Consider the following 57,671-nt stretch of genomic DNA (forward strand, 5'->3'; position numbering starts at 1 on the left):
CCGAGGGGATTTTCACCACGCCGCACAGTCCGTTTCTGCAATTCAAAATCGGACGGTTGTGGACAGCCACCCGCAAACGCGCCATCCGCAAGGAGGAGGTGCAACGGCTGATGCAGGCGGAGATACTCGCCGACGGTTCGGCCTATCTGGATTTCGCACGGGACATTTTCCTGTTTTCATACCTCTCGGCAGGCATCAATTTCAAAGACATCGCCACCCTGCGTTACTGCGACATGGACGAGGAAAGAATCTACTATGCCCGCCACAAAACCAGCAAGGAGATGACCTGCCACCTCTCGGAGCAGTCGAAAGCGATTATCGGCAAATACGCCATACGCCAAATCCGACCATGCGGACGAAGATTATATTTTCCCGATACTCGACCGCCGCATACACAAGACCGAGCAACAGATTTACGACCGAGTGCGCAAGGTGCTGAAACACGTGAACAAGGCCCTGCACGAGTGGAGCCGATTATTGGGGCTGAAAATCGAACTGACTACCTATGTCGCTCGGCACACGTTCGCAACGGTCTTGAAGCGTTCGGGAGTGAATATTGCCATCATTTCCGAATCGCTCGGTCATTCCGATTTATCGTGAAGGAACTGTAAACTTTGGCGAAAATGAAAAAGATAAAATATTAAGAGCTGTGTGTCAACATTGCACACACCTCTTTTGGTCTTAAAAAACAGTGTCTATTTCTCCCTGCGCAAAAAGCGGTCGGTCAGGAACCGGCGCACAGGCTCGTCGTAGAGTTTCAGACAGAGATAAGCCAATATCACAGAACCCGCGACGAGCGCCAGGGCGCCGGGCAGGGACTCCGTGAAGGTGAGGTTTTCGTTCTTGACCCAGGCATAATAGAGGTAGATGAAAGGGTAGTGCACCATGTACAGCGGGTAGGAAATATCCCCCAGAAATTTGCAGACCCGGGTCGTCACCCGGTCCGTCGTCTTTCCCGAAGCCCCGAGACAGACGAGCAGCGGAAAGAGGACTACGGCGCACAGGGTGTCGTACAGCCCGTTCATCCACAAATGTTCGCTTCCCCCGATGCGCGGCACGGAAAGTAGCGTCACGATCGCCAGGGCGCAGATCCAGAACGCGCCCCGAATCCGCACGGGCTTGAACACACGCGAAAGCAGCAGTCCGGCCGAGAAGGCGAACAGCAGGCGCAGAGAGCCGCCGAGCATGTTGTCCCCGTCCATGGCGAACCCGACGCAGATGTCGCCGAGGGGTCCCCAGACGGCGAACGCCGCCAACCCGCAGCCGGCGAGCAGCACCAGCACGGAAAGCGCCCGGGTCGGAAGCTTACGGATGAAGAGAGCGTAGAGGACATTGCCGATATACTCGAAAAACAGCGACCAGCTCGGGCCGTTGAGCGGATACATTTCACCCAGCCCTCTGATTTCGGAACCGGGCGTCGCCGGAATCAGCAGCGCGTTCAGCAGCGTGGCCGTCAGCAGCATGGATAGGGACACCGCCGAGACATCCCAGACGGAACAGCCCTGAAAATAGAACATGACGGCCCCGATCACGGCCCCCATGACGACCATCGGATGCAGACGGATCAACCGCCGCTTGAGAAAATCCTTTACCGACATCTTTTTCTTCCAGCGGTCGTCGTAGGCGTAACCGATGACGAAACCCGAAAGTATGAAGAAAAAATCGACGGCCAGATAGCCGTGGTTGATCCGCTGGTCGAGATGGCTGGTCGCATAGGCTTCGAACAGATGGAACCAGACGACCATGATCGCCGCTACGCCGCGCAATCCGTCGAGTATGTCGTAGTGCGGTTTGGTGTCTGCAAATGCAGCTGATGAGATTTTTGACATCGGCTTTCGTATGTTTGGGAGAAGTAAAGATCGTAAAGAGCCGGACGGATGTCAAACCGGATACACCCGGTTCGGCGGAGCCTTCCGACTGAAAATTGTCGTTCCGGCCCCAAAGATACTAAAATATAGCCGCTTTCAAAACGGAAACGGGGAGCCATTTTGTCCAGGCTCCCCGTTTTCGGATTTTCCGCGGCTTGCGGGCGTCAGGGATTCACCTGCACCACCTGCTTCCAGTCCAGCTTTCCGGGTCTCCTCCAGCGAAATTCCCTTCACGGTGGCCGGGACCCCGATGCCCGCCAGGCCGCAAAGCGTGGGGTAGAGGTCGTACAGGTAACAGTAGGCGTCGCGCACGGTGTTCTGCGGGATTCCGGCCCGAAATCGGGGGGGGGGCGGCGACTATTCAAAAAACAACAAAATCCGGTCATACCGCAGCGGCGCAAGCCGAAAATGTCTTACCTTTGCCCGAAAGAACGGAACGAGCGAACGACATGGCGAAAATTCTGATCATCGACGATGAAGAGCAGCTGCGGCGGCTGATGGCGCGGATCATCGGGCTGGAAGGTTACGAGGTGGCCGAGGCTCCGGACTGCGCTTCGGGGATGAAAACGCTCCGCCGGTACGACCCCGACGTGGTGCTGTGCGACGTCAAGCTGCCCGACGGCAACGGCGTCGAGATGGTCGGCCGCATCAAGGAGGCCGCGCCGGCCACCGAAGTGATCCTGCTGACGGCCTACGGCAATATCCCCGACGGCGTGCAGGCCATCAAGAACGGCGCCTTCGACTACATCACCAAAGGCGACGACAACAACAAGATCCTGCCCCTGCTGAGCCGGGCCGCCGAAAAGGCCGAAATGCAGCGGCGGCTGACCCGCATCGAGAACAAGCTCTCCGAAGAGCACTCCTTCGACCGGATCGTCGGTGACTCGGAGGTCCTGCGCCGGGCCGTGGACCTGGCCCGCAAGGTCGCCGTCACCGACACTTCGGTGCTGCTCACCGGCGAGACGGGAACCGGCAAGGAGGTCTTCGCGCAAGCCATCCACCACGCCAGCCGCCGGGCGAAGGGGGCTTTCGTGGCGATCAACTGCTCGGCTTTCTCGCGCGAACTGCTCGAAAGCGAACTGTTCGGCCACCGGGCCGGCAGTTTCACGGGCGCCGCCAAGGACAAGAAGGGCCTTTTCGAGGAGGCCGACAAAGGCACGCTATTCCTCGACGAGATCGGGGAGATGCCCGTCGAATTGCAGGCCAAACTGCTCCGCGTGCTCGAAAGCGGCGAATTCATCAAGATCGGCGAAACACGCCCCACACGGGTTGACGTGCGCCTGATCGCCGCCACGAACCGCGACCTCGAAAAGGAGATCGCCGCCGGGAATTTCCGCGAGGACCTCTATTTCCGCCTCTCGGTGTTCCGCATCCACCTTCCCTCGCTGCGCGAGCGGCCCGGCGACATCGCCGGATATATCCGCGTCTTCGCGGCGCAGTTCGCCGACAAAATGGGACGTCGCATCGACTCGATCGACGCCGACTACATCGCCGCTCTCGAACGCCACACGTGGCACGGCAACGTCCGCGAACTGCGCAACGCCGTGGAGCGCAGCATGATCATGGCCGACGGCAACCGGCTCACGGCCGACTGCCTCGCGCCCGAATTCCACGCGGCGGCCGGCTCCGCCGACCCCGATTCGCTGGCGCTCGACGACCTCGAACGCCGCCACATTCTCCGGGTGCTGGAACACACCCGGGGCAACAAGGCCGAAGCCGCCCGCCTGCTGGGCATCGGCATCGCCACGCTATACCGCAAACTCGACGGCTACGGGGTGAAATAAGCCCCTCACCGTCTCATTCCGAGAGGGCCGCCCTATCAAAATGATAAGGCGGCCCTCTTTTTCGGCGCCCATACCTATCCGGCAAACAACTGCCTGTCAACGCATTGAATCCGGAGCATAAATTCCGGCATCCCCTTCGTATGCTTACGGGCAACAAACCCCGACGGCAAAATGGCAATCGTTATCCTCCTACTGATTTTCTGCGGCGCAATGCTGCTGCTGGACCTGATGCTGTGCGGGTTCGTGAAAAAAATGTCTAATTCAAAAAAACGAAGAGATGAATGAAATCATGCTGTTCCTGCTGCTCTGCGCCCTAGGTGCGCTGTGCTACGGATTCTATTTCAAATGTGTGGATTGGTTCGAAAAGATCTGACGCCCTATGTTTACAAGTCTCCTTATCTTGAGCATCCTCGGATTCGTCTATCTGATGTACGTGCTCGTCAAACCCGAAAAATTCTGAACCGATGAATACCGAAATTTCAGGCGTAATCCTGCAATGGACCCTTCTGGTGACGCTCTGCTACCCGCTGGGGCGTTACATTGCCAAAGTCTACCGCGGCGAACGCACGTGGCTCGACTTCATGGCTCCCGTCGAACGGGCCATCTACCGCTTCTGCGGCATCGACCCGGCCGTGGAGATGAACTGGAAACAGTTCCTCAAAGCGCTCCTGACGGTCAACCTCTTCTGGTTCTTCTGGGGCATGCTGCTGCTGGTCTTCCAGGGCTGGCTGCCGCTCAACCCCGACGGCAACCCGGGACAGTCGCCCGACCTGGCGTTCAACACCTGCATCTCGTTCATGGTCAACTGCAACCTCCAGCATTACAGCGGCGAGACGGGCCTGTCCTACTTCACGCAGCTGTTCGTCATCATGCTCTTCCAGTTCGTCACCGCCGCCTGCGGCATGGCCGCCATGGCCGGAATGATGAAGGCGCTGGCGGGCAAAACGAAGAAGACCATCGGCAACTTCTGGGTCTTCCTCACCCGGAGCGTGACGCGCATCCTGCTGCCGCTGTCGCTCGCCGTCGGCATCCTGCTCGTCATCAACGGCACGCCGATGTCCTTCGACGGCAAGCAAACGCTCACGACGCTCGAAGGCACCGAGCAGGTCATCTCGCAGGGTCCCACCGCAGCCATCGTGCCCATCAAACAGCTGGGAACCAACGGCGGCGGCTACTTCGGAACCAACTCGGCGCACCCGCTCGAAAACCCCAACGCCTTCACCAACATCCTCGAATGCTGGTCGATCCTGATCCTGCCCATGGCGATGGTCTTCGCCTTCGGGTTCTACACGCGCCGACGCAGTCTCGCGACATGGATTTTCGGCGTGATGCTCCTGGCCTATACCGCAGGCGTCGTCCTCTCCGTCTGGCAGGAGACGGGCGGCAGCCGGCAGATCGACGGCATGGGCATCTCGCAGGAGCTCGGTTCGATGGAGGGCAAGGAGATCCGCATCGGCTCGGCCGCATCGGCCATGTGGGGCATGACGACCACCGTCACGTCGAACGGTTCGGTCAACTCGATGCACGATTCGCAGACCCCGTTGAGCGGCATGCTCCAGATGCTCAACATGCAGATCAACTGCTGGTTCGGCGGCGTGGGAGTAGGGTGGATGAACTATTTCGCATTCCTCATCATCGCCGTCTTCATCAGCGGACTGATGGTGGGCCGCACGCCGGAGTTCCTCGGCCGGAAAGTCGAGGCGCGCGAGATGAAGATCGCCACGCTGGTCGTGCTGCTGCATCCCTTCCTGATCCTCGTCGGCACGGGCATCTCGGCCGCCGTGGCCGCCGCGAACCCCGAAATAGGGTGGCTGAACAACCCCTCGTTCCACGGATTGAGCGAAATGCTCTACGAATACACCTCCTCGGCGGCCAACAACGGCTCGGGATTCGAGGGACTGGCCGACAACACGCCGTTCTGGAACATCTCGACGGGCATCGCCCTGATCATGGGCCGCTACTTCCCGATCGTGGGACAGGTCGCCATAGCCGGACTGCTGGCGTCGAAGAAGTGCATTCCCGAGAGCGCCGGCACGCTCCGCACCGACACGGGAACCTTCTCGCTGATGACCTTCGCCGTCATCATCATCGTTGCGGCCCTCTCGTTCTTCCCCGCGCTGGCGCTGGGTCCCATCGCCGATTACCTGACCTTCTAATCCTGTTACCGCTATGAAACGAAACAAAAATAACTCGCTTTTCGATCCTGTCCTGCTGCGCCGGAGCCTTCGCGCTTCGTTCACGAAACTCGACCCGCGGCAGATGATCAAGAACCCGATCATGTTCACCGTCGAGGCCGTCACCTTCGCCATGCTGCTGCTGATCGTCCGGATCGCCGTGACGGGCGACACGTCGCAGGGTTCGCTGCTCTACAACCTCGTGATTTTCGCCGTACTTCTCTTAACGGTGCTCTTCGCCAACTTCGCCGAGGCCATCGCCGAAGCCCGCGGCAGGGCGCAGGCCGACTCGCTGCGCAAAACCCGCGAGGAGACCCCCGCCAAACGCATCGAACCCGACGGACAGTCGCACATCGTCAGCAGTTCCGAACTGAAGCAGGGCGACCTGTTCGAGTGCGTCGCGGGCGACACCGTCGCCGCCGACGGCGAGATCGTCGAGGGCCTGGCGTCGATCGACGAAAGCGCCATCACGGGCGAATCGGCCCCGGTGATCCGCGAGGCGGGCGGCGACAAAAGCTCCGTCACGGGCGGCACGAAGGTCCTCTCCGACCGCATTCTCGTGAAAGTCACCGCACGGCCCGGCGAGAGTTTCCTCGACCGGATGATCGCCCTGGTCGAAGGCTCCTCGCGCCAGAAGACGCCCAACGAAATCGCGCTGACGATCCTGCTGGCCGGGTTCACGCTCGTTTTCGTCATCGTCTGCGCCACGCTCAAGCCCTTCGCCGACTATGTGGGGGCCAATATCACCGTCGCGGCGTTCATCTCGCTGTTCGTCTGCCTGATCCCGACCACCATCGGCGGCCTGCTGTCGGCCATCGGCATCGCCGGCATGGACCGCGCACTGCGGGCCAACGTCATCACCAAGTCGGGCAAGGCCATCGAGACCGCCGGCGACATCGACACGCTGCTCCTGGACAAGACCGGCACCATCACCATCGGCAACCGCAAGGCCACGCGCTTCCATCCCGCCGACGGCATCGCCCCCAAGGCTTTCGTGCGCATGTGCGTACTCTCGTCCGTCGCCGACCCGACCCCCGAAGGCAAATCCATCGTCGAGCTGGGCACCGCCGAAGGGGTCCGCACCGACCCGGTGACGATGGTCGGCGTGCGGATGGTGAAATTCACTGCCGAAACCAAGTGTTCGGGCGTCGACATGCCCGACGAACGCCGCATCCGCAAGGGAGCCGCCGAAGCAATCTTCCGCATCGCCGCCGAGCACGAAAACCCCTGCCCGGCCGGAATCGCAGCCACCGTGCGCACCATCTCCGAAAACGGCGGCACACCGCTCGTAGTCTGCGAAAACGAACGGATCACGGGCGTCATCGAGTTGCAGGACATCATCAAGACGGGCATCCGCGAACGCTTCGAGCGGCTGCGCCGGATGGGCGTGAAGACCGTGATGGTCACGGGCGACAATCCGCTGACGGCCAAATACATCGCCGAGAAGGCAGGCGTCGACGACTTCATCGCCGAAGCACGTCCCGAGGACAAGCTCGAATACATCCGCCGCGAACAGCAGTCGGGCAAGCTGGTGGCCATGATGGGCGACGGCACGAACGACGCCCCGGCGCTGGCGCAGGCCGACGTGGGCGTGGCCATGAACAGCGGCACGCAGGCCGCCAAGGAGGCGGGCAACATGGTCGACCTGGACAACGACCCCACGAAGCTGATCGAGATCGTCGAGATCGGCAAACAGCTGCTGATGACGCGCGGCACGCTCACGACCTTCTCCATCGCCAACGACGTCGCGAAGTACTTCGCCATCGTCCCGGCGCTGTTCATCGCCTCGATTCCGTCGCTCGGCGCGCTGAACGTCATGCACCTCCACTCGCCCGAAAGCGCCATTCTCTCGGCGGTGATCTTCAACGCCCTGATCATTCCGCTGCTCATCCCGCTGGCCCTGCGCGGCGTGACCTACAAACCGATCGGGGCCTCGGCCCTGCTGCGCCGCAACCTCTTCATCTACGGACTCGGCGGCTTGATCGCCCCGTTCATAGGCATCAAACTGATAGACATGTTAATAAGCGTATTATTTTAAAGCATTGCTTCAACTATGAAAAACCTTTGGATTTCACTCAAAATAACGCTGGCGATGTGCATCGTGCTCGGCGTGGGATATGTCCTCGTGCTGCGCGGCGTGTCGGCCGTCGCAGGTCCCAACGGCGGAGAGGCCGACGTGGTGACGCTCGACGGACAGGTCGTCGGCGCGGCGAACGTGGGGCAGCGGTTCACCGATGTCCGCTATTTCTGGAGCCGTCCCTCGGCCGTGGACTACAACGGCGGCGGTTCGGGCGGCAGCAACAAGGCCACGACCAACCCCGAGCACCTCGCCGGGGTGGAACAGCGCGTGCAGGACTTTCTCGCGGCGCATCCCTACCTCTCGCGTGCGGAGGTTCCCGCCGAGATGGTCACGGCCAGCGGCTCGGGCCTCGACCCCGACATCTCGCCCCGCGGGGCGCAGGCGCAGGTGCGCCGCGTAGCCGAGGCCCGCGGGCTGGACATCGCTACGGTACGGCATCTGGTCGACTCGCTGACCCAAAAACCGTGGCTGGGGCTTTTCGGCACGGAGAAGGTCAATGTGCTGCGCCTGAACGTCGCTTTGGAAGAACTGAACGAAAACTAATCGCAAACCATGAAAATAGATAAAAAGATGAAACGCTGGGTATTCATTCTGATCGCCGCTTTGGCAATCTTTCTGACCGCCGACCTCTGCGCCCGGGAGCGCGGGGTGAAATTCTCGGGCGGAACCGACCTGGTGAGCACCTACGTATGGCGCGGCGTCCGCGAAAGCGGCCCGGCTTTCCAGCCGTCGCTGACGATGAGCGCCGGAAACTTCTCGGCGACGGCCTGGGGTTCGGTCGATTTCGACAGCGCCTACAAGGAGATGGACCTCACACTGGCCTACGCGCTCGGACCCGTGACCCTTTCGGTGGCCGACCTCTACTGGACCGGACACGCCGACGACCGCTATTTCGTCTTCGACAGCCGTTCGCCCCACCGCATCGAGGTGGGCGCCAGCTGGGTCGTTTCGGAAAAGGTCCCCGTCACGCTGTCGTGGTACACGGTTCTCTTCGGCGCGACCGACGTGAACCACAAGGGCGAACGCGCCTATGCCTCGTATTTCGAGGCGGCCTGCCCGTTCACGGTGAAGACCGTCGACATGAAGGCCGGCGTGGGCATGGTTCCCTGGAACGCCGCCGCGACCTACCTCACCGGAGACCGCGGGTTCTGCGTGCAGAACGTCTTCCTCAATGCCGGAAAATCATGGGACATCAAAGGGACGGATTCGATGTCGGTCGGCGTTTTCACCAACCTGATCTGGAATCCGGCCCTGGACGACGTTAACTTTGTGGGAGGCATCTCCTTCCGGATGTAACCGATGGAGAGGCAGGACAGCGTTCAGCGGTTTCTGGAACTGATCCGGCGTTCGCACCGCGGCAAGTTCAAGGTCTACATCGGCATGAGCGCCGGCGTAGGCAAGACCTGCCGCATGCTGCAAGAGGCCCGCCAGCTGCTCGACGCGGGCGTCGACGTCCGCATCGGCTACATCGAAACGCACGGCCGCGCCGGAACGGAAGCCCTTGTCGAAGGGCTTCCGCTCGTGCCGCGCCGCAGACTCTTCTACAAGGGCAAGGAACTGGAGGAGATGGACACGCAGGCCATCGTCAACCTCCGCCCCGAGATCGTCGTCGTGGACGAACTGGCCCACACCAACATCGAGGGGAGCGAAAACCCCAAGCGGTGGCAGGACGTGATGCAGATTCTCGACGCAGGGATCAGCGTCATTTCGGCCGTCAACATCCAGCATATCGAGGGGCTGAACGAGGTCGTCGAGGAGATCACGGGCATCGAGATCCGCGAGCGGGTCCCGGACAGCGTGCTGGCGATGGCCGACGAGGTGGTGAACATCGACCTCACGGCCGACGAGCTGATCGAACGGCTGAAAGCCGGAAAGATCTACCGCCCCGACAAGATCGCCGCGGCGCTCGGCAACTTCTTCACGCAGGACAACCTGCTGCAACTGCGCGAACTGGCGCTGAAAGAGGTGGCGCTGCGCGTGGAAAAGAAGGTGGACAGCGAGGTGACCGGTTCCGAAACCTTCCGGCGCGACAAACTGCTGGCCGTGATCGACTCCTCCGAAAAACGCGCCCGCCGGGTCATCCGCAAGACGGCACGCATGGCCACGCACCTGAACGCCGCCTTCACGGTGCTCTACGTGCAGGGCGACCGCGAAGCCGACGACCGCATTCCGCTGGCCCGGCAGCGTCACCTGATCAACAACCTGAACCTCGCCACGGAACTCGGCGGCGAGGTCCGCCGCATACGCTCGAACTCCCCGGTGGAGAGCATCGCCGGAGTGTGCCGGGAGCAAAAAATAAACATCGTCTGCATCGGGCGTCCCGAATTTTCACTATTTTCGCTGTTGAAAAGCGCAATCCGCCTGCGGCGTCTGACCGTCCGGCTGTCGCGCATGAACATCGACCTTTTCATTTTTTCATAAGCCATGAGAATACAAAGGAGAATCACCCTGGGCATCGGCATTCTTTTCACCATGATCCTGCTGCTGGGCATCCAGTCGGTCGGCTACGTCCGCCAGCTGTCGCGGGCGACGGGAACCATCCTCGCCGACAACTACAACTCGCTGCAATACGCCGGGGAGATGCTGCGGTCGCTCAACGACATCGGGCAGGATTCCATATCGCGGCACGCCCTGCGCGAAAACCTCGCCCTGCAACAGCAGAACATCACCGAGATCAGCGAGAAGGAGACCACCGCGGCGCTCGAACGCCACGTCGCTTCGCTGAGCGACCCGGTCACCGAAGCCGAAATCCGGACCGTGCGCGAAGACCTGTTCCGGATCATGGAGCTGAACATGGCGGCCATCCGCGCCAAGAGCGCCGGGGTGGAGCAGCGCGCCGACTACGCCATGTGGTGGCTGATCGCCGTCGCCGCGCTCTGCGCCCTGATCGCCGGGGGCATCCTCGTCTGGTTCCCGCAGTCGGTGCTGCGTCCGATCGACGCGCTGAAAAAGGGGATCACCCAGATCGCCAACCACAACTACCGGGAACGGCTCGATTTCCCGGGCAACCGCGAGTTCGAATCCGTCGCCGAGTCGTTCAACGACATGGCCGCCAAACTCGACGAATACCGCCGCAGTTCGCTCGACGACCTGATGACCGCCAAAAAGCGCATCGAGGCGATCGTCGACACGCTGCACGAGCCGATCGTGGGGCTGGGTCCCGACCGCAGAATCCTCTTTATGAACCGCGAGGCGTTCTCGGTGCTGAACCTCCGGGAGGACGCCGTCGGACGCGACGCCGCCGAAGTGGCGCTGTCGAACGACCTGCTGCGGCGGCTCGTCCGGGGAGTGAACGACACGGAGAAGGACGCCGACAAGGAGCCGCTGAAAATCTACGCCGACAACAAGGAGAGTTATTTCCAGGTGGAGAACACGCCGCTCTACATCACTCCCGTCGGCGGGCGCGAACAGCAGTTCGTCGGCAACCTGATCGTCCTGAACAACGTCACCCGCTTCAAGGAGCTGGACTCCGCCAAGACCAACTTCATCTCGACCGTCTCGCACGAAATGAAAACCCCGATTTCGTCGATCCTGATGAGTTTGCAGCTGCTCGGCGACGACCGGCTGGGAACGCTGAACGGCGAGCAGAAACAGCTCGTCACGAGCATCAAGGAGAGCAGCGACCGCCTGCTTTCGATCACGGGCGAACTGCTGAACATGACCCAGATCGAGACCGGCAAACTTAAACTGATACCTAAAGTAACCAAGCCTATCGAACTGATAGACTATGCTGTAAAGGCTACGCAGGTTCTGGCCGAGAGGTTCTGCTGTTTCGTCGAGGTGGACTATCCCGAAAAGATCTCGAAACTCTTCGTCGACAACGAGAAGATCGCCTGGGTCATCACCAACCTGCTGTCGAACGCCATCCACCATTCGCCCGAACGGTCGCGCATCATCGTCGGCGCCGTACAGCGCGAAAAGGCGGTCGAGATCTACGTCCAGGACTTCGGGCGCGGCATCGACCCGCGTTACCACAAGAGCATCTTCGAGCGCTATTTCCGCGTCCCGGGAACCAAGGTGCAGGGCAGCGGGCTGGGGCTGGCCATCTCGAAGGAGTTCGTCGAAGCGCACGGCGGCACGATCTCGGTCGAGAGCGAAATCGGCCGCGGCAGCCGCTTCTCGATTCTGCTCCCGGCCTGAAAAACTACCCGCCGCCCGCTTCGGAGACTGTTCGGAGCGCCGCGAACAGACGAAATTCCTTACTCCGTCTGCGCCATCAGCCGGGGTCCTGCCTTGACGGCGGCGGGAAAGCGGCAGGGCACGGCGCTGTCCGCCTCGGAGGTAAGGATCACGACCGGCATACCGACGTAGACATACTTTTTCACCAATTCGAGCAAATCGCTATTGTTCAACCGGACGCACCCTTCGGTTGCACGCGTGCCGATCGAGGCGGGATCGTGGGTTCCATGGATACCGATGCCGCGGTGACCGGGCGTCTTCAGACGAATGAAATGCGAACCGTAGGCCCCTCTGATCTCCCCCTTACCGTCGCCAAAATCGTGCGTCCATGCGCTTGCGTCCTGAATCTGCTGGACGGAGAAAAGCCCTTCGGGCGTCTTCATATCACCCGGCTTCTCCTTGTTGCCCAGCGCCCGCCCGCAGGCAATGGGATAGACGGCCCGCAGGCAACTGTTGAAATCGTAAACCGCAAGAGTCATCGACTCCTTGCAGACAGCAATAAATGCCGCACCCGAAAGCGGCGTCTGCTGTGCACGTACGTCGACGGCGCAGAACAGCGCACATGCAAAAAAGGTACATAAGATTGTTTTCATAAGTGCAAAGATACGATTTCCCGGAGAAAATCCGCGGCATCGGCCCGGAAAGTCACAGGCTGTCTTCCGAAAAGACACCAATAGCCTCCGTATGAACAAAAACAGGAATTCCGGCATCATATTCGCCTAACTTTTACGTTTAAATAGCATATCGGCGAAAAAATCGTATTTTTGCGCCGATATACCGGATACCAGGCAAACAATTCCGGATTTGGAAACAACATGAAACTATCACGCGAGAAAATCGTGCAGCAGGCGGCCCGCGCCGGCCGCCGTACGCTGCAACTCGGCGAAGAGGCAGGCGGCAGAATCCGCCGTCTGTCGAAACGCTCCTGGCTGATCCTTGCCGGAATAGCCGTATTGATTGTCGGAGGGCTTTGGTGGTGGCTGCGCCCCGAACCCGTAAAACCCATATTGCCCGTGGTCCAGGTCGAGCCTGCCGAAACCGACGACATCGAACTCTACGGCGAATACGTGGGACGCATCCGCGCCCAGCAGTTCGTCGAAATCCGCGCCCGGGTGGAGGGCTTCCTCGAAAAAATGCTTTTCGAGGAGGGAACCTACGTCAAGAAGGGGCAGCCGCTGTTCATCATCGACCCCAAGCTCTACGAAGCCCGGGTAAACAAGGCGAAGGCACAGCTGAACAAAGACAAGGCTCTGGAACTCAAGGCCGACCGCGACCTGAAACGCATCCGCCCGCTCTACGAGCAGAACGCCGCGAGCCAGCTGGACCTCGACAACGCCATCGCCTCCTACGAAAGCGCCACGGCCTCCGTGGCGATGAGCGAGGCCGACCTCACGCAGGCCGAAACCGCCTTGAGCTACACGACCGTCAGTTCGCCGCTGTCGGGCTATATTTCCGAGCGCAGCGTCGACATCGGCACGCTCGTAGGTCCCAACGGCAAATCGCTGCTGGCGACGGTGGTCAAGAGCGACACCGTGCGCGTGGACTTCAGCATGACGGGACTCGACTACCTCAAAAGCAAGGCCCGCAACGTCAACCTGGGCCAGAAGGACTCCACCCGCAAGTGGGACCCCTACATCACCATCACGCTGGCCGACAACACCCAGTATCCGCTGCGCGGACTGGTCGACTTCGCCGATCCGCAGGTCGACCCCGAAACGGGAACCTTCTCCGTGCGCGCCGAAATGGCCAACCCCGACCGCATCCTGCTGCCGGGACAGTTCACGAAGGTGCGCCTGCTGCTCGACGTGCGCGAAGACGCCACGGTCGTGCCGACCAAGTCGGTCGTCATCGAGAAGGGCGGCGCCTACATCTTCGTCATACGGCCCGACAGCATCGCCGAACGCCGTCTGATCGAACTCGGCCCCGAGGTCAACAACCGGGTGATCGTCGAACGCGGCGTCGTTCCCGGCGAGAAGATCGTCGTGGAGGGTTTCCACAAACTGACGCACGGCGACAAGGTCGACCCCGTGCCGGTCCCCGAAAAAAGCAGTGCAACCGAGACGGAGGCGTCTGAAAAATAGCGAGCCATGAAATCGGATTTCTTTATCGACCGGCCCGTGTTTTCAACCGTCCTGTCGGTGGTCATCGTGATCGTCGGCCTGTTAGGACTGGTGATGCTCCCCGTGGACCAGTATCCGCGCATCGTGCCCCCGGTGGTCAAGATCTCGGCCTCCTATCCGGGAGCCAGCGCCCAGACCGTGACGCAGGCCGTGGCGACGCCCATCGAACAGGAGCTGAACGGAACCCCCGGCATGCTCTACATGGAGTCGACGAGCAGCAACTCGGGAGGTTTCTCCGCCACCGTGACCTTCGACATCGACACGGACGCCGACCTGGCGGCCGTCGAGATTCAGAACCGCGTGAAGCAGGCCGAGGCGCGCCTCCCGGCCGAAGTCATCCAGAACGGCATCTCGGTCGAAAAGCAGGCTTCGAGCCGGCTGATGACCATCACGCTGCTGTCGAACGACCCCAAGTTCGACGAAATATACCTCTCGAACTACGCCACGCTCAACGTGCTGGACATGTTGCGCCGCGTGAAGGGCGTCGGCAGCGTCTCGAACGTCGGCAGCCGCTACTACGCCATGCAGATATGGGTGCAGCCCGACCGGCTGGCCAACCTCGGGCTGACGGTGCAGGACCTGCAAAAGGCCCTCAAGGACCAGAACCGCGAATCGGCGGCGGGCGTACTGGGCCAGCAGCCCGTCACGGACCTCGACGTCACGATCCCGATCACCGCCCGCGGACGCCTTTCGTCGGTGGGCGAATTCGAGGAGATCGTCGTCCGCGCCAACCCCGACGGATCGCTCATCCGCCTGCGCGACGTGGCGCGCATCTCGCTCGAAGCCTCGTCGTACAGCACCGAGAGCGGCATCAACGGCGGCAATGCGGCCGTGATGAACATCAACATGCTGCCGGGCGCCAACGCCATGGAGGTGGCGCGCTCGGTGCGCGAGACGATGGAGGAGATCAGCCGCAGCTTCCCCGAAGGCATCTCCTACAAGATACCGTTCGACATGACCTCCTACATCTCGCAGTCGATCAGGGAGGTCTACCACACACTGTTCGAAGCCCTGCTGCTGGTGATCCTCGTGGTTTTCCTCTCGCTGCAAAACTGGCGCGCGACGCTCATCCCGACCATCGCCGTGCCGATCTCGCTGATCGGTACGTTCGGCGTGATGCTGGCATTCGGATTCTCGCTCAACATGATGACCCTGCTGGGCCTGATCCTGGCCATCGGCATCGTCGTGGACGACGCCATCGTGGTGGTGGAGGCCGTCGAGCGCATTATGAACGAGGAGGGGCTATCGCCCTACGAAGCCACGAAAAAGGCCATGAGCGGACTGGGCAGCGCCATCATCGCCACATCGCTGGTGCTGTGCGCCGTGTTCGTTCCCGTGAGCTTCCTTTCGGGCATCACCGGCCAGCTCTACCGCCAGTTCACCATCACGATCGCCGTGTCGGTGCTGATCTCGACGTTCGTGGCCCTGACCCTCTCGCCGGCCCTCTGCGCCCTGATCCTGCGTCCCGATTCGGGCAAGCGGAAAAACCGCCTCTTCCGCCGCATCAACATCTGGCTGGGCAGCGGAACGAAGTTCTACGAGCGGATGATCCGCGGCGGCGTGCGCCACTCGAAACGCATGCTGGCGCTGTTCGGACTGACTCTCGTGGCGCTGTGGGCGCTCAACAAGATCGTGCCCCAGAGCTTCATGCCGCAGGAGGACCAGGGCTATTTCACCGTCGAGCTGGAACTTCCGGAAGGAGCCACGCTCGAACGCACGCGCCGCGTGACAGACCGCGCCATGAAGTACCTGATGTCGCTCGAAGACGTGGAATATGTGCTCAACGTCACCGGATCAAGCCCCCGCGTGGGCACCAACCAGTCACGCAGCCAGTTGACGGTGATCCTCAAACCGTGGGAGGAGCGCAAAAGTTCGAACATCCGCCGGCTGATGAACGACATCCGCGAGGAGATGCGCCGTTATCCCGAAAGCAAGGTCTACCTCTCGACGCCGCCCGTCATTCCGGGACTGGGCGCCTCGGGCGGGTTCGAAATGGTGCTCGAAGCCCGCGGCAACGCCTCGTACGGCGACCTTCAGCGGGCCGTGGACACGCTGCTGCACTACGCCTCGAAGCGCAAGGAGCTGACGGGACTCTCGTCGTCGATGCAGAGCGACATCCCGCAGCTCTATTTCGACGTGGACCGCGACAAGGCCCAGATGCTCGGCGTCCCGATGGCCGACATCTTCTCGACGATGAAGACCTTCACCGGATCGGTCTACGTCAACGACTTCAACATGTTCAACCGCATCTACCGCGTCTATATCCAGGCCGAAGCCCCGTACCGGGCGCAGCGGGAAAACCTCGGGCTGTTCTTCGTCCGGGGCGCCGACAAGGCGATGATTCCCATCACGGCGCTCGGCACGACCTCCTACACCACGGGACCGGGCACGATCCGCCGCTTCAACATGTTCAACGCGGCGACCATCTCGGGCGAGGCGGCGCAGGGATACAGTTCGGGGCAGGCCATGGCCATACTCGAACAGATCGCACGCCGCCACCTGCCGTCGACGATCGGCGTCGAGTGGAGCGGACTTTCCTATCAGGAAAAGCACGTCAGCGGCCAGACGGGCTACGTGCTGGCGCTGGCCTTCCTCTTCGTCTTCCTGTTCCTCGCGGCGCAGTACGAGAGCTGGCTGATCCCCGTGGCGGTGATCCTCTCGCTGCCGATCGCCGGCATCGGCGCCTACCTGGGCAACTGGGCCTGCGGACTGGAGAACAACATCTATTTCCAGATCGGACTGGTGATGCTGGTGGGTCTGGTGGCCAAGAACGCCATCCTGATCGTCGAGTTCGCCAAGGACGAGGTCGAAAAGGGCCGCGACATCCTCACGGCCGTCATCCTGGCCGCGCGCCTGCGCTTCCGGCCCATCGTCATGACCTCGCTGGCCTTTATCCTCGGCATGCTGCCGCTGGTCTTCGCCAGCGGACCCGGGTCGGCCAGCCGCCAGGGCATCGGCACGGGCGTTTTCTTCGGCATGCTCGTGGCGATCACCGTGGGCATCGTCTTCGTACCGCTCTTCTTCGTCTGGGTTTACAAACTGAAAGAAAAATGGACAACACGATGAAACGAAGCGCAACATATCTCCTCGGAGTGCTTCTGCTGCTCGCGGCGGGAAGCTGCTCCGTGCAGAAGAAGTGCAAGGCTCCGCAGCTCGACATGCCCGCGGAGATCGTCGCCGGGCAGAGCGACACGCTGACGCTGAGCGACCGGAAGTGGTGGGAGGTCTACACCGACACGACGCTCTGCCGGCTGATCGGCCGCACGCTCGACCGCAACCGCAACATGCTCTCGGCCGAGGCGCGCATCCGCCAGCTGGAGGAGCTTTACCGCGTAAGCAAGGCGGCCCGGCTGCCGTCGCTGGGCGGGCTGGCCGCTGCCGACTACGAGACCAACGACTACTACGGCGAAGCGCACAAGGGCGACGCCGAGTTCGACGTGAAAGCCACCTTGAGCTGGGAGGCCGACCTGTGGGGCAACCTGCGCTGGGCCAAGCGCAAGGGCGCGGCCGAATACCTCGCCTCGGTCGAGGCGGCGCGCGCCATGCAGATGACGCTCGTGGCGGAGGTCGCCACGGCCTACTTCGAGCTGGTGGCTCTGGACCACGAACTGGGCGTCGTACGCCGCACGGTGGAGACCCGCGAGGAGAGCGTGCGTCAGGCGAAACTGCGTTTCGAAGGAGGACTGACCTCCGAAACGGCCTACCAGCAGGCGAAGGTCGAGCTGGCGAGCGCCTCGGCGCTGATTCCCGACCTCGAACTGCGCATCGCCCAGAAGGAGAACCAGATTTCGGTGCTCGCGGGCGACTATCCCTCGCGCGTGGCGCGCTCGAAGATGGACATGAACGTCCGGATGCCCGACTCGCTGCCCGTGGGCCTTCCTTCGACGCTGCTGCAACGCCGTCCCGACGTGCGGCAGGCCGAGCAGAACCTCAAGGCGGCGATGGCCTCGGCGGGCATGGCCTATGCCGACCGGTTCCCGCGGCTGACGATCTCGCTGACGGGAGGGCTCGAAAACGACGCGCTCAAGGGACTGATCAATTCGCCCTTCTCCTACGCCGCCGGCAACCTCACCGCGCCGCTGTTCGCCTTCGGATCGAAGCGTGCGAAATACCGCGCGGCGCTGGCGGCCTACGACCAGGCGCGGCTGGCCTACGAACAGAAAGTGCTGGAGGTTTTCCGCGAAGTGAACGACGCCGTGACGGCCTACCGCAACATGCGCAGGACGGCCGAACTGAAATTCAACCTCAAGGAGGCGGCCCGGCAATACGTCGTGCTGGCCAAATTGCAGTATATCAACGGCGTGATCCGCTACATCGACGTGCTCGACGCCCAGCGGAAGTTCTTCGACGCACAGGTCGAGGAGAGCAAGGCGGTGCGCAACGAGCACCTCGCGCTCGTGGGGTTGTACAAGGCCCTCGGGGGCGGGTGGCAGCCGTCGGATGCCGAAAAAAAGGGTTGACCGGAAATGGTCAACCCTTTTTCTTCCCCAGTTTGGCCCGGATGCGGCTCAACGACTGCGGCGTGATCCAGAGGTAGGAGGCGATGTGCTTCAGCGGCACGTATTGCAGCAGTTCGGGGCTTTCCTCCATCAGCGTCCGGTAGCGCTCCTCGGCCCGCGGAGCGCCGCCCGAGAGCATCCAGTTTTCGAGCGCCAGGAACTGCTCCTCGAAAAGCCTCCTCCCGAAATTGGCCGCTCCGGCCGATCGGGCGAAAAAGGCCTCCAGGTCGGCTTTGGAGATGCCGTAAAGTTCAGCGTCGCACATCGCCTCGATGGAGATTTTCGAAACCTCGTTGCCCACGTAGCCCCACGTCGAAAAGAGCGCCTCGCCCTCGCCGGCGAACCAGACCGAGACATCCGCGCCGTCGTCGAGATAGTGCCCCAGCCAGATGCCGCGGCTCACGACGTAGAAACCGGAATTCCGCTCGCCCTGACGGACGACGCACTCCCCCTTGCGGAACACGCGCCGTTCCATCAGCCCGATCAGCCGCAGGCAGTCCGCCGCGGGCAGGTTGTATTTCCTGCTGAATTTCTCGATAAACGCCTCCATGCCTTACAGGTTTGAGGCCGTAAAGATAGCACAAAAAACAAATTTCCGGCTTCGTTTCAGCGGCAAAGCCACGCTGCGACCCTCCTAAAACGCACTTTTTAAGCGGGTCCGCCCGTAAATCGCCGCAACGACCGCGAAGGTGAGCGCCTCGGCCAGCGGCACGGCCAGCCAGATGCCCTCCACACCCAACAGCAGGGGCAGGCCGAAGAAACACGCCGCCATGAAGACGAATCCCCGCAGGACGGTCACGGCCATCGCCGGACGGGGCCGCTCGACGCTCTGGAAATAGCCGATCGAGACGATGTTCACCGCAAAGAAAACGAATCCCGAAGCGAACAACGGAAGCCCCCGGACGGCAATCGCACAGGCGGGGCAGGAGCTGTCGATGAACATGGCCACGATCCAGCGGCTGAACAGCGCCGTAAGGCCGAAGAACCCCAGTCCGGCCGCCACGGCCGTCAGGAGCGCCAACCGGAAGGCCTTGCGCACGCGCGCGCCGTTTCCCGCACCGAAATTGTAGCTCAAAATCGGCTGGGCCGACTGCCCGATGGCGTTGTAGACCATGAAGATGATCGGGAAGAAATAGCAGGCGATGCTGAACGCCGCCACGCCGTCCTCGCCCAGATAGCGGATGAAAACGTAGTTCCCGGCGAACATCATCATGGCGATGGCCCCCTCGCAGAGGAAGGTCGAAAGCCCCAGCCGGCACATGTAGCCCACATTGCGGAGGGTCAGGCGCATGCTCTTGCGGCTCGTCTTCACACGGCACAGGCGCACGACGTTGCGGCGGCGTCCCAAGTAGCCGAGGATCATCCCCGCACCCACGATATAACCGAGGCTCGTGGCCAGCGCCGCGCCCGTCATGCCCCAGCCGAGGATGAAGATGAAAACGTAGTCCAGCACGATGTTGATGACCGCCGGAACGGCGTTGCAAAGCATCGCGTAGTTGGGCGACCCGTCGAGCCGGATGAAGAACATGCCCGAGCTTAACAGCGCGCTGAAGGGCAGGAACGGCGCGAACCAGTGCATGTACTCCACGGCCAGCGGAAGGAGCCGTTCGGAGCTGCCCAGCAGCAGGGCCACCTCACGGGCGCAGGAAGTGATCAGGAAGCTGTACGCCGCCAGAAGGAGCGACGACACCGCAACGGCCTGCGTGACGTTGATGCGCGCCGCCTTGACCTTCCCCTGCGCAAGGTGGATCGACGCCACGACCGACGCCCCGACGCCGAACATCAGTCCGACGCCCGTGCTGATGAGGAACAGCGGCGCGGTGATGTTGACGGCGGCCAGCGCGTCGCTGCCGATGCCGCGTCCCACGAAAATCCCGTCGGTGATCACGAAAACAGCCGAGAAAACCATTCCCAGAACGGTGGGGATCAGCAGTTTCCGAAAAAGCTTCGGAATCTCCATGCTGCCGAAATCAATACTGTCTTTCATCGCATTCGTTTTTTGGAGTGCAAAGATACTCGCTTCCGGCCGGGCGAAAGTTAACATTTGGTAAAAAAAGCCCCTCCTTATCAGAGGGGCCTCGCAAGCCGGAATCAGAGCGTACCCTGCTTGAGCTGCTCGACGAAACGGTCGATGCGCCGCAGCTGCTGCGGAATCTTGATCGACTGCGGGCAGTGCGACACGCACTGGTTGCAGCCGATGCAATGGCTCGCCTGCCGGAGTTTGGGAACCGAGCGGTCGTAACCGATGAGGAACGCCCGGCGGGCCTCCCGGTAGCCGGGGTCCTGCCGGTCCTTGGGCACATTGCCTTCGTTCTCGCAGCGGTTGTAGTGGGCGAAGATCGCCGGGATGTCCAGCCCATAGGGGCAGGGCATGCAGTACTGGCACTCGGTGCAGGGCACGGTGGGGTATTTGAGCATCAGCTGCGCGGTATCTTCGAGCAACGCCAGTTCCTCGCCGGTGCAGGGTTCGAGCGGCGAATAGGTGCGGATATTGTCCTGAAGGTGCTCCATGTAGGTCATGCCGCTCAACACAGTCAGCACTCCGGGCCAGGAACCCGCGTAGCGGAAGGCCCACGAAGCGGTGCTCTCGGTCGGACGGCGCTCCTTGAGCCGTTCGACCAGATGGTCGTTCAGCCGCGAAAGGCGCCCGCCGAGCAGCGGCTCCATGATCACGGCCGGGATGCCGCGCTTCTCCAGCTCGCCGTAGAGATATTCGGCATTGACGTTTCTGTCCGAAGCATGCTTCCAGTCGACGTAGTTCATCTGGATCTGGACGAAATCCCACCGCGCCTCGCCGCTGTCGTGCATGGCCAGCAGGTGGTCGAAGACCTTCTGATCGCCGTGGAACGACCACCCGAGGTTGCGGATGCGCCCGGCCTCGCGCTCGCGCAGCAGAAAGTCGAGCACGCCGCAGTCGATAAAACGTTCGTTGAACGTCTCGATGCCCTTGTCGCCGCCCACAGCGTGCAGCAGATAGTAATCCAGATAATCCGTTTGCAAGTCGCGAAGCGACCGCCGGTACATCTCCTCCGAATCCTTGAATATCCGAGCGGGAGACATTCCCCGCCCTGCCATACGGTGATTGGACATCTTCGTGGCGATGAACACCTTCTCGCGCGGATGGCGTTTGAGGGCGATACCCGTCGATTTTTCGGAAAAGCCCTGTATGTAGACGGGGGCCGTGTCGAAATAGTTGACCCCGTGGGCGATGGCATAATCGACCAGCTCGTTGACGGCCTCCTGGTCGATCGGGTTGCCGTCGGCCGCCGGCGACTCCAGCAGGGGCCAGCGCATGCAGCCGTAGCCCAGCAGCGACACGCGGTCGCCCGTCGAGGGGCAGGTCCGGAAGGTCATCCGATCGGTCGGGACCTCACCCGCGGCGGCAGCGCTCGGCGCCGTACCTTTCGTCTTACAGCCGTAAAGCCCAGCCGTTGCGGCGGCCGCGCCGACACCGAACGTTTTGAGGAATTTCCGGCGGTCTATCTTTTTCTTCTCCATTTTTTTCTTGCGTTTAGACGATTCTGTGGCGCGAATGGCCTTCGACATAAATGGCGCTGAACGGACGCGCCGGACAGAGATTCTCGCAGGCCCCGCAGCCGATGCAGCGTTCTTCGTTCACGGCGGGGATGCGCGGCGACTTGGGGTCGTCGGGGTCCCGGCGCACCATCTTGATCGCTCCGGCGGGACAATGGCGCGCACAGTTGTTGCAGCTGACGCCGTCGGTATTGACCACGCAATTCTCCGCAATCCACACCGCATGGCCGATCTGGATCGACGATTTCCCGGCGAGGTCGGTCAGGCGGATGGCGCCCGTGGGGCACACCTCGGCGCACTTCGTGCACTCCGGACGGCAGTATCCGCGCTCGAACGACATTTCGGGCTGCATGAGGGTCATCAGCTTGCCCGACGGACGCAACACCTGATTGGGACACACCGAAACACACAACTGGCATCCCGTGCAATGGGCGTTGAAGTGCCGCAGGCTCTGCGCTCCGGGCGGAACGACGGGCGTGGCACGGTTCGGAATCTTCTTGTCGACGATCACCGCCAGCCCGCCGTCGACCTTCTTCTCCTGCGCCCGGAGCGCGGAGTAGGCCACGATGTCCGCCAGGCCGAGGAACCGGCGGCGCGAAGCGTCGGAAGGCGTCTTTGCGGCGTCGGCCGCCGGTCTCTGCGGCGCGGGAGCCGGGTCCGGTTTCCGCCGCCGCAGCGTATAGGTGATGGCCCCCTGGCGGCAGTTTTCGAGGCAGTCCATACAGGCCACGCAACGGCTGTAATCAATTTTATGCGCCGCAGGGTCGATACACGACGCCTTGCAGTTGCGGGCGCAGAGCTTGCATCCGTTGCACTTCGAGGTGTCGAAACGCGGTTTGAACAGCGAGTAGCGGGCGAGGAATCCCAGCACCGTGCCCACCGGACAGATCGTATTACAATAGGTGCGGCCGCTGCGCCACGCAAGAACAAACAGCACGGCGAACGTCACGACGGCAACAAGCAGCGTGGAGAGGCTCTTCATCCAGACGTCGACCGAATAGAAGGCGTAGCTGTCCATGCGCCCGGCGATGTATGCCAGCAGGTTGTTGCCCCACGCGTAGACCGGGGCCAGCAGGTTCGAGGCGATGCGGCCGTAGGCGCTGTAAGGCGCGAGCAGCGAACCGACACCCGCCAGCATCGCGGCGACGAACACGACGAGCATCCCCCGGCGCAGCCAGGTGAGGGCGGGGGAGTACGCGAAGCGGTTCCGGTGCTTTCTGCGCTTCCCGGAGGCCCACGAAACGATGTCCTGCATCACCCCCAGCGGGCAGATGACCGAACAGTACACGCGGCCGAAAAGAAGCGTCAGGATCACCAGGAACGCCACGACGCCGACATTCAGGGCCAGCAGGGCGGGCAGGAACTGGATTTTCGCCATCCAGCCGAACCACGCGTGAAGCGTTCCGGTAAAATCGAGGAACAGCAGCGTCGTCAGCACGAAGAAAAAGGCCGCGGCCGCAATTCTGATTTTTCGTAACATAGATTCAAGTCTGAATCAAGTGAATTTATTTCGGAACTCATGTCGTCTCGGACCGTCGCCGTGGCCGCCGGGCCGCCCGAGACGGGGGTTTGGAGGTGGACCGGATTCGGGAGCGACGCCACCGGCGGCGAACAGGGCCAGCGGATTGATTTCAATGCAAATTACTCAACCATTCAACCGTTTCGGGATCGCGGTGATCCAGAAAACTGCTCTCCGGACGGTCCAGCGAGGCGATCACGGCCATGTCCTCGGCGTCGAGCGCGAAGCCGAACACGTCGAAATTCTCCGCGATACGCTCCGCATGCACCGACTTGGGAATGCAGACCACACCGCGCTGAATCAGCCAGCGCAGCACCACCTGCGCCACCGTCTTTTTGTACCGGGCAGCGACCGCCAGCAGGACTTCGTTCGAGAACAGCCCGTTCTTGCCCTCGGCGAAAGGCGCCCACGACTCGATCTGCACGCCCTTCGTGCGCATGAACTCCGCGGCGGCGGTCTGCTGGTGGAACGGATGGGTTTCGACCTGATTGACCGCCGGCGCGACCTCGTTGTGCAGAATCAGGTCCTGAAGGCGGTCGGGGTAGAAGTTCGACACACCGATGGCGCGGATGCGGCCCTCGCGGTAAAGCTCCTCCATGGCGCGCCACGAACCGTAGACGTCGCCGTAAGGCTGGTGGATCAGATAGAGGTCCAGATAGTCCAGCCCCAGCTTCGACATCGACTCCTCGAACGCCTTTCTGGCAGGCTCATAACCCGCGTCGCTGATCCACAGTTTCGTGGTGATGAACAGCTCTTCGCGGGGAACGCCGCTGCGACGGACGGCACGTCCCACGGCCTCCTCGTTGCCATAGGCCGCGGCGGTGTCGATCGAACGGTAACCGATCTTCAGGGCGTCGCCGACCGCCCGTTCGCAAACCTCCGGGTCCGAAATCTGATAAACGCCGAAGCCGAGGACCGGCATTTCGACGCCGTTGTTCAATTTTACGTATTCCATACCTCACTACTTTTTTATTTTTCCGGCAAAACTTCGTTCAGGCACGCAATGCCGTTCAGCGTGCGGGGATAACCGATATAGGGCAGCAACTGGGTCACGACGGCCAGCAGGGTGGCCTTGTCGTTGCCTATGTTCGCATTTCCGGCGATGTGGCCCTTCACCTGCGATTCGCAGCCCCCGAGCGAGACGAGCATCGAGAAGGTCAGCAGCTCGCGCATCTTCACGTCCAGGCCTCCGCGGGTCAGGAAATCGCCGAAGCAGTTGTCCGACAGGTAACGTTGGATGTGCTTCTGGTTCGCGGGGGCCGCCTCGCGCATCCCGTCGATACGCTCCGCGCCGAAAATCGACCGCTGCACCGCCAGCCCCTTTTCGAAGCGGTCCGCGGACGAGGTCGTCGACTGCCCCGCAAGCGGCAGCGTCACGCCGCGCGCCTCCAGCACCTCGTTGGTAATCCCTACGAAGTCGGCGACCTTCGCCATGCCGACGTAGGGAACGGCCTGATAAAGCGTCTCCTTCACCTCGACGGGCGTCACTCCGGCGTTCAGCGCGCCTTCGAGCGTCGTCCGGTAGGCGGTCCGGCCCTGCGAGGCGATGTTCGAGGCCAGGATGCACAGCATGCGCGTCCGCGTGTCGAGCTGGCCGTAGGCGGTCACTTCGCCGAGCGCAAAGTTACCAAAAATTTCAAATAATTCGGGGTCCGCATCCCCAAGTTCCGGTATTCCGCCCGGAAACAATTCGGCCAGGCGGCGTCGGGCGTCTTCGCCCAGGCGGGAGGCCGGAGCCGGGACGGAAGCCGTCGCTGCCGCATATTGCGCGTCGTCGACCGGTTCGAGCCATGTGTTCTCGTTGGTCGCGGGATTGCACGCGACGGCCAGATGCGAGAACCAGCTGTCGGGAGCCGCGCCGTGCCAGTGGACCACGTCGGGCGCGATCTCCACGATGTCGCCCGGAAGCAACGCCCGGGCCGGACGGCCCTTCTCCTGATAATAGCCCCGGCCCCCGACGGCTATCAGGAGCTGGCCGCCCGTATGGCTGTGCCAGTTGTTGCGGCATCCGGGCGAAAAGGTGACGTTCGACACGGGCGCGTTCAGCCGCTTGTCGTCCGTCAGCGGAGCGAGCCAGGCCTGCCCGACAAAGTACTTCGAAAACTGTTCCGGCAGTTTGTCGCCCACGGGAAACGGGCTGACTTTTTTCGGTATTTCCATATTTTGAGCATTTAAGGATTGCAGGATTCCGCCCGAAAAAAGGGCTGCGGCGGTTAGGGCCGCGAAGAGGATTCGTTTCATCGGTTCAAAAGAATGGTTTCACGATGCAAAAATAGGGTATTTCGCGCAACGGTTCCGTACCCCGATTACGGTTCGGCATACCATTATTACGGAGCGGCGTCATTTTCGGTCGGGTGAAGACCGTCTGCACGCAAAACCGGTTCTGCGCCCCAGACACAGAACCGGATCAAAAACGGATCGGCAGACGACTGCCTCCGAAACCGGCGTCTCGCACACCGGAAGTGAGGGGGGGGGTCAGCCCCGCCGGCCCTGATTGGCGACGGCCTCCATCAGGGAGGCGATCTCGGCCGGGTCGCCCAGGAAATAGTCCTTCACACAGCCCAACCCCTCGTCGAATTCGAAGACGTAGGGCACGGCAGTCGGAAGGTTGAACTCCGAAATGGCCTCGTCCGAAATCCCTTTCAGGTTCTTGATGATGCCCCGCAGGCTGTTGCCGTGAGCCACCACCAGCAGTTCGTCGTGGCGGGCCAGCGCCGGGAGTATCTCGCACTCCCAGTAGGGCATCGTGCGGGCCACGGTGTCTTTCAACGACTCGGTGCGGGGCAGCGCGGCGTCGGGAATCCCGGCGTAACGGGGATCGAAGCGCGGATTGCGGGGATCGTCCTCCGGAAGCGGCGCGGGGGCCACGTCGTAGCTGCGGCGCCAGACGTACACCTGCTCGTCACCGTATTTTTCGGCCGTATCGCGTTTGTTCAATCCCTGAAGCATGCCGTAGTGCTTCTCGTTGAGCCGCCAGGTCTTCGTCACCGGAATCCAGTCCCGGTCCATCCTGTCGAGCACGACGTCGAGGGTCTTCACGGCCCGTTTCAGATAGGAGGTATAGGCGCGGCCGAAATGAAAACCCTCCTTGCGGAGCGTCTCCCCGGCTTTGACGGCCTCGGCGACGCCCTTCTCGCTCAAATCCACATCGGTCCACCCCGTGAACCGGTTTTCCCTGTTCCAGACGCTCTCGCCGTGGCGGAGCAAAACGATCTTTTTCATAACTGTCCGACTGCGTTTTCCGGTTCGGCGCGCACCTCGTTCTCCAGACGCCGGCATTCGCTGAAGTCCTTGATGTTCTGCATCGTGGTGCGTGCTATATTATCCACTGCTTCACGTGTGAAGAAGCCCTGATGCGAGGTGACGATCACGTTGTTGAACGACAGCAGGCGCGCCAGCACGTCGTCGTCCATGATGCGGTCGGAAGTGTCCTCGTAGAAGTACCCGGCCTCCTCCTCGTATACGTCCAGTCCGGCAGCGCCGATCTTCTTCTCTTTCAGTCCGTCGATCAGCGCCTCGGTATGGATCAGCTGACCGCGGCCCGTGTTGATGAGGATCACGCCCGGTTTCATGCGCGAAATGGCCGCGTCGCCGATCATGTAGCGCGTCCGGTCGGTCAGCGGACAGTGGAGCGAAACGATGTCCGCACGGGCGTAAAGCTCGTCGAGCGGCACGTAGGTGATGCCCGCCTCCGCGGCGTACTGCGGATCGGGAAACAGATCGTTGGCCACGACCTCCATGCCGAACCCCTTGAGAATGCGGATCAGCTCGCGGGCGATCCTGCCCGTGCCGACGATCCCTGCGGTCTTGCCGTACATGTCGAAGCCCATCAGCCCGTGGAGCGAGAAGTTGCCGTCGCGCGTGCGCCAGTAGGCGCGGTGTATCTTGCGGTTGAGCGCCAGCATCAGCGCCACGGCGTGTTCCGCCACGGCGTGCGGCGAATAGGCCGGAACCCGCACCACGGGAATCCCGTAACGGGCCGCGGCGTTCAGGTCGACGTTGTTGAAGCCCGCACAGCGCAGCGCGATCAGCTTCACGCCCATCCCGGCCAACTGGCGGATGGTCCCGGCGTCGGCCGTGTCGTTGACGAAGATGCAGACCGCATCGGAACCCTGCGCAAGGGCCACGTTATTGGCGTTCAGGTGGCTGCGGTGGTAGCAGATGTCGAACCCGTAGGTGTCGCGGATGCGGTCGAACGACTCCCGGTCGTAGGGCTGCGTGCCGAATAGCGTTATTTTCATAGTTGCACTTTTTTAATATAAAAACGTCTTCGGGGACCCGGATATTATGCGATGGTCACTTCATCGTCGAGGTAAACGTCCTGAATGGCGTGCAGCAGGGCGATGCCGTCCTTCATCGGACGCTGGAAGGCCTTGCGGCCGCTGATAAGCCCCATGCCCCCGGCGCGCTTGTTGATCACGGCCGTCGTGACGGCCTCCTGCAAGTCCGAGGCCCCGCGCGACTCGCCGCCCGAGTTGATCAGGCCCACGCGGCCCATATAGCCGTTGGCCACCTGATAGCGGCAGAGGTCGATGGGGTGGTCCGAAGTCAGCTCGGTGTAGACCTTGTCGCTGGTCTTGCCGAAGCCGACGGCCCGGAAACCGCCGTTGTTCGACGGGAGTTTCTGTTTCACGATGTCGGCCTTGATCGTCACACCGAGGTGGTCGGCCTGCCCCGTGAGATCGGCCGAAGCGTGGTAGTCGGCACCCTCCTTCCTGAAACCCTCGTTGCGCAGGTAGCACCACAGGATCGTCGCCATGCCCAGTTCGTGCGCCAGGTCGAACGCGCGGGCGATCTCGACCAGCTGCCGGCGGCTCTCCGGCGAACCGAAGTAAATCGTGGCCCCGACGGCTGCGGCGCCCATGTTCCAGGCATCGCGCACCGTGCCGAACAACACCTGGTCGTAGGTGTTGGGGTAGGACAGCAGCTCGTTGTGGTTGATTTTGACGATGAAGGGAATTTTGTGCGCGTATTTGCGCGCCACGGCTCCCAGCACGCCGAAAGTCGAGGCGACGGCATTGCAGCCGCCCTCGACGGCGAGTCTGACGATGTTTTCCGGATCGAAATAGGCGGGGTTCGGGGCGAACGAAGCCCCCGCGGAGTGCTCGATGCCCTGATCCACGGGCAGGATCGAGACATAGCCCGTGCCGCCCAGCCGTCCGTTGGAGAGAATCCATTGCAGACTGCCCAGCGTACGGACGCTGCGGTCGGATTCGGCCCAGATGCGGTCCACGGTGTCGGGTCCCGGCAGGTACAACGACTTTTTGTCGATGGTGCGGCATACGTGGGAGAGGTAGTAGCCGGCCTGCTCCCCTAAAATTTCAACTGTCTTGCTCATAATCGCTGTGTTTTTGGTCATTTTACGAATCCCGTGCAATTCCGGGTCCAATCAGGTCCCGTTTACGGCCTAAAAGTTACCGAAAAATCCGGGAGGTTGTTCCCGGCGCGGGAGGCGGAGCGCGGATTCGGACCGAATGGTACAGAGGTAGGACAGAAATGCGAAGCGGGCGCGCCCGTTCAGGGCATGCGGCGAGGCCCGTTCAAAGCGTTCCGGCTGCTGCGGGCCGGACTACGCAGGGACACAAACCGTCCCGGACGCAGAATTTACCGCCCGGAGCGGACAAAAGTCCGAAACCCGGATACCTATTTTTTGTTGTTGCGGTACTCGGTGGGCGATTCCCCCGCGTGCTTCTTGAAAAAACGCCCGAGGTAGGACTGGTCGGGAAACCGGAGCCGGTAGGCGATCTCCTGCACCGAAAGGTCGGTCGACTGGAGCATCATCTTGATCTCCAGCATCACCGAACGGTCGATGAACTCCTTGGCCGAACTGTGCGCCACGCTGCGCACGATGGTCGACAGGTAACGGGTCGAAATGCAGAGTTTGTCGGCGTAAAACGACACTTCGCGCTCCTGGGCGCAATGCTCGTGCACGAGAGCGACGAAACGGTGGAACAGCTCCGACTGCCGCGTGGTCGTCTCCGGCACGCGGTGCTGCCGGGCTGCGAAACGCTGCATCTTGTCGTAACTCTCCAGCAGCAGATTCTGCAAACGGTTCTTGATGATCGTATTGCGGAACACGTTGCCGCGGTCGCGGTAGGTGTAGGCCGCCATCTGGAGCCAGATCGAAGCCCCCTCGACGATCCGCTGGGGCGGATGGGAGATCGGACGCTCGCGCAGGGCGTGGAAAAACGAAGGGTCCATCCGGAAGGCCGCCTCGGAAAAGAGATCCAGCGAAAACGAGCAGTAGGCCGCCCTGAAATCCTCCGTGCGGTCGGTGAGCATGAAGATAGATCCGGGCAGCAGCAGCACCATCGTATTGCGGCGCACCTGCCCCTGGTACTGGTTGACGGTGGCGTCGGCGCTGCCACTGCGACAGAAGAGAATCGCACCTCCTTCCACACGGCAGGCGTAATTGCCGAAAAAGGCGAAATCGGATTCGCCCACAACAAATTGCTCCTCGGGAGTAGTGATTAGCGGATTGACCTGTGGCATACAATTCTTTTTTCGAACAAAAATAATGAAATTTTCGATAAATGTTCCATTTTTATTCCGAAAAGTACCAATTCTGTTCGCAATAAAGGGTACATTGATACCGTTTTTAAAATACTTTTGCACCTGAAAAAGTTTTTTAGTCCAATCAGTTAAAGGAATTGTTATGAAGCAAACATTTGTGAAAGCTGCCGTTTTGGCATGCTGCATGGCGGCCGTCGGATGCAAACAGGCTCCGATGACAATGGGCCCCGGCGAATACGCCGTAATGACCATCGCCACCACCGACCGGGAAATCCCGAGCAACTACTCGGCGACGATCCGCGGCCGTCAGGACATCGCAATCTATCCGCAGGTTTCGGGAACGATCTCACAGCTCTGCGTCAACGAAGGTCAGAAAGTCGCCAAGGGACAGACCCTTTTCATCATCGACCAGGTTCCCTACAAAGCCGCCTTGCAGACCGCCGAGGCCAACGTCGAGGCCGCCAAAGCCGGCGTAGCCACCGCACAGCTCACCTACGACAGCAAGAAGGAGCTTTTCGCCCGCAACGTCGTTTCGCAGTTCGACCTCTCGACGGCCAACAACAACCTGCTGACAGCCAAGGCCCAGCTCGCACAGGCCGAGGCACAGCGCGTGAACGCCGCCAACAACCTCTCCTACACGGTCGTGAAGGCTCCGACCGACGGCGTGGTGGGAACGCTGCCGTACCGCGTCGGCGCGCTGGTGAGCGCTTCGATCCCGCAGCCGCTGACCACCGTATCGGACAACTCGGAGATGTACGTCTACTTCTCGATGACCGAAAACCAGCTCCTGGCCCTGACACGCCAGTACGGCTCGATCGCCGAAACGCTCAAGAGCATGCCGGGCGTACAGTTGCAGCTCAGCGACGGTTCGACCTACGACCAGACGGGCCGCGTGGAGTCGATCAGCGGCGTCATCGACACCTCGACGGGCAGCGTGTCGCTGCGCGCGGCGTTCCCCAACCCGAACGGGCTGCTGCACAGCGGCGGCGCGGGCAACGTCATCCTGCCGAGCATCTACAAGGATTGTATCGCCGTTCCGCAGGCCGCGACGTTCGAACTCCAGGACAAAGTATATGTATATAAAGTGGTGGACGGCAAGGCCGCTTCGGCGATGATCGACGTCGAGAAGATCTCGAACGGCCGCGAGTATATAGCACGCGCGGGACTCGTGCCGGGCGATGTGATCGTTGCCGAAGGCGTGGGTCTGCTGCGCGAAGGCACGCCCATCGTTCCGAAGGGCCAGGCCGCAGCAGCCGCTGCCGCAGCTCCCGCAACCGACGAGTCCGCCGCTCAAACCCAAACCGAGAAGGAGGAATAACCTATGACACTCAAGCATTTCATAGAACGACCCGTATTGGCGTCGGTCATATCAATTGTAATCGTAATCGCCGGTCTGATCGGTCTGGCGACACTGCCCGTCGAGCAGTATCCCGACATCGCGCCCCCGACGGTCATGGTGCGCGCCTCCTATCCGGGAGCCAGCGCCGAAACGATTCAGAAGTCGGTCATCGTACCGCTCGAACAGGCCATCAACGGTGTGGAGGACATGACCTACATGACCTCCAGCGCAGCCGTCGGCAGCGCCTCCGTGACGATCTATTTCCGCCAGGGAACCAACGCCGACATGGCGGCCGTCAACGTGCAGAACAAAGTGTCACGCGCCACCGGCCAGCTTCCTTCCGAGGTCACGCAGATCGGTGTGACGACCATGAAACGCCAGACCTCGATGGTCAAGATCTTCTCGCTGTACAGCCCCGACGACTCCTACGACGAGACCTTCCTGTCGAACTACCTGAAGATCAACGTCGAGCCGCGTATCCAGCGTATCCGCGGCGTCGGCGAGGTGTTCACCCTCGGCGCCGACTACTCGATGCGCGTCTGGCTGAAACCCGACGTAATGGCCCAGTACAAGCTCATCCCGTCGGACGTGACGGCGGCGCTGGCCGAACAGAACATCGAGTCGGCGACCGGTACGCTGGGCGAGAACTCCCAGAACACATTCCAGTACACGATGAAATACCGCGGACGCCACCAGACGCCCGAAGAGTTCGGTGAAATCGTGCTGCTCTCGAAGCCCGACGGCACGCTCCTACGTCTGAAGGACATCGCCGACATCGAACTGGGCAGCGAATCCTACGCTTACAAAGGTTACACCAACGGCCATCCGGGCGTCAGCACGATGATCTTCCAGACGGCCGGTTCGAACGCCACGCAGGTCGTGAACGACGTCAACGCCCTGCTCGACGAAGTGCAGGCCGAACTGCCGAAAGGCATCGCCGTCGCACACCTCCAGAGCGTGAACGACTTCCTCTACGCCTCGATGAAAGAGGTGGTCAAGACCCTGTTCGAGGCCATCCTCCTCGTGATCCTGGTCGTGTACGTCTTCCTGCAGGACATCCGCTCGACGCTCATCCCCACGGTGTCGATTCTCGTGGCGCTGATCGGAACCTTCGGCTTCCTCGCATTCGCCGGATTCTCGATCAACCTGCTGACCCTCTTCGCGCTGGTTCTTGCGATCGGTACGGTCGTCGACGACGCCATCATCGTCGTCGAAGCCGTGCAGGCACGCTTCGACGCGGGCTACAAATCCTCCTACATGGCGACCATCGACGCCATGTCGGGTATCACGTCGGCCATCGTGACCTCGACGCTGGTCTTCATGGCCGTGTTCATCCCCGTCGCCATGATGGGCGGAACGTCGGGCGTCTTCTACACGCAGTTCGGTATCACGATGGCCGTGGCCGTGGGTCTTTCGGCCGTCAACGCCCTTACGCTGTCGCCGGCGCTCTGCGCCATGATCCTGAAGCCGTACCTCGACGAGAACGGCGAGATGCGCGACAACTTCGCGGCGCGTTTCCGCAAGGCCTTCAACACGGCATTCGGAGCCTTGGTCAACAAGTACAAGCACGGCGTGATGCTCTTCATCAAGCACAAGTGGCTGATGTGGTCGACGCTCGGCCTGACCATCGCGGCGCTGGTTCTGCTGATGAACACCACCAAGACGGGTCTGGTTCCCGACGAGGACCAGGGTACGATCATGGTCAACGTCACCACGGCCCCGGGTTCCTCGCTCGCCGAGACCCACAAGGTCATGGAGCAGGTTTCGCAGCGCATCAACGGCATTCCGCAGATTCGCGACTACATGCAGGTGGCCGGTTACGGCATGATCGCCGGACAGGGTTCGTCGTACGGTATGGCCATCATCAAACTCAAGGACTGGGACGAGCGTCCGAACAAGGAGGATGACGTGAACGCCGTCATCGGCCAGATTTACGGCCGCACCGCCGACATCAAGGACGCACAGATCTTCGCCGTGGCTCCGCCGATGATCTCGGGTTACGGAACCTCGACCGGTTTCTCCATGCACCTGCAGGACAAGACCGGCGGCGACCTGACCGAATTCTACAATATTTACCTGCAATTCATCGGCGCGCTGAACCAGCGTCCGGAGATCGCCCGCGCATACTCGACCTTCAACATCAACTTCCCGCAGTACATGGTGGACATCGACGCGGCGAAGGCCAAGCGTGCCGGCATATCGCCGACCTCGATCCTCTCGACGCTGGCAGGCTACTACGGCGGCCAGTACGTTTCGAACATCAACCGGTTCTCGAAAATGTACTATGTGACGATGCAGGCCGATCCGAAATACCGTCTCGACACCGAGTCGCTCAACAACGTCTACGTGCGTTCGAGCAGCGGCGAGATGGCTCCCCTGGGCCAGTTCGTGAACCTGACGAGGGTTTACAGCTCCGAGGTGCTGAACCGCTTCAACATGTACAGTTCGATCGCCGTGAACGGTACGGCCGCCGACGGTTATTCGTCGGGCGACGCCATCCGGGCCATTCAGGAAACGGCCGCGCAGGTGCTTCCGAAGGGCTACGGTTACGAGTTCGACGGCATCACGCGCGAGGAGGCCCAGACGGGCAGCAACACGGTCATCATCTTCGGTATCTGTATCCTGCTGATCTACCTCATCCTGAGCGCGCTGTACGAGAGTTTCCTCATTCCGTTCGCCGTCATTCTGTCGGTTCCGTGCGGTCTGATGGGTTCGTTCCTGCTCGCCAAGATAATGGGACTGGAGAACAACATCTACCTCCAGACGGGTATCATCATGCTGATCGGTCTGTTGTCGAAAACGGCCATCCTGATCACGGAGTACGCCGCCGACCGCCGCGCCGCGGGCATGAGCCTCTCGCAGGCCGCCGTGTCGGCCGCCAAAGCCCGTCTGCGTCCCATTCTGATGACCGTCCTCACCTGCGTGTTCGGTATGATCCCGCTGGTGCTCTCGCACGGCGTAGGCGCAAACGGCAACTCGACCCTCGGTGCAGGTGTCATCGGCGGTATGATCGTAGGTACGCTGGCGCTGCTGTTCCTCGTGCCGACGCTGTTCATCGTCTTCCAGACGTTGCAGGAGAAAGTCAAGCCCCTGGAATTCGATCCCGATCCGCAGTGGGCCGTGCGCGCCGAACTGGAAGAGTGTAAAAACGAGAAAGAGGAGGAGTAACACATGAAAAAGATCCTGATTATATGCGCCGCGGCGGCGCTGACCGGCTGCGGCATCTACAAACCCTATACCCGTCCCGAGGTGACGACCGCAGGGCTGTACGGATCGGCGGAGACCGCCGACACGACCACCCTGGGCGACATCCGCTGGCAGGAAATGTTCACCGATCCCCAGTTGCAGGCGCTTATCGCGCTTGCGCTGGAGAACAACACCGACCTGCTGTCGGCAGGCTGGCGCGTGAAGGAGGCCGAGGCGACACTTAAATCGGCGCGTCTGGCCTACCTGCCGTCGTTCAACTTCGCCCCGCAGGGCAGCTTGAGCAGCTTCGACGGCGGACCGACGGCGAAAACCTATTCGATTCCCGTGACGGCCAGCTGGCAGATCGACATCTTCAACGGACTGACCAACGCCAAGCGCAAGGCCAAGGCGCTCTACGCCCAGAGCAAGGAGTACGAGCAGGCCGTGAAGACGCAGCTGATCTCGGGCGTGGCCAATCTCTACTACACGCTGCTGATGCTCGACAGCCAGTACGAGGTGACGGAGGAGACGGCCGCCAAATGGCGCCAGAGCGTCGAGGCGATGCGCGCCCTGAAAGAGGCGGGCTACGCCAACGAGGCCGGAGTGGCCCAGTACGAGGCCAACACGCTGGCCATCGAGGCATCGCTGCACGACCTGGGCTACCAGCGTACGCAGGCCGAGAATTCGCTCTGCTCGCTGCTGGGAGAGGTTCCGCACACCATCGCACGCGGACGTCTCGAAAACCAGCAGCTGCCCGACGACCTGACGGTCGGCGTACCCCTGCTGATGCTTTCGAACCGTCCCGACGTACGTTCGGCCGAGTATTCGCTCATGCAGTCGTACTACGCCACGGCGAGCGCCCGTTCGGCCCTCTATCCCTCGATCACGCTGAGCGGCACAGTGGGCTGGACCAACAACAGCGGCGCAGGCATCGTCAATCCCGGCAAGCTGATCTGGAACGCCGCAGGATCGCTCCTGCAACCGATCTTCAACGCCAACGCCAACCGTGCCCGCGTGAAGATCGCCAAGGCGCAGCAGGAGGAATCGAAGCTGTCGTTCCAGCAGACGCTGCTCAACGCAGGCGCCGAGGTCAACAACGCCCTCACGCAGTGCCAGTCGGCCCGCGCCAAGGCGGACCTCCGCGTGCGGCAGATCGAAGCGCTGGAGCGCGCCGTGGAGTCGACCGAACTGCTGATGCAGCACGGCTCGACCACCTACCTCGAAGTGCTGACCGCACAGCAATCGCTGCTTTCGGCACAGCTGTCGCAGATCGCAGACCGTTTCGACGAAATCCAGGGAACCGTGAACCTCTACCAGGCTCTCGGCGGCGGACGTGACATTACGGAGGAAAAATAATGAAACGGGGAGTGACCAAAGAGGAGATCATCCACGCTACGCAGGAGCTTATCGCCCGGAACGGCATCCGTGCCGTCCGGGTCGATGAGATCGCGCAGACGCTGGGAATCTCGAAACGCACCCTGTACGAAATGTTCACCGACAAGAATGACCTCGTAAGCGCATGCCTCGACGCCATGAGCCACCAGCAGCGGGAACGCATCGTCGCCTGCCGCAAACGGCGCGGCGGCAATCCGCTGCAAAAGGTGCTCTGGCTGACGAACGAATACATCGACAACCTCTATACGGTAGACCACCGTTTCCTGTCGGACATCAGCCGCAAGATCATCTTCGCGGAGCACTACGACGAGCACCGGGAATTCTGGCGCAGGGAACTGACCGACTACCTCGAAACCTGCCGCCAGGAACAGCTTCTGCTGCCCGAAATCGACGCCCCGGCATTTGCCGAACAGTTGATGAACACGATCCTCGACCTGCGCCTGAACGGCACGGTCCGCGAGGAACTCCGGCTCTTCTGCCGGACGATACTCCGCGGCGCGGGGACCCGGAAGGGCATCGAACTGATCGACCGCAAACCGTGAGTTTCGCAATACGCCTGTAAAAAAGCCCCGCAGCCGAACTGCGGGGCTTTTTTACGCCCGGAAACGACATGGCCGCCGGACGCCCGAGGCCCGCAGACCTCTGCGAAGCGAAGCCGCGGGTTCCCGCGGAGTTTCAAAGCCTGCGGTCCCCGGGCCTGCGGAAGCCCCGCACGGCCCGGCCGTCCTCGATACCCGCGCAGCCCTCGGTCCGCCGGCATCTTCCGGATGCGAAAAAGGCTGCGAATCGTTCGCAGCCTCTTCCCATAACAGGTCGTTTTCTCAATAGATCCTACCGGCATCGGCGCTCTCCAGATACCACTCCGCGTGCTCCGCGCCGTTGGACGAGGCCCATGCCATGAAGTATTCGTAGACGCCGCGGATGTCGTTCGTCTCGGCAGGGTAGCGGAACTCGCCCGGAATCATCAGCGCCCACATCATGTAGTTGTTCTTGGTCTGGTCGCCCTCCGTCACGAAGAACTTGTAGGGATCCGAAGGCAGGAACGAACCCTTGCCGATAATCCCCGAAGCGGTCGGCGCATAGCCCGGCATGTGAATCTCGCTGGTGCGCTGCTTCGGCGCGATGAAGAAATTCATCTCCGAATCCAGTACCGAGGCGATGTCCACCGGCTGCGAGAAGGTCACCGTCGTGGTGTGTTTCCGGATTGCGGCGGCGGGCTGTCCCTTCCAGGTGTTCGAGGCACTCAACAGCTCCTCCGTCCTGTTGAAGAACGGAATCACGGCACAGGGGCTGTCGGCGTCAAGTCCCCGCGAAGCGAACGCACCGCTGCCGAAGCCCTCGTGCGACGAGACGACGCCGGCCACGTCCGACGTCTGCACCTTGTCCATCTGCACAGCTCCGGCGATGTCGTAGGTGGTTCCCGCAGCACGCAGTTCCCAGTTGATCGTAAGAGCCGAGACCTTGCCGCCGTCCTTCGACATCATACGGTCGATACGGCTCACGATGACCACGTCGTTCATGTCGTAATCGCCCAGCCACGGCCAGTTGTCCTCGAAGCAATAAGTATAGGTATGTCCGGGAACGTTCGCATACTCGTCGGGTTCCGGCTCCGGATCAGGATTTACGGGGTCCTTGCCGCCGTTGCAGCCGTTTTCTGCGATGATCGTCGTCTGCGACGCCGACATCACGGCTCCGTCGGTCAGATAATCCTTCCGGATCGTGTAATCCTTATCCCGGTCGTTGTCATAAACGACCTCGATCGCTCCCGAGAAATAGGTTTCATGCCCTTTGCGGGTATACGCCTTCTCCGAAATCAGGACCACGGCCCTTGGATCGGCGTCGCCGGTAAACGCGAATCTGTTCCCGCCGCCCTTTTCGTCGGCGTTGTACTCCTCCATCGTGAAGATCGCGCCTCGGGCCATCGACACGTTCGTATTGTTGAATTCGACCCTTCCGGCATCGAGTCCGGCATTCGCGCTGAAATTGAACTCCGCCCCCTGGGCCTCCAGCTCGTTCACCGAAGTGTGGCAGTTCACCCAGATCGTACCGCGGGCGGTCATCTCTTCGATCGAAGCCCGGCCGCGCTGGTAAATGGCCGTACTGCGCTCCAACTCGCACTCGTCGTTCACGACGAGCAGGGCGTTCTCGCAGTTGTGGAACTCGCCGTCGGAATTGATTTTCAGATCGTCGACCGTAACGGCGCCGTCGTTGTAGATCCGCGCGGAGTTAGAAACCTTCATCTCGTCGGTCACGGTCAGCACGCCCGTCGCCGTGTTGTAGACAGTCAGACCGTTATTCATGTCGAGGCTGCCATCGACCGTCAACGTACCGTTGTTTACGATGCATTTGCCGCTGACATTGGGTTTCCCGACGGACAGCTTGCCATCGGCAAAGACGTAGACCGCAGCCCCGTCGGCGGCGGAAGGCTGAATTTTCAGGGTCCCGATCTTCACCTCGCCGCCCGGCAATACAGCCAGTTTGGCCCGTCCGATGTTGAGCGACGAAAGCGTCAGTTTGCCGGCGACATAGAGGATCGGGGCCTGATAGGGGCTGAACCCGCCGTTGAGATCCAATTTGCCCGCAACCTCCGCCCCGGCAGGGATCAGGTATTCGGGAGCGGCGTAAAAAGCCCAACTGGCTCCCAGCTGGTAGCTCTTGCCGCTCTCGATCGCAGTGATCACGGCTTTGGAATCGAACGACGCCGCATCAGGCGCCTCCATTTTCGGATAATCGGGCATCGAACTCCCGACCCGGGCGTTCGCCGCCAGACGCATCTTCGGCGCAGCGGCAGCCTTCATCGAAGCGCCCGTCACGGCTACCGTGCCGTGCGCCCCGACCATCTTCACCGACTTCGTGCCGTCGGGCAGGGTGGTCTGGACATAGAGGTTTTCGGTCCCGGCGTTCAGTGTGAACGCCGACCGGAAAGGCATAGCGGATTTCGCCACGCCCCGGGCCGCCAGATTCTCCGCCGAAAGGATCGGCGAGGAGTAAATGCGGATCACGGCATAGGGTGGCGTCGCGCCTTCCACGACAGGCGTCGACACCGAAACGGTCACGTTCCGGGTCGTTTTCCAGTCGAAATCGGCGGGAACAGCCCCCGGCACAACCGGACTGTCAGGGCTTCCGCCCAGATCCTTCTGACAGGAGGAAGCGACAACAGCCACCGCCATCAAAGCCGTGCAAAGTTTTTTCATATCGTAATTTTCTAAATGTGTGATGCATTCTGTCTTCGCGACAAATACTAAGTATAATTTTCTCAACTACAAAATTCCGCTCATTTATATGACAAAAAAAGCCCGTTTTTTTACGCAAAACAAAATTCCGGCCGAAAAAGAGGATTTCCGAAAAAATTTCCTATATTTGCACCGTAAGAGCAACAGAAGCGAATGACCAGCCCTGCAACATACGACTGTCGGCGCCGCGGAGAACACCGCGGAACGATGATGATGTCCATGTGCATGTGCAACCGTTTTCGCCGGGTGTAGCTCCTTCATGCACTGAAAATGACACAATCCGGCTTCGTAGAGGTCGGATTTTTTTATCGGATTTTTTAACGACAGATATAACATACCATGGATTCAAAAAAGTACCGTTTCGAAACCCTCCAGATTCATGCGGGCCTGCAACCCGACGAACCCACCGGCGCCCGGGGCGTGGCGATCTATCCCACGGCGGCCTATCGGTTCAAAAACTGCGACCACGCCGCAAGGCTCTTCGAGTTGAGCGAAGGCGGCAACATCTATACGCGCCTGCAAAACCCCACCACGACGGCCTACGAACAGCGCATCGCCGCCCTGTACGGGGCTGTGGGGGCGCTCGCCGTCTCGTCGGGCATGTCGGCCATCCTGATCGCCGTGCTTTCGCTGGCGGCTGAAGGGGACAACATCGTCGCCTCGCCGTTCCTCTACGGAGGCACCTACAACCAGTTCCGCACGTCGCTGCGCCGGCTCGGCATCGACTGCCGCATCGCCCCGAGCGAGCGTCCCGAGGATTTCGAGGCGCTGATCGACAGCCGCACCAAGGCGCTCTACGCCGAGAGCATGGGCAATCCCACCTGCGCGGTCCCCGACCTGGAGGCGCTGGGCAAACTGGCCCGGCGGCGCGACATTCCGTTCATCGTCGACAACACGTTCGGTGCGGCGGGCTACCTCTGCAACCCGTTCGAGTGGGGCGCGAACATCGTCGTGGACTCCGCGACGAAGTGGATCAACGGCCACGGGACGGCCATGGGCGGCGTGATCGTCGACGGCGGCAACTACAACTGGGCGAACGGCAAATTCCCGCAGATCGACGGACCTTCGGAAGGGTATCACGGGCTTAATTTACACGAGGCGTTCGGTCCGGCGGCCTTCATCGTCAAATGCCGCGTCGACGGGCTGCGCGACCTGGGATGCTGCCCCTCGCCGTTCGACTCCTACCTGATGATGATCGGGCTGGAGACCCTCTCGCTGCGCGTGAAGCATCAGGTGGAATCCACCTGGAAACTGGCCGAATACTGCCGCAGCCACCCGAAGGTCGAGCGGGTCAGCTTCGTGGGATTCGACACGCACCCGAGCCATGAAAACGCCCGCAAATACTACCGCTACGGCTCATCGGCGGTCTTCACCGTCGAACTCAAGGGCACGCTCAAAAGCACCGTGCGCTTCGTCGAATCGCTCCGCCTGGCGGCCAACATGACCATGATCGGCGACTCGATCACCGTCGTGACCCATCCGGCGTCGACGACCCACAAACAGTTGAGCGACGCCGACCTTACGGCGGCAGGCGTCACGCCCACGCTGCTGCGCATCTCGCTGGGACTTGAAAACGCCGACGACCTCATCGAGGATTTCGAACAGGCTTTCGCACAAATCGGATAATGGAACCGCAGATTTACATAGCTCCCGGACCGTTCGAACTCGAAACGGGCCATACGCTGCCCGAGCTGCGGATCGCCTACCACACCTACGGCACGCTGAACGCCGCCAAGGACAACGTGGCATGGGTGTGCCACGCGCTGACGGCCAATTCGGACGTCGCCGACTGGTGGCCCCACACGGTCGAGGCGGGACGGTTCCTCGACCCCGCGCGCCATTTCGTCGTCTGCGCCAACATCATCGGCTCGCACTACGGCACGACGGGGCCGCTGCACGTGAATCCCGCCACGGGGCGGCCCTGGTACAAGGATTTTCCGCCCTTCACGATCCGCGACATCGTGCGGGCGCACCGGCTGCTGGCCGACGCGCTCGGCATCGGGCGCATCGGGACGCTGGTGGGCAGCTCGGTCGGAGGTTTTCAGGCCGTCGAGTGGGCCGTTTCGGAACCGGAGCGGATCGAACGGCTCGTGCTGATCGCCACCGCGGCCAAGGCTTCGCCCTGGGCCATCGCCATCGACGAAACGCAGCGCATGGCCATCGAGGCCGACACGACTTTCGGCCAGCCGCGCGACGACGCCGGAATGAAAGGACTGGCGGCGGCCCGGGCCATCGGCCTGCTGAGCTACCGCGGTCCCGAAGGCTACAACCTCACCCAGCAGGACCGCGAGGAGCTCCCCGCCGTGCACCGGGCGTGCACCTACCAGCAATACCAGGGCGAAAAACTCCGCCGCCGTTACAACGCCTACTCCTATTACGCGATCCTCGACGCCTTCGACACGCACGACGCGGGCCGCGGGCGGGGCGGACTGGAGCAGGCGCTCCGCAGCATCACGGCCCGGACGCTGGTGGTCGGCATCACGACCGACATCATCTTCACGCCCGCCGAGATGCGCAGCTTGCACGCCATGATCCCCGGCAGCGCGTACCACGAAATCGACTCGCCGTTCGGCCACGACGGATTCCTCGTCGAACACGAACAGTTGAACGACATACTGCTGCCTTTTATGAACAATTAAAAACCGGATACCCCATGACCAAAATCAAAATCGGACTGTTCGGATTCGGCGTCGTCGGACAGGGCATCTACGAAGTGGTGCGCAAATCGAAGAACGCCCACGCCGAAATCGTGAAAATCTGCGTCCGCGACCCCAAAAAGCCGCGCAAGATCGAAGTCGACCCTTCGCTGTTCACCACCTCGGTCGACGACATCCTCGACAACCAGAACATCAACCTCGTGGTGGAGGTCATCGACGATGCCGATGCCGCCTACAACATCGTCAAACGGGCCATGCTGCGCGGCATCCCGGTCGTGTCGGGCAGCAAGACGATGCTCGCCAAACACCTTCCCGAGCTGATCGAGATTCAGAAAACCCGCAACGTGGCGCTGCTCTACGACGCTTCGTCGTGCGGCTCGATCCCCGTGATCCGCAACCTCGAAGAGTACTACGACAACGACCTGCTGCTGGAGGTCAAGGGCATTCTGAACGGCTCGTCGAACTACATCCTCTCGCGCGTCTTCGACCACAAGGACTCCTACGCCAACGCCCTCGCGCAGGCGCAGGCGCTGGGCTTCGCCGAAAGCGATCCCTCGTTCGACATCGAGGGCTACGACTCGCTGTTCAAACTGGTGATCATCACCGTGCATGCGCTGGGAACCTACGTCGCCCCGGAGCGCATCTTCACCTACGGCATCTCGACGATCCACGATTCGGACATTCAGTACGCCCGTGAGAAAAACGTGAAGATCAAGCTGGTGGCGCAGGTCGTCAAGGTGAGCGACGAACATTTCACGATGTTCGTCATGCCGGAGTTCGTGACGCCTGCCAAGTACATTTACAGCGTCGACGACGAGTACAACGGCGTGGTGATCCGCGGCGAATGCTACGACCGGCAGTTCATGTTCGGCAAGGGCGCGGGCAGCCTGCCCACGGCGTCGTCGATCCTGAGCGACATCATGGCGCGGCTGAACAACTACCGCTACGAGTACAAGAAGATGAACTACATCGAGAAACCCGACTACACGACCGACATTACGCTGAAAATCTACGCCCGCTACAAGGAGACCGACGTGCAGGGCATTCTGAACTTCTCGAAGATTCACGAACAGTTCATCAGCGAGGAGAGCAACTACGTGATCGGCGAGATTCCGCTGCGCGAACTGCTCGAAAAAAGATCGCAGCTTTCGGGCAGGGACGTCTTCCTGGCGAACATCCCGATCTTCTTCCTGAACCGCGATTAAACAGAAAAAGGTCCCTTGACAAGGGACCTTTTTCATTGCCTACCGCACGGCGTCGTCTTTCACGCAGCGGACCGACAGGCCGTATCCGAGCGGAACCTCGCCGGTCACCGGATCGGTCGTGGTGCTGTAAACCAGGCAGCCGCTCCGCTCGGCCGTGGCCTCGCAGCTTATCAGATAACCTTTGTCGGCGTCTCCGTACCTGTTCGACGTACCGTTCACGATCCAGTATCCGGCGCACCTGAAAAATCCGGCCGCAGGCCCGGCGGCAAGGAGCGCTTCGAGTTCGGCCAATGCGGGAACGTGCCAGCCCTCGGGACAGATGCCCCGCAGCGGAGTCCCGGACCGGACCGTGGCGCCGCCCGTCACCGTCTTATAATCGTACAGCAGCCCTTTTTCCGCCACCGCGGAAAGCCCCTCCTCGGGATACCATACGCCATCGCCGATCTCCGTACCCGCAGGCTGGTAGCGCAGGTTCTCGGCCATCCATACCTGTCCGCCGATCTTCGCCGTGCGGTAGGTATCGCCGCCGTATTCCAGTTCGGAAGCCTCCCCGCCGTCGCCCTCGTCAAGCGAACCGCCGTCTTCCCAGTCGCTGACCTCGCCGCTCAGCTTCAGCTCGATGTCGATGTTGGTGACGAGCACCGACATGTCGTACCTTCGGCCGCTTTCGAGCGTCGCCGAAGAGAGGGTCTTGCTGCGGCTCTTGCCGTCGCGCGTGGAGACCGTGACGGTCAGCGCCCCCTGCTGCGGCACGAGAATCGCACGGTAGGAGGCGTCGGGCGTCACTTCGAAGGTTTCGATTTCAGCGGCCACCACGCCGGCTTTCGCCGAAGCCGTCGGCACGGAGAGATCCACCGAGGCCGTCGGGACGAACCCGCCCACGGCGACGCCCGAAACCGCAGCATCGGAATTGTTGGTAATGACGATGGTCAGCTGTGACATCAGGTGATAGAACAGCATCCCGACGGGCGTGCCCGTGGGCGTCACGTTCTTCGCCACGGCCCCCAGCAGGTCCGAGGAGGCGCAGCCCGCACTCTGATCCCGCGCCACGGAGAACTCGTCGGGAACGCCCGACGCCGAATAGGGGAAATAGGCCGTGAGCGTCGAGGTTTCGTTCAGGTCGTTGTACCACAGCAGGCCGGAAGCCGTGAAGGCAGAGCCGTCGTAGGTCATCTGGTGGTTCCGGACGTAATCCGAGCCGTTCTTCGTGACGGTCAGACCGATACAGTCGCCCGTATCGAAATGAAGCCCCGTGACGCGGGTTTTGATCGACGGCGTGATCCGGATGCCGGGAACCGCATCCCGCTTATCGGCACAGCCGGGTGCAGCGGCGAGGCCCGCCGCCAGAAGCGCAAGAAGGAGTTGTCTTTTCATCATTCAGGTTTATTTTTGCGACTTTTAATCACAAAAATAAAACTTTTTATGTTATCCGCAAGACCTCCGGTCAGTTTTTGTAATACGATTCGTCGAGTCCGAGCGTGAAATTCCCGCGCCGGAACCAGGTGACGGCGGCCAGCGCGAACACCAGCGCGGCGTTGAAGAAGAACGGGAAACGGTCGCTGTGGGTGTGGAACAGATGGCGGAACATGTCCATGATGAAGGGGCAGATCATCACCGCAAGGTAGTTCATCGCCATGACGAACGACAGCGCGAGCGTCGCCGAGCGGGGCGGAGCGATGGTCGCCGCCTTGTCGTAGATGACGGGCTGAATCACCCCGTAGCCGAAGCCCGTGAGCAACGCCCCGACGACGAGCATCGTCTTGTCACGGAAGATCCCCACGCACAGCAGCCCCGCGCAGACCAGCCCCAGCGACACGAGGTTGACGTTCTGCTTCAGCGCGCGGATGATCCGGTCGATAAACAGCCCGGGAAGCATGATCGCCAGGAAGAACAACGAGATCAGCACACCCGAAAACGAACTGCTGATCTTGTAGTCGTCGACCAGAAACGAGGCGTAGAAGGCGATGGCCAGCACGGCGTAAGTGGCGAAGAAGTAAAAGAGCATCAGTCCGACGAGCTTGCCCCGGTCGATCCGTTTGTGGCGCATCTGGATGCTCTGCTCCGGCTCGGGCGTGGAGCGGCTGCGCCGGAGGAAGAACGACAGCGCGAGCGAGATGCCCGGCAGGGTATAGACCAGGAACGGAAGATGCCAGTTGACCTCGGCCAGGTAGCCCGTCACGGCGGTCGCCACGACGAGCGTGAGGTTGTTGATCGCCGAACTGTACCCCAGCTGCCGGACGCGGCTGTCCCCCGTGAAATAGTCGACGATCAGGCCCGTCGAGAGGGGGATGACCATGCCGGCGCCGACACCGAGGATGCAGCTGATGACGATGAGCCACGCCATGCTGCGGGCGAACAGGCAGGCCACGCCGCTCAAAAAGAAAATCGAAAGTCCTACGATCAGGATTTTGAGTTTGTCCCTCCCCTCGGAGAGTTTTCCGGAGAGCAGCACGAAGGGGATGATCAGCAGCGACGGCAGCGAGGTGAGCATCTGGATTTCGAGGTCCGTAACCTTGGGAAACACCTTGTTCAGATCGCCCAGAATAGGGGAGACGGCCAGTCCGGGCAGCGACGCAATGGCCGACACGGACCAGATTGCCAGCAGCACGACGAGCGTAACGGAGCCTTTTCCTGTCTTGATTTTCATAGCCGGGGATTTTAGTACCGCTATCCCCGCAACTGTTATACCAAACGAAAACGGACCGGCATCAAGGCCGGTCCGTCGTTCGGTTTCTTCCGGATGTCCCTATTGCACCCTCACGCAACGCACCGACATGCCGTTGGCACGGGCATAGGGGACGTTGTTTTCGAGGCCTCCGCCGGTGGTCTTCTTCTCGAACCAGAAGTGGAAAGCCGGGGATTTCGTACCCGACAGCGTCCCTGCGGTCCAATAAAGGCCCTCCCAGGGCTGCGCCTCCTCGGCCACGCTGCGCACGGTGACGGGGTTGTAAACGTTCAGGATCGTGCTGTTGTCGTAACGGCGGCGTCCAGCGCCGATAAACAGCGACGAGGTTCCCCGCTCCGGATCGGTCAGGCCCCAGCCGTATTTGTCGGCATCCGCCGCCGTGGGGGCTCCCACAAGTTTCAAACCGTCGAACACGGCCGACGGAGCCACCCGCCAGCCATAGGGACAGGGATCGTAGGCGCTCTTTTTCGAAGCGGACCACAAATCGTCGGAATGTGCGCTCCACAGCCAGTCGTTCTCCGAACCGGAGACGCCCGTGATGAAGGTCAGCGGGTGCTGCACGGCGTAAGCCACCGTACCCGTCTCGGCGCTCGAAGCGGCCGTCCGCAGGTAGACGCGGCTGCCGCCGCCGTTGTACATGCTGGCCGATGCGCCGTTGGCGGCGTTGTACGAACTCGGGCCGATGAAGGGGTCCTTACGGCCCCACTGATAATAAAGTCCGTACGAGGCGAGGATGTTCTCCACCGACGAGTTGTCGGCGGCCAGCGCCCCGAGGTTGCGGGTCATCATCGAATAGCCGTTGAAATCGACCGCACCGCCCTCGGCGTCGGGATCGTAGTCCGCAGCCCATACGTGCCAGCTCCAGATCAGCGTGCCACCGGCGTCGTAGGCTCCGATCACGGCGTTGCCCTCCTTGATCTTGTCCCCGTCGTCGCTGTCGGCAGCTACGTAGAACGACGCCTTGCCGTCTTTCAACTCCAGGTATTGGATCAGATTCGACTGGCTCTGCCAGATGACATCGACCGAAGAGGGCACCTGCTCGGTCACGTCGCCCTTGTACATGGCGTTGATCAGGTAGTTGGTCTCCTTCTTGTTGATCAGATAACAGTTGGCCGGCTTGTCGCTCAAATCCTCGGTGTCGACCACACCCACGAAAAGCGTCGCCGAAGCCGTCGATCCGCCGTGCACCTTGCCCGTCAGGGTCACCGAACCCGACTTTACGGCATCATTGTCGTCGTCGAATTTCTCGGGAGAGACGACCGTAATGGTGCGGTTCGCCGCGTCGATAACGGGATCGCTCCAGCCCGTGGGTTTGCCCGTTATCGAGAAACTCTCGATGTTGGAGGCCGAAAAACCCACCGTCACTGCGTCGCCCGCATTGAGGAAAACGGCCGGAGAATCGAACGCGATCGTTCCCGATTCCTTGTCCTTGCTGCACGAAGCAAAAAAAACGACGGCCGCAACCGCGCAAACCAACCCTGCAAATCTTTTCATATAGTTCATTCTTTTCTTATTTCAGTTTCAAAATCAACGGCAAAGATAATAAAAAGTCGGACGGGTGCAAAACTGAATTGCGCACGGTTCAACAAAACTTCCCCTCCCGAAAGTGCCGTCACGGCACCAAAGATACCAAAAAGCGGAATAAATGCCACATGCCCGTCCGAATAATTGCATTTGGGAACAATTATTGCCGCCTATTCCCTAACGAATCAGAAACGCATATAGTATGTCGAAATTGAAAATCGAAACGGGAAGTTCTCCCGCCGAGGAGCGCTTCAGCATCACCGTGACCGAAAAAGGCCCCTTCCTGGTCTACGGACGCCCGCCGCTGGCCGAGCAGTTCATCATGCCCAACGAGCAGAACGAAAGCTGGTATTTCCAGGAAGGGCGGCGCTTCTCGACCGAGGCGGAACCTACGGCGCTCTGCCGCTGCGGGGCCTCGAAACGCAAACCTTACTGCGACGGGAGCCACGAAACGGCGGCCTGGGACCCGAGGCTCACCGCACCCGACGAATCGCTGCTCGACAAGGCCGAGACCGTCGAGGGCGGGACCCTCACGATGACCGACAATCCGAAATACTGCGTCTTCGCGCGCTTCTGCCACCCCGGGGGCGACGCGTGGACGCTCACCGAGCGGTCCGCCGATCCCGAAGCACGCCAGCTGGCCATCCGCGAAGCGTCGATGTGCCCCGGCGGACGGCTGACGGCCTGGGACCGAAAAACGGGCAGCCCCTACGAATTCCGGTTCGCCCCGAGTCTCGGGCTGATCGAGGACGTCACCATCGGCAGCAGCGGCGGCCTGTGGATTCGCGGCGGCATTCCCCTGCGGCGCGAAGACGGCCATACCTACGAAATCCGCAACCGCGTGGTCGCATGCCGCTGCGGCCAGTCGGCCAACAAACCCTACTGCGACGGCACGCACGCGGCGATCAAGTGGCGCGACAACCTCGAAGGCGAACCGGTCGGCGAAACGCTGCCCGAGGAGGTCTACTGACCCCGCGCCAAACAAAAGCGAGCCTTCGAAGGCTCGCTTTTGTCATTCCATAACACCGTTCCGGGCCGCGGCGCCGATCCAGCAATCGGCCATCAGTCGCTGACCGGCAGGCGTGGGGTGGATGCCGTCCCACACCCAATAGGTCGCATCGCCGTTCGGCAGCCGCGTTTCCAGATCGGCGATAAGCCGGTGGAAGGGCACGAGCGTCGCGCCGTAGTCGGCTGCGATTCGCTCCACGATCACACAGCATTGCGCCAGTATCCGCTGCCGCAGGGGATAATATTCGCCCAATGCGCCTTCAACGATCTTCCCGCAGGGTGCGGCAAAGGGCGTGCACAGTACGATTTTCAACGCAGGATTTGCCTGCCGGGCCTGATCGAGCAGACCGCGATAGGTCCTTTCCCAGTCGGCAAAATCGAAATCGGGAACCGTTTTCGGATCGTCGGCGCGCAGCAGTCTGCCAAGGTGACGTTCCGCATCGTTCGTCCCGACAAACACCGACAGCACGTCGGGCCGCAGGTCGATCACATCCTCCTGCCAGCGGGCGGCAAGGTCGCCCAACGCATGACCGCCCACGCCGCGGTTGAAGAACCGGTAGTCGCGGTCGGGGAAATAGCCCTGGTAATAGCTGGCGCATAAATACATATACCCGCTGCCGAAAAGGTGGTTGCGATCCCACAGATTGCGCTGCGACGACGGTTTTCCGTTGGCCTTGCCCCAATTACCGTCGGTGATCGAGTCGCCGATATACACCACACGCCGCCCCGAGGCCGTCACGGCCGGCTGGGGCGCATTCCGGGCGAACCAGCGCTGAAAGAAAAGCATCTGGCAGGGGAGCGACGCGGACCAGTAGGCCGCGTTGTGCGCACCGGGACGCACCAGGAAATCGTGCCCCACGCCCTGCCGCATCAGCTGTTCGTGGAGGTTCAGATTCACCTGATAGAAGAAATCCTGATAACCGCAGTCGAAGATGAGCGCCAGTTCGCCGTCCCGGAGCGAAGCGGCCTGACGGATCACCGTATGCGCGTTCCAGCGTTCCGGATTGTCTTTCAGTTCGCCCAACTGTTTCTTCATCTCCCACGAGTCGGGGAAAGGCCGGATGTCCACGCCTCCCGAGGTCGATCCCGCAGCCCCGAAACGGTCTTTGTGGCGCAGCGCTACCCACAGCGCGCCGTGACCGCCCATACTCAAGCCCGTGACGGCGCGGCCCTCGCGCGAAGGAATCGTCAGGTAGCGGGCGTCGATCCAGTCGGGCAGTTCCTGCGCCACGAAGGTCTCGAACTGCGACGCCGGATCGAGGGGACTGTCCCAATACCAACTGTTCGCGCCGTCGGGGCAGACGACGATCATCCCGCAGGCGTCGGCCAGCGGACGCAGGTCGGTGATGTTCTGCCACGTCGTGTACGAACCGCCGAAACCATGCAGCAGGTAGAGCACGGGCATGCGCCGCCCGACGCCGGCATCGGGAACCACGACCAGCGCCGGAATTTCGCGCTGCATCTTCGTGCTGCAAACCGCCACCGTGTCGATCTGCGCAGCGGAGGCTCCCGCCGCGGCAAAAGCGAAAAACAGAATCAAAAGGCACTTTCTCATAACTGTCTGAATCTTTCACAAAAAAGGGCGCGCACGACGCGCACCCCCTGATAACAAATCCGTCAAAACTATTTCTTTTCGGGTTTGGCAATGGTCTCGCGCATCTGCGTGTCGGCCATGATGTTCTTCATCTTGTAGTAGTCCATGATGCCCAGGTTGCCGTTGCGGAACGCCTCGGCCATGGCCAGCGGCACTTCGGCCTCGGCGAGAATCACCTTGGCGCGGGCGTCCTGCGCCTTGGCCTTGTTCTCTTGTTCGAGCGCCACGGCCATCGCACGCCGCTCCTCGGCTTTCGCCTGGGCGATGTTCTTGTCGGCCTGCGCCTGGTCCATTTGCAGCTGGGCGCCGATGTTCTTGCCCACGTCGATGTCGGCGATGTCGATCGAGAGGATTTCGAAGGCCGTTCCGGCGTCGAGGCCCTTTTCGAGCACCACGCGCGAAATGGAGTCGGGATTTTCGAGCACGATCTTATGCGACGCGGCCGAGCCGATCGACGAAACGATGCCCTCGCCGACACGCGCCAGCACGGTCTCCTCGCCGGCGCCGCCGACCAGCTGCTTGATGTTGGCGCGCACCGTGACGCGGGCCTTTGCGATCAGCTGGATGCCGTCCTTGGCCACGGCGGCCACGGGAGGCGTGTTGATCACCTTGGGGTTGACCGACATCTGCACGGCCTCGAACACGTCGCGGCCCGCCAGGTCGATGGCCGTCGCCATCTTGAAATCCAGCATGATGTTGGCCTTCTGGGCCGAAACCAGCGCGTGCACCACGTTCGTGACGTTGCCGCCCGCGAGGTAGTGGGCCTCCAGCTCGTTGGGATTGAGGGTCAGTCCGGCTTTCGTGCTCTCGATCATCGACGAAACAATGGTCGAGGGCGGGACCTTGCGCCAACGCATCAGCACCAGTTGCAGCAGGCTGATACGCACGCCCGACACCAGGGCCGAGAACCACAGTCCCACCGGAATAAAATAGAAGAGGAGCCAGATCGCAAAAAGGCTCACGAAGACGATCAACACGATCATTCCACCCTGAAAATCCATAATTTAGCTTATTTGATTGTTTTTACGATAACGCTGAAATTCTCGAATCCCACGACCTCGACATCTCGCTGCTGGTCGACATAGGCTCCCTGCGACTTGGCTTCGTAGGTGCGGCCTCCGATCTCGACCTTGCCCATCGGGGAGAGGCGCGAGAGGGTCACGCCCCGGTCGCCGACCTGCAACTCCTCGGCCGGAATGACGGGCATCGACGACGACCGGATCTCCTGCTTGAGCGAGAAACGCTGCCAGGTCTTGGCCCGCAGCGAGACGACGGTGGCGATGACCGACAATACGAGAATGACGAGGATGACGACAGTCCCCGTCACGGGACCGAAATCACGGAAGGCGAGGTACACCGAACTGCCGTAGCAGACCAGCGCCAGCACGGCCCCGATCGACACCCCGGGCAGCAGGACCAATTCGGCCACCAGAAACAGCAGGCCGAAAAAAACGAGCAGTACAATATAGAACATCTCCATAAGGCTTGTGGAATATTGCAATAAAGATAGGTAAAAAATTCAGAATCCGGACGAATTCTGCGATAAATTTCATCCGGGTTCCGATTTATTCTGCGATTTCGGCGACTTTTACCTCCAGTGCGGCATCCGTTTGCCGTATCGACTCGGCCAGACGGTCGGCGACGGCCCTGTCGTCGAAAGCCCCCACGACGAAGAGCTGGCTGCCCACGCGCGAAAGTTCGTAGCCTTCGCCCGTTGCGGCGATCACCCCCTTCACTTCGTCCGACAGGGCGTCGGTCCCGGTGATCTCGACGCGGTAGGTGACTTTCGCCGCCTCGGGGTCGAGCGAAAGGTTGCGGGCCGCGCCGTCGGTCCACACCACGATTTCGGGCCGCACGAACCCGCGCTTTTTCAGCAGCGCCTGCGCCGCCTCGGCCTCGGCCAGCGTGGCGAAGCCGCCCGCATAGTAGCACCACTTGCCCTCGTCGTTGATCAGGTAGAAGAGCGGATAGGCGCCCCGGAAAGTCGCGGCGGCGCGCTTGGTGTTGAACGTTCCGAGCAGGATGCGGTAGATCGTGCCGTTGGCATAGACCCGGCACTCGGGAATGGGATTCTGGTAGGAGTACACCGGCTTCGACGAGAAGGCCACGCTGTCGTAGTCGAGGAAGTAACGCTCGGCGACTTCGACCCTCGGCAGGCGGTAGTCGATGGATTCGAGCTGCGCCGCAACGCCGCGCAGCGAATCGCGTGCGGCGTCCAGCGCCAGCACTCCGGCCACGGCGGCCTCGTAGTCGACGACGACCCGCTTGCGCAGGAAATAGTCCGCCACGGCGTCCGAAGCCGTCTCGCCCTGCAAGGCCGACAGCTGGCGCGAAGCCTCCGAAAGCGCCTCCTCCTCGCGGGCGAGCACCTCCTCCTCGCCCATCTTGTCGAGCAGATAGCCGTAGGCGTAGCTCTTGTTGTCGAAAATCGAATTCCACGTCGCAGCGAGCGAGTCGGCCAGCGCGCGGTTCACGCCCTGCAAGGCGTTGTAACGCTCGAAAACCTCCATCGCCTCGGCCTCGGTCTGCACGGCGGCGTAGGTTTCGGCCAGCTCGGTCAGCGTGCCATGGTTGGCGAAATAGCGATTGACATAGTCCACGGCCCGCATCTCCTGCCGCTGCGCGTCGCGCAGGGCCGCATAATCCTCCGCCGGGAGGTGTTCGCGGAAATAGAGGTTGTCCACCAGATTGCGGACCTTCAGCGAGTCGGGGACCGCCTCCGCAGGGCTTTTTTCAGCAGACGCCGCAGGCTGCTGCGCCGCGCCGTTCAGGCTGGCCAGCACCCACTCCTGCTCGATGGTGTTGATACGGTCGATCAGGCGTCCCTTGGCATTGCGGATTTCGAAAATCCTGCTTTCGAGCTGCAAAATCTCCTGCGAATACTGCTGCCGCTTGCCCGGGTCCTCGCGCAGCTGCCGGCGCATGCGCTCCACGGCGTTGACGATCGAATCCTCGCGTATCTGCAACTGCGCATCCTCGCGGAGCAGCGACATGTACTCGGCGTTTCCCTCCAGCCCCGCAATGCGGGCTTCGACCTCGGGCTGCTGCGCCCGCACTCCGCCGGCGGTCAGGAAAACCGCACCCAGCGCGTATATGAGAATCCTGCGAAACATAGTTTGGGTCACCTCCACCATTTAATGAAAAAAATCTGTATGAGTCCGAAAATCTCCAGACGCCCCAGCAGCATCAGCAGCGAATTGGAAACCTTGAACGCCGCGGGCATCGCCGAGAAGTTATCCATCGAGCCGACCTCCCCGAACCCGGGGCCGACGTTGCCCATCGAGGCCACCGCCCCGGTGAAACTGGTCGTCAGATCGACGCCGAGCATCGTGCCGAAGACCGTGCCGGCGAGTATGAACATCAGGTAGGTGACGATGAAGATCATCACCGCGTGCAGGGCCTCGTTCTCCTGAATGACGCCGTCGAGGCGGATGCGGATGATGGCGTTGGGATGCTGCTGCTGCCGCAGGCGCGTGCGCATCATCTTCCCGGCCAGCACCAGGCGGTTGACCTTGATGCCGCCGGCCGTAGACCCGGCGCAGGCGCAGACGATCGAGCCGAAAATCAGCAGGATGACGGCGAACGAAGTCCACGTGTTGGAGTCGGCCGTGGCGAAACCCGTCGTGGTCACCACCGACACGAACTGGAACATCGCGTAGCGGAACGACGCGGTCAGCGTGGGGTAGATGTCCGCGGCGAAGAGGCTGACGGCGATCAGCACGCCGCCCGCGAGCAGCATCCCGAAGTACCAGCGCGTCACCTCCGAGCGGAAGATGTTGCTGCGCTTGCCCGTCACCGTGGCGTAGATCAGCCCGAAATGGACGCCCGCCGTGGCCATCGCGAAGATCAGGATCGTGTCGATCGCCGGACTGTTGAAATAGGCGATGCTGGCGTTCTTGGTCGAGAATCCGCTCGTGGCGCAGGCCGACATGGCGTGGCACAGGGCGTCGAACCAGTTCATGCCCGCCATCTTGAGCAGCACGGTCGACAGCACGGTAAGCCCCACATAGACCACCAGCAGGATCTGCACGATGATCTGCGAACGGTAGCGGTAGTTGTCCTTGGCCATCGTCGAAAGCTCCACGTTGGAGAGCATCATCTTGCTGCGCCCCATCGACGGCAGGACCACCAGCGCGAACATCACCACGCCCATACCGCCGATCCACGTCGACGACATGCGCCAGAACTGCAATCCGCGGGGCAGGGCTTCGACATCGTTCAGGATCGTCGATCCGGTGGTCGTGAGGCCCGAGACGCTCTCGAACCAGGCGTTGACCAGCGAGAACTCCCCGCCCCAGATCAGGTAGGGGAACATCGACACGACGCAGGCCACGAGCCACGCCCCGACGACAATGCAGAACCCCTCCTTGTTGGTGATCTGCTCGCGCTTGCCCACGAAGATCAGCGGAAAGGCGCCCAGCAGGGCCGTGAGCAGCGAGGAGAGCAGCAGGGGATAGAACGCCGAATCCATGCCGCTCAGGTAGGAGATTCCCGCCGACAGCAGCATGAACATCGCAATGAAGAGCATCACGACCCCGATATACCGTAAAACCACGTCTACCCGCATCGCCGCATCAGGATTTGGTCTGTTTGGAAATGTTGATCAGCGACTCGATTTTCTCCTTGAGTTCGAGCACCTCGTCCTTGAGGTCGCCCTTCACGGCGAAGGGCACGCGGAACGAGAGCCAGTCGCCCAGCCCCTTGTTCATCCGCTCGATGGGCGTCACGCAGTAGATCGACATGAAGTAAAAGAGCATCAGCACGATGGCGATCATCACGGCCAGCGAGATCAGCACGGGCGTCACGGCGCGGTAGGCGTTTTTCTTCATCTGCTCGGCGCGCGGAACCAGCGAACTCTGCGTCGAGGTCATATAACTCTTGATGGCGGCCGTAAGACGGCCGTAAAGGGCCTGGTACTCTTCGCTGTACCACCTGCCGCCCAGCGAATCGGGCCGCATGGCCGCCGGCGAGTCGGCACGGGCGGCGCCCCCGAAGGCGAGGTAGTTGTCCGTCACGAGGCGCAGCTCGGTCGTGGCGAAGGCCAGCGAGTCGAGGAACGACTTCTCAAGCGCCTCGCTCTGGGCCACGAGCAGCGTGTTTTCGAGCCGCTCCATGCTCTTGCGGCAAAGGCTGTCGCACGACCTGTCGCCGAAAACCGAAAGGCGGATCAACGCGATGTTCTGCTCGTGCGCAGCATCGAGCATCTCCTTGGCCAGCTCGATATTCCGTTTGTTGGCCTTGAGAATCTCGCCCGTATCCCGGCTCAGGTGGCTCAATTCGAGAAACGAGACCATACCCGAAAAAAACAGCAGGCAGACGATGCTCAAAAAACCGACCGTCACCCGTTTGCGCAAACCCGTCATAGCGTTTTAAATTTCCATTCCTGCAAATATAGTGATTAATCCAGAATTTCCCCCAACAAATCGTGAGTTTCGTCCATCGCGCCGAGTTTCACGCGGCAGACGGCATTGACCTTCGAACGGTCGTAGGGGACTTTCACCCGGCGGTAGCTGCCCGTGAAGCCGAACATCATGCCGTCGCGGCGCGTGCTTTCGAAGAGCACCGTATCCTCCGTGCCTTCGGCCCGGGCGCAGAACGCGCCGTGCAGGCGTTCGCAGAGGCCCTCCAGTTCGGCGACGCGCTGCGTGGCGACCGACGGAGGCACCTTGCCGGGCAGGTCGACGGCCGGCGTCCCGGGACGCTCCGAGAAGGGAAAGATATGCAGGAAAGCGGGTTCGAGCCTCGCCAGAAAATCGTACGTCGTGCGGAAATCGGCATCCGTCTCGCCCGGGAACCCGACGATCACGTCGATGCCGATGAAGGCGTCGGGCATCAGCCGTCTCACGGCCGCGATCCGCTCGGCGAAGCGCGCCGTGGTGTAGCGGCGGCGCATCAGGCCCAGAATCCGGTCCGAACCGCTCTGGAGCGGAATGTGGAAATGGTGCATGAATTTAGGCGACGCGGCGCAAAATGCGATGATTTCGTCGGTCAGCAGGTTCGGCTCGATCGACGAAATGCGGTAGCGTTCGATCCCTTCGACCTCGTTGAGCGCCCGCAGCAGGTCGATAAACCGCTCCCCCGTCGTGCGGCCGAAATCCCCCGTGTTGACGCCCGTCAGGACGATCTCCTTCTGCCCCCCGGCAGCGATCTGCCGCGCCTCGGCCACGAGGTCGGCGACGGGCATGTTGCGGCTCGAACCGCGGGCGTAGTGGATCGTGCAGTAGGAACAGCAGTAGTCGCACCCGTCCTGCACCTTGAGGAAGGCGCGCGTGCGGTCGCCGCTCGAAAAGGCCGCGAAGAACGACGTGAGCGAATCGGTTTCGCAGCTGTACACCTGCGCCCGGCCCTTGCCCGACAGTTCAACCACTCGTTTAAATAACGCCCCCTTATCGTTGTTGCTCAACACGATGTCCACACCCTCTATCGCGGCGATCTCCTGCGGCTTGAGCTGCGCGTAGCATCCCGTCACGGCGATGATCGCCGCAGGGTTGCGGCGGTGGAGTTTGCGGATCAGGTTGCGGCATTTCTTGTCGGCGTGCTCCGTGACGGAACAGCTGTTGATGACGCAAATATCGGCTTCGGCCGTGGGCGCGACGCGCACGAAACCGCCGCGCTCGAACTCGCGGGCGAGGGTCGAGGACTCCGAAAAATTGAGCTTGCAGCCCAAGGTATGAAAATTGACTCTGCGAGGTTGCATGGATTCGTGTTTTTCCGGCACGAAATTACGAAAACTGCGCGAAAGGAGGAGGCTTTTCCGATAAAAAAGCGTAAATTTGCGCGCAATTATAAGGAATACATGGGATTTTTCAGCGATCTGATCCAATACGGCTACCTTTCGAACGCGCTCGCGGCGTGCGTGCTGTCGGGCATAACGTGCGGAGTGATCGGAACCTACGTCGTCTGCCGCCGCATGGTGTTCCTCGCGGGCGGCATCACCCATGCCTCGTTCGGCGGACTGGGCATCGCCTTCTGGATGGGCGCCAACCCGATCGCCGGGGCGATGATCTTCGCCGTGCTCTCGGCGCTGGGCATCGAATGGGCCGGCAGCCGGGGACGCATCCGCGAGGATTCGGCCATCGGCATCATCTGGTCCGTCGGCATGGCCGTCGGCGCGCTCTTTATGAGCCTGCGCCCGGGCTACACCTCGGGCGATCTGTCGGCCTACCTCTTCGGCAGCATCGTGACCGTGACCGACAGCGACGTCGCGGCCCTCGCCGCGCTGACGGCGGTGATCATCGCCGGGGCGCTGCTATGGCTCCGCCCGGTGATGTACACGGCTTTCGACCGCGACTTCGCCCGCAGCCGGGGCATCCCCACGCGCGTGATCTCCTATCTGATGGCCGCGCTGGTGGCGGTGACCATCGTGCTCTCGATCCGCATCATGGGCATCGTGCTGCTGATCTCGCTCGTGACGATGCCCGTGGTGATCGTCAACTCGCTCTCGCGGTCGTACCGCACCATCGCCCTCGCCGCACCCCTCGTGGCTGTGGCGGGCAACATCGCAGGGCTTGTCGTCAGCTACAATTTCGAGGTTCCGCCCGGCGCCGCCATAATATTTACCCTCACTCTTACGC

Annotated in this window: 43 protein-coding genes and 2 pseudogenes (1 of these 45 cut by a window edge); 21 read left to right on the forward strand and 24 right to left on the reverse strand. The window is 61.6% G+C overall.

Annotation, left to right across the window (positions count from 1 at the left end; all coding sequences use genetic code 11):
• The first annotated feature begins 375 nt into the window (after positions 1 to 375).
• Positions 376 to 600, forward strand: a complete 225-nt coding sequence (locus tag BHV64_RS12125; RefSeq protein ID WP_288116132.1) for a tyrosine-type recombinase/integrase — start codon at positions 376 to 378, stop codon at positions 598 to 600.
• A 95-nt stretch (positions 601 to 695) separates the two neighbouring features.
• On the opposite strand, the gene BHV64_RS12130 is transcribed toward BHV64_RS12125, so the two are convergent.
• Positions 696 to 1,829 carry an acyltransferase family protein gene (locus BHV64_RS12130; protein WP_022061629.1) on the reverse strand — a complete coding sequence of 378 codons (1,134 nt, stop codon included), beginning with the start codon at positions 1,827 to 1,829 and terminating at the stop codon, positions 696 to 698.
• A gap of 488 nt (positions 1,830 to 2,317) precedes the next feature.
• Here BHV64_RS12130 and BHV64_RS12135 point away from each other — a divergent pair, with 488 nt between their 5' ends.
• The 8 genes from BHV64_RS12135 (at position 2,318) to BHV64_RS12170 (ending at position 12,046) form a co-directional block, all read left to right on the forward strand.
• The gene (locus BHV64_RS12135) at positions 2,318 to 3,652 is read left to right on the forward strand and encodes a sigma-54-dependent transcriptional regulator (protein WP_022061628.1); all 1,335 of its coding nucleotides are present in this window, start codon (positions 2,318 to 2,320) and stop codon (positions 3,650 to 3,652) included.
• 379 nt (positions 3,653 to 4,031) lie between these two features.
• On the forward strand, positions 4,032 to 4,112 hold the full coding sequence (locus BHV64_RS12140; protein ID WP_015546182.1) for a potassium-transporting ATPase subunit F: 81 nt from the start codon (positions 4,032 to 4,034) through the stop codon (positions 4,110 to 4,112).
• A 4-nt stretch (positions 4,113 to 4,116) separates the two neighbouring features.
• Positions 4,117 to 5,808 carry a potassium-transporting ATPase subunit KdpA gene (kdpA, locus tag BHV64_RS12145; protein WP_015546183.1) on the forward strand — a complete coding sequence of 564 codons (1,692 nt, stop codon included), beginning with the start codon at positions 4,117 to 4,119 and terminating at the stop codon, positions 5,806 to 5,808.
• Positions 5,809 to 5,821: 13 nt separating this feature from the next.
• On the forward strand, positions 5,822 to 7,864 hold the full coding sequence (kdpB, locus tag BHV64_RS12150) for a potassium-transporting ATPase subunit KdpB (RefSeq protein ID WP_217727520.1): 2,043 nt from the start codon (positions 5,822 to 5,824) through the stop codon (positions 7,862 to 7,864).
• A 15-nt stretch (positions 7,865 to 7,879) separates the two neighbouring features.
• Positions 7,880 to 8,449: a potassium-transporting ATPase subunit KdpC gene (kdpC, locus tag BHV64_RS12155; RefSeq protein WP_118406317.1), complete on the forward strand. Its 570-nt coding sequence runs from the start codon at positions 7,880 to 7,882 to the stop codon at positions 8,447 to 8,449.
• A 105-nt stretch (positions 8,450 to 8,554) separates the two neighbouring features.
• The gene (locus tag BHV64_RS12160; RefSeq protein ID WP_217727538.1) at positions 8,555 to 9,202 is read left to right on the forward strand and encodes a hypothetical protein; all 648 of its coding nucleotides are present in this window, start codon (positions 8,555 to 8,557) and stop codon (positions 9,200 to 9,202) included.
• A gap of 3 nt (positions 9,203 to 9,205) precedes the next feature.
• Positions 9,206 to 10,327 (forward strand): sensor protein KdpD, encoded by a 1,122-nt coding sequence (locus BHV64_RS12165; protein WP_217727521.1) that lies wholly within the window; start codon positions 9,206 to 9,208, stop codon positions 10,325 to 10,327.
• 3 nt (positions 10,328 to 10,330) lie between these two features.
• Positions 10,331 to 12,046, forward strand: coding sequence for a sensor histidine kinase (locus BHV64_RS12170; RefSeq protein WP_022061620.1), 1,716 nt, complete (start codon positions 10,331 to 10,333; stop codon positions 12,044 to 12,046).
• A gap of 59 nt (positions 12,047 to 12,105) precedes the next feature.
• On the opposite strand, the gene BHV64_RS12175 is transcribed toward BHV64_RS12170, so the two are convergent.
• Positions 12,106 to 12,678: a L,D-transpeptidase gene (locus BHV64_RS12175; RefSeq protein ID WP_147620827.1), complete on the reverse strand. Its 573-nt coding sequence runs from the start codon at positions 12,676 to 12,678 to the stop codon at positions 12,106 to 12,108.
• A 222-nt stretch (positions 12,679 to 12,900) separates the two neighbouring features.
• On the opposite strand from BHV64_RS12175, the gene BHV64_RS12180 reads away from it, so the two are divergent.
• From BHV64_RS12180 to BHV64_RS12190, 3 genes are read left to right on the forward strand one after another with little or no spacing between them, the layout of a single operon-like run.
• The gene (locus tag BHV64_RS12180) at positions 12,901 to 14,166 is read left to right on the forward strand and encodes an efflux RND transporter periplasmic adaptor subunit (RefSeq protein WP_168949900.1); all 1,266 of its coding nucleotides are present in this window, start codon (positions 12,901 to 12,903) and stop codon (positions 14,164 to 14,166) included.
• Positions 14,167 to 14,172: 6 nt separating this feature from the next.
• Entirely contained in the window at positions 14,173 to 17,271 is a 3,099-nt protein-coding gene (locus tag BHV64_RS12185; RefSeq protein ID WP_118406320.1) for an efflux RND transporter permease subunit, read from the forward strand.
• Positions 17,268 to 18,665 carry an efflux transporter outer membrane subunit gene (locus BHV64_RS12190; RefSeq protein WP_022061616.1) on the forward strand — a complete coding sequence of 466 codons (1,398 nt, stop codon included), beginning with the start codon at positions 17,268 to 17,270 and terminating at the stop codon, positions 18,663 to 18,665. Before BHV64_RS12185 ends, BHV64_RS12190 begins: the two co-directional genes overlap by 4 nt.
• A 10-nt stretch (positions 18,666 to 18,675) precedes the next feature.
• Here the strand turns inward: BHV64_RS12190 and BHV64_RS12195 are convergent, their stop codons facing one another.
• From BHV64_RS12195 to BHV64_RS12240, 11 genes and pseudogenes are all read right to left on the reverse strand, one after another.
• Complete coding sequence (locus BHV64_RS12195; RefSeq protein WP_138266349.1) at positions 18,676 to 19,254, reverse strand: Crp/Fnr family transcriptional regulator; 579 nt, start codon at positions 19,252 to 19,254, stop codon at positions 18,676 to 18,678.
• Between the two features lie 84 nt (positions 19,255 to 19,338).
• A complete protein-coding gene (locus BHV64_RS12200) occupies positions 19,339 to 20,691 on the reverse strand; it encodes an MATE family efflux transporter (protein WP_015546194.1) in 1,353 nt (450 codons plus the stop codon).
• Between the two features lie 104 nt (positions 20,692 to 20,795).
• Complete coding sequence (locus BHV64_RS12205; protein WP_288116105.1) at positions 20,796 to 22,202, reverse strand: aldo/keto reductase; 1,407 nt, start codon at positions 22,200 to 22,202, stop codon at positions 20,796 to 20,798.
• Positions 22,203 to 22,215: 13 nt separating this feature from the next.
• Positions 22,216 to 22,842: pseudogene (locus BHV64_RS13350) on the reverse strand (4Fe-4S dicluster domain-containing protein); the annotation flags it as partial.
• A gap of 65 nt (positions 22,843 to 22,907) precedes the next feature.
• Positions 22,908 to 23,718 (reverse strand): annotated as a pseudogene (locus tag BHV64_RS13355) (4Fe-4S binding protein); the annotation flags it as partial.
• A gap of 151 nt (positions 23,719 to 23,869) precedes the next feature.
• Entirely contained in the window at positions 23,870 to 24,712 is an 843-nt protein-coding gene (locus BHV64_RS12215; RefSeq protein WP_015546198.1) for an aldo/keto reductase, read from the reverse strand.
• A 14-nt stretch (positions 24,713 to 24,726) separates the two neighbouring features.
• Positions 24,727 to 25,998 (reverse strand): cupin domain-containing carboxymuconolactone decarboxylase family protein, encoded by a 1,272-nt coding sequence (locus BHV64_RS12220; RefSeq protein ID WP_195285060.1) that lies wholly within the window; start codon positions 25,996 to 25,998, stop codon positions 24,727 to 24,729.
• A gap of 234 nt (positions 25,999 to 26,232) precedes the next feature.
• Positions 26,233 to 26,979, reverse strand: coding sequence for a 2,3-diphosphoglycerate-dependent phosphoglycerate mutase (gpmA, locus tag BHV64_RS12225; RefSeq protein WP_015546199.1), 747 nt, complete (start codon positions 26,977 to 26,979; stop codon positions 26,233 to 26,235).
• The gene (locus tag BHV64_RS12230) at positions 26,976 to 27,998 is read right to left on the reverse strand and encodes a 2-hydroxyacid dehydrogenase (RefSeq protein ID WP_217727525.1); all 1,023 of its coding nucleotides are present in this window, start codon (positions 27,996 to 27,998) and stop codon (positions 26,976 to 26,978) included. The genes gpmA and BHV64_RS12230 overlap by 4 nt, the downstream gene beginning before the upstream one ends.
• 44 nt (positions 27,999 to 28,042) lie before the next feature.
• Positions 28,043 to 29,095 (reverse strand): class I fructose-bisphosphate aldolase, encoded by a 1,053-nt coding sequence (locus BHV64_RS12235; RefSeq protein WP_015546201.1) that lies wholly within the window; start codon positions 29,093 to 29,095, stop codon positions 28,043 to 28,045.
• A 305-nt stretch (positions 29,096 to 29,400) separates the two neighbouring features.
• The gene (locus tag BHV64_RS12240; protein WP_149886049.1) at positions 29,401 to 30,249 is read right to left on the reverse strand and encodes an AraC family transcriptional regulator; all 849 of its coding nucleotides are present in this window, start codon (positions 30,247 to 30,249) and stop codon (positions 29,401 to 29,403) included.
• 163 nt (positions 30,250 to 30,412) lie between these two features.
• Between BHV64_RS12240 and BHV64_RS12245 the strand changes: the two genes are divergently transcribed.
• The 4 genes from BHV64_RS12245 to BHV64_RS12260 are packed head-to-tail and all read left to right on the forward strand — an operon-like array spanning position 30,413 to position 36,732.
• Positions 30,413 to 31,588 carry an efflux RND transporter periplasmic adaptor subunit gene (locus BHV64_RS12245; protein WP_217727526.1) on the forward strand — a complete coding sequence of 392 codons (1,176 nt, stop codon included), beginning with the start codon at positions 30,413 to 30,415 and terminating at the stop codon, positions 31,586 to 31,588.
• 3 nt (positions 31,589 to 31,591) lie between these two features.
• Entirely contained in the window at positions 31,592 to 34,777 is a 3,186-nt protein-coding gene (locus tag BHV64_RS12250; RefSeq protein ID WP_217727527.1) for an efflux RND transporter permease subunit, read from the forward strand.
• 3 nt (positions 34,778 to 34,780) lie between these two features.
• Positions 34,781 to 36,151, forward strand: a complete 1,371-nt coding sequence (locus BHV64_RS12255; protein ID WP_195580134.1) for a TolC family protein — start codon at positions 34,781 to 34,783, stop codon at positions 36,149 to 36,151.
• Positions 36,151 to 36,732 (forward strand): TetR/AcrR family transcriptional regulator, encoded by a 582-nt coding sequence (locus tag BHV64_RS12260; protein WP_288116106.1) that lies wholly within the window; start codon positions 36,151 to 36,153, stop codon positions 36,730 to 36,732. The genes BHV64_RS12255 and BHV64_RS12260 overlap by 1 nt, the downstream gene beginning before the upstream one ends.
• A 279-nt stretch (positions 36,733 to 37,011) precedes the next feature.
• Here the strand turns inward: BHV64_RS12260 and BHV64_RS12265 are convergent, their stop codons facing one another.
• Complete coding sequence (locus tag BHV64_RS12265) at positions 37,012 to 39,384, reverse strand: LruC domain-containing protein (protein WP_288116107.1); 2,373 nt, start codon at positions 39,382 to 39,384, stop codon at positions 37,012 to 37,014.
• Positions 39,385 to 39,762: 378 nt separating this feature from the next.
• Between BHV64_RS12265 and BHV64_RS12270 the strand changes: the two genes are divergently transcribed.
• Genes BHV64_RS12270 through BHV64_RS12280 form a run of 3 tightly spaced genes read left to right on the forward strand, consistent with a single transcriptional unit; the run spans position 39,763 to position 43,285 of the window.
• Positions 39,763 to 41,049 carry an O-acetylhomoserine aminocarboxypropyltransferase/cysteine synthase family protein gene (locus tag BHV64_RS12270; protein ID WP_288116109.1) on the forward strand — a complete coding sequence of 429 codons (1,287 nt, stop codon included), beginning with the start codon at positions 39,763 to 39,765 and terminating at the stop codon, positions 41,047 to 41,049.
• Entirely contained in the window at positions 41,049 to 42,062 is a 1,014-nt protein-coding gene (locus BHV64_RS12275; RefSeq protein WP_149887693.1) for a homoserine O-acetyltransferase family protein, read from the forward strand. Before BHV64_RS12270 ends, BHV64_RS12275 begins: the two co-directional genes overlap by 1 nt.
• 14 nt (positions 42,063 to 42,076) lie before the next feature.
• Positions 42,077 to 43,285: a homoserine dehydrogenase gene (locus tag BHV64_RS12280; protein ID WP_015546206.1), complete on the forward strand. Its 1,209-nt coding sequence runs from the start codon at positions 42,077 to 42,079 to the stop codon at positions 43,283 to 43,285.
• Positions 43,286 to 43,324: 39 nt separating this feature from the next.
• On the opposite strand, the gene BHV64_RS12285 is transcribed toward BHV64_RS12280, so the two are convergent.
• The 3 genes from BHV64_RS12285 to BHV64_RS12295 form a co-directional block, all read right to left on the reverse strand.
• A complete protein-coding gene (locus BHV64_RS12285; protein ID WP_253092123.1) occupies positions 43,325 to 44,662 on the reverse strand; it encodes a fimbrillin family protein in 1,338 nt (445 codons plus the stop codon).
• A gap of 67 nt (positions 44,663 to 44,729) precedes the next feature.
• Positions 44,730 to 45,932 carry an MFS transporter gene (locus BHV64_RS12290; protein ID WP_015546208.1) on the reverse strand — a complete coding sequence of 401 codons (1,203 nt, stop codon included), beginning with the start codon at positions 45,930 to 45,932 and terminating at the stop codon, positions 44,730 to 44,732.
• A 99-nt stretch (positions 45,933 to 46,031) separates the two neighbouring features.
• Entirely contained in the window at positions 46,032 to 47,465 is a 1,434-nt protein-coding gene (locus BHV64_RS12295; RefSeq protein ID WP_288116114.1) for a hypothetical protein, read from the reverse strand.
• 232 nt (positions 47,466 to 47,697) lie between these two features.
• On the opposite strand from BHV64_RS12295, the gene BHV64_RS12300 reads away from it, so the two are divergent.
• Positions 47,698 to 48,465 carry a CDGSH iron-sulfur domain-containing protein gene (locus tag BHV64_RS12300; RefSeq protein WP_015546209.1) on the forward strand — a complete coding sequence of 256 codons (768 nt, stop codon included), beginning with the start codon at positions 47,698 to 47,700 and terminating at the stop codon, positions 48,463 to 48,465.
• A 42-nt stretch (positions 48,466 to 48,507) separates the two neighbouring features.
• Here the strand turns inward: BHV64_RS12300 and BHV64_RS12305 are convergent, their stop codons facing one another.
• The 7 genes from BHV64_RS12305 to mtaB form a co-directional block, all read right to left on the reverse strand.
• A complete protein-coding gene (locus BHV64_RS12305) occupies positions 48,508 to 50,058 on the reverse strand; it encodes an alpha/beta hydrolase-fold protein (RefSeq protein ID WP_288116116.1) in 1,551 nt (516 codons plus the stop codon).
• A 68-nt stretch (positions 50,059 to 50,126) separates the two neighbouring features.
• The gene (floA, locus tag BHV64_RS12310) at positions 50,127 to 51,098 is read right to left on the reverse strand and encodes a flotillin-like protein FloA (RefSeq protein WP_168949954.1); all 972 of its coding nucleotides are present in this window, start codon (positions 51,096 to 51,098) and stop codon (positions 50,127 to 50,129) included.
• Positions 51,099 to 51,106: 8 nt separating this feature from the next.
• Positions 51,107 to 51,577: an NfeD family protein gene (locus tag BHV64_RS12315; protein WP_015546211.1), complete on the reverse strand. Its 471-nt coding sequence runs from the start codon at positions 51,575 to 51,577 to the stop codon at positions 51,107 to 51,109.
• 85 nt (positions 51,578 to 51,662) lie between these two features.
• Positions 51,663 to 53,210, reverse strand: a complete 1,548-nt coding sequence (locus BHV64_RS12320) for a hypothetical protein (protein ID WP_015546212.1) — start codon at positions 53,208 to 53,210, stop codon at positions 51,663 to 51,665.
• 8 nt (positions 53,211 to 53,218) lie between these two features.
• A complete protein-coding gene (locus tag BHV64_RS12325; protein WP_229028654.1) occupies positions 53,219 to 54,664 on the reverse strand; it encodes a TrkH family potassium uptake protein in 1,446 nt (481 codons plus the stop codon).
• A gap of 7 nt (positions 54,665 to 54,671) precedes the next feature.
• On the reverse strand, positions 54,672 to 55,460 hold the full coding sequence (locus BHV64_RS12330) for a hypothetical protein (RefSeq protein WP_147620705.1): 789 nt from the start codon (positions 55,458 to 55,460) through the stop codon (positions 54,672 to 54,674).
• Between the two features lie 35 nt (positions 55,461 to 55,495).
• A complete protein-coding gene (gene mtaB / locus BHV64_RS12335; protein WP_288116120.1) occupies positions 55,496 to 56,794 on the reverse strand; it encodes a tRNA (N(6)-L-threonylcarbamoyladenosine(37)-C(2))-methylthiotransferase MtaB in 1,299 nt (432 codons plus the stop codon).
• 99 nt (positions 56,795 to 56,893) lie between these two features.
• Here mtaB and BHV64_RS12340 point away from each other — a divergent pair, with 99 nt between their 5' ends.
• Positions 56,894 to 57,671 carry the 5' portion of a metal ABC transporter permease gene (locus BHV64_RS12340; protein WP_217727533.1) on the forward strand. Its footprint extends 53 nt past the window's final position, so the window shows 778 of its 831 coding nt (coding positions 1-778); its start codon is at positions 56,894 to 56,896; the stop codon falls past the right edge of the window.

Source organism: Alistipes sp. 56_sp_Nov_56_25 (assembly GCF_001915285.1).
In the GTDB taxonomy this organism is placed as follows: domain Bacteria; phylum Bacteroidota; class Bacteroidia; order Bacteroidales; family Rikenellaceae; genus Alistipes; species Alistipes shahii.

What these genes read in the sequence shown, in the direction of transcription:
- BHV64_RS12130 (WP_022061629.1), bottom strand. Translation starts at nt 1,829, where the DNA reads ATGTCAAAAATCTCATCAGCTGCATTTGCAGACACCAAACCGCACTAC.
- BHV64_RS12135 (WP_022061628.1), top strand. Translation starts at nt 2,318, where the DNA reads ATGGCGAAAATTCTGATCATCGACGATGAAGAGCAGCTGCGGCGGCTG.
- BHV64_RS12140 (WP_015546182.1), top strand. Translation starts at nt 4,032, where the DNA reads ATGTTTACAAGTCTCCTTATCTTGAGCATCCTCGGATTCGTCTATCTG.
- kdpA (WP_015546183.1), top strand. Translation starts at nt 4,117, where the DNA reads ATGAATACCGAAATTTCAGGCGTAATCCTGCAATGGACCCTTCTGGTG.
- kdpB (WP_217727520.1), top strand. Translation starts at nt 5,822, where the DNA reads ATGAAACGAAACAAAAATAACTCGCTTTTCGATCCTGTCCTGCTGCGC.
- kdpC (WP_118406317.1), top strand. Translation starts at nt 7,880, where the DNA reads ATGAAAAACCTTTGGATTTCACTCAAAATAACGCTGGCGATGTGCATC.
- BHV64_RS12165 (WP_217727521.1), top strand. Translation starts at nt 9,206, where the DNA reads ATGGAGAGGCAGGACAGCGTTCAGCGGTTTCTGGAACTGATCCGGCGT.
- BHV64_RS12170 (WP_022061620.1), top strand. Translation starts at nt 10,331, where the DNA reads ATGAGAATACAAAGGAGAATCACCCTGGGCATCGGCATTCTTTTCACC.
- BHV64_RS12175 (WP_147620827.1), bottom strand. Translation starts at nt 12,678, where the DNA reads ATGAAAACAATCTTATGTACCTTTTTTGCATGTGCGCTGTTCTGCGCC.
- BHV64_RS12180 (WP_168949900.1), top strand. Translation starts at nt 12,901, where the DNA reads ATGAAACTATCACGCGAGAAAATCGTGCAGCAGGCGGCCCGCGCCGGC.
- BHV64_RS12185 (WP_118406320.1), top strand. Translation starts at nt 14,173, where the DNA reads ATGAAATCGGATTTCTTTATCGACCGGCCCGTGTTTTCAACCGTCCTG.
- BHV64_RS12190 (WP_022061616.1), top strand. Translation starts at nt 17,268, where the DNA reads ATGAAACGAAGCGCAACATATCTCCTCGGAGTGCTTCTGCTGCTCGCG.
- BHV64_RS12195 (WP_138266349.1), bottom strand. Translation starts at nt 19,254, where the DNA reads ATGGAGGCGTTTATCGAGAAATTCAGCAGGAAATACAACCTGCCCGCG.
- BHV64_RS12200 (WP_015546194.1), bottom strand. Translation starts at nt 20,691, where the DNA reads ATGAAAGACAGTATTGATTTCGGCAGCATGGAGATTCCGAAGCTTTTT.
- BHV64_RS12205 (WP_288116105.1), bottom strand. Translation starts at nt 22,202, where the DNA reads ATGGAGAAGAAAAAGATAGACCGCCGGAAATTCCTCAAAACGTTCGGT.
- BHV64_RS12215 (WP_015546198.1), bottom strand. Translation starts at nt 24,712, where the DNA reads ATGGAATACGTAAAATTGAACAACGGCGTCGAAATGCCGGTCCTCGGC.
- BHV64_RS12220 (WP_195285060.1), bottom strand. Translation starts at nt 25,998, where the DNA reads ATGAAACGAATCCTCTTCGCGGCCCTAACCGCCGCAGCCCTTTTTTCG.
- gpmA (WP_015546199.1), bottom strand. Translation starts at nt 26,979, where the DNA reads ATGAAAAAGATCGTTTTGCTCCGCCACGGCGAGAGCGTCTGGAACAGG.
- BHV64_RS12230 (WP_217727525.1), bottom strand. Translation starts at nt 27,998, where the DNA reads ATGAAAATAACGCTATTCGGCACGCAGCCCTACGACCGGGAGTCGTTC.
- BHV64_RS12235 (WP_015546201.1), bottom strand. Translation starts at nt 29,095, where the DNA reads ATGAGCAAGACAGTTGAAATTTTAGGGGAGCAGGCCGGCTACTACCTC.
- BHV64_RS12240 (WP_149886049.1), bottom strand. Translation starts at nt 30,249, where the DNA reads ATGCCACAGGTCAATCCGCTAATCACTACTCCCGAGGAGCAATTTGTT.
- BHV64_RS12245 (WP_217727526.1), top strand. Translation starts at nt 30,413, where the DNA reads ATGAAGCAAACATTTGTGAAAGCTGCCGTTTTGGCATGCTGCATGGCG.
- BHV64_RS12250 (WP_217727527.1), top strand. Translation starts at nt 31,592, where the DNA reads ATGACACTCAAGCATTTCATAGAACGACCCGTATTGGCGTCGGTCATA.
- BHV64_RS12255 (WP_195580134.1), top strand. Translation starts at nt 34,781, where the DNA reads ATGAAAAAGATCCTGATTATATGCGCCGCGGCGGCGCTGACCGGCTGC.
- BHV64_RS12260 (WP_288116106.1), top strand. Translation starts at nt 36,151, where the DNA reads ATGAAACGGGGAGTGACCAAAGAGGAGATCATCCACGCTACGCAGGAG.
- BHV64_RS12265 (WP_288116107.1), bottom strand. Translation starts at nt 39,384, where the DNA reads ATGAAAAAACTTTGCACGGCTTTGATGGCGGTGGCTGTTGTCGCTTCC.
- BHV64_RS12270 (WP_288116109.1), top strand. Translation starts at nt 39,763, where the DNA reads ATGGATTCAAAAAAGTACCGTTTCGAAACCCTCCAGATTCATGCGGGC.
- BHV64_RS12275 (WP_149887693.1), top strand. Translation starts at nt 41,049, where the DNA reads ATGGAACCGCAGATTTACATAGCTCCCGGACCGTTCGAACTCGAAACG.
- BHV64_RS12280 (WP_015546206.1), top strand. Translation starts at nt 42,077, where the DNA reads ATGACCAAAATCAAAATCGGACTGTTCGGATTCGGCGTCGTCGGACAG.
- BHV64_RS12285 (WP_253092123.1), bottom strand. Translation starts at nt 44,662, where the DNA reads ATGATGAAAAGACAACTCCTTCTTGCGCTTCTGGCGGCGGGCCTCGCC.
- BHV64_RS12290 (WP_015546208.1), bottom strand. Translation starts at nt 45,932, where the DNA reads ATGAAAATCAAGACAGGAAAAGGCTCCGTTACGCTCGTCGTGCTGCTG.
- BHV64_RS12295 (WP_288116114.1), bottom strand. Translation starts at nt 47,465, where the DNA reads ATGAAAAGATTTGCAGGGTTGGTTTGCGCGGTTGCGGCCGTCGTTTTT.
- BHV64_RS12300 (WP_015546209.1), top strand. Translation starts at nt 47,698, where the DNA reads ATGTCGAAATTGAAAATCGAAACGGGAAGTTCTCCCGCCGAGGAGCGC.
- BHV64_RS12305 (WP_288116116.1), bottom strand. Translation starts at nt 50,058, where the DNA reads ATGAGAAAGTGCCTTTTGATTCTGTTTTTCGCTTTTGCCGCGGCGGGA.
- floA (WP_168949954.1), bottom strand. Translation starts at nt 51,098, where the DNA reads ATGGATTTTCAGGGTGGAATGATCGTGTTGATCGTCTTCGTGAGCCTT.
- BHV64_RS12315 (WP_015546211.1), bottom strand. Translation starts at nt 51,577, where the DNA reads ATGGAGATGTTCTATATTGTACTGCTCGTTTTTTTCGGCCTGCTGTTT.
- BHV64_RS12320 (WP_015546212.1), bottom strand. Translation starts at nt 53,210, where the DNA reads ATGTTTCGCAGGATTCTCATATACGCGCTGGGTGCGGTTTTCCTGACC.
- BHV64_RS12325 (WP_229028654.1), bottom strand. Translation starts at nt 54,664, where the DNA reads ATGCGGGTAGACGTGGTTTTACGGTATATCGGGGTCGTGATGCTCTTC.
- BHV64_RS12330 (WP_147620705.1), bottom strand. Translation starts at nt 55,460, where the DNA reads ATGACGGGTTTGCGCAAACGGGTGACGGTCGGTTTTTTGAGCATCGTC.
- mtaB (WP_288116120.1), bottom strand. Translation starts at nt 56,794, where the DNA reads ATGCAACCTCGCAGAGTCAATTTTCATACCTTGGGCTGCAAGCTCAAT.